Genomic DNA, 57,671 nt, shown 5'->3' on the forward strand with positions numbered 1-57,671 from the left:
CCCCGCCTGGCTGCCGACCCAGCGGTCGGCCTCCTACAAGGCCCTCGAACCGCAGTCGCACTACGCCGCTGCCGCCGACGGGGCCGCCTACGACCCGGCCGCCTGGTACGGCGGCGCGGGCAGCAGCCTGCAGATCGTCATCGGCGACGCCGTGACCTCCGTGTTCACCGGCGCCACCAGCCCCACGGCCGGCGCCGCCCGGATGAAGCGCGAACTGCGCGAACTGGCCGACCGGCCTTCACCGGTGTAGCCCGCCACGCTCGGCTCCGCCGACTGCTGCCGCCGCTGACCGGTCGGCTGCCAACTGCTTCGATCCCGGCCCTCATCGGGCCCCCGTACGTCGTGAGATCCCGTATGTCCTGACTGAAAGGGCCGTCCCATGGCCACGACAACCGCACCGACCAAGGCCCGAGGCAGAGGTGACCGCTGGGCCGGTCCGGGGATGCTGTTGCCCTTCTCCCTGTTCTACCTGCTCTTCCTGGTGGGGCCGCTGATCTACACCGTCGTGGCCGGCTTCTTCGAGACCAGCCTGCTCAAGTCGGGGCTCGGTGACTTCGCCGGTCTCTCCAACTACGCGGCCGTGCTGGGCGACAGCGAGTTCTGGCGCACGCTCAAGAACACGCTGTGGTTCACCGTGCTGACCACCGTCCCGCTGGTGCTGCTCAGTCTGGTCCTCGCGATCCTCGCCGACCGCTTCGTCCGCGGCCGCTGGTTCTTCCGCTTCGCCTTCTTCGCGCCGTTCGTGCTGCCCTCGGCGGTCGTCGCGCTCATGTTCACCTTCATCTACGCGGACCAGGTGGGCCTCGCCCAGCAGGCCGCGAAGCTCGTCGGCGTGGACACCCCGCCGTCCTGGCTCGGCGATCCGGACTGGGCGATGATCTCCATCGCCGCCGCCACCGTGTGGTGGACGCTCGGCTTCAACTTCGTCCTGTACCTGGCCGGTCTGCAGGACATCCCGCGTTCCGTGCACGAGGCCGCGGCCATCGACGGAGCCGGGCCCTGGCAGCGCATCCGCCATGTGGTCGTGCCGATGCTCGGCCGCACCACGACCCTCGTCACGGTCCTCCAGGTGGTCGCCTCCCTGAAGGTCTTCGACCAGATCTACATGCTGACCAACGGCGGCCCCGACGGAAGCACCAGGCCGTCCCTGCAGCTCATCTACGACACGGGCTTCGTCGAAGGCCGCGTCGGCTACGCGTCGACGGTCTCGCTGCTGCTCTTCGTGGTGATCCTGCTGGTCTCGCTCGTCTGGTTCGCTCTCGTCCGCCGCGCCGAGAAGGAGCGCTGATCATGACCGCCACCGCCACACCTCCCGTGACCGAGCAGCGGACACCCGCGGCCGAGCCGCGTCGGAAGTACGACGCCGAGCGCCTGTTCAACCGGGTGGCCCTCGGAGTCCTCGTCGCCTTCTCGCTGCTGTGGCTGGTGCCGCTCGCCTGGGCGCTCGCCACCTCGATCAGGCCCTCGCAGGAGGTCATCACCGACCCCACCAGCTGGTTCACCGCCCACCCCACCCTCGCGGCGTACGGGGACCTGTTCGACGCGGGGAAGCTGCCCTACTGGTACGCGAACAGCTTCATCACCTCGATCCTGACGACCGTGCTCACGGTGCTGGCCGGGTCGCTCGCCGCCTTCGCGCTCTCGCAGACCCGTTTCAGGGCGCGCCGCGCCGCGTTCGTGATGCTCCTCGCCGGGATCATGATCCCGGGACAGGTCCTCATGATCCCGCAGTTCCTGGCGCTCCAGTCGGCTGGCCTGCTCAACACGTACTGGGGAGTGGTACTTCCCCAGGTACCCAACGTCGTCGCCGTGTTCGTCTTCAAGCAGTTCTTCGACGGCATCCCCAGGGAACTCATCGACGCGGCACGCGCGGACGGCGCGTCCTGGCTGCGCACGTACCGGCAGATCGTCATGCCCATCTCGCGTCCGGTGATCTCCGCCGTCACGATCTTCGTGTTCGTCGGCGTCTGGAACAACTTCCTGTGGCCCCTCCTGGTCGTCACCGACCCGGAGATGATGACCCTCCCCGTCGGGCTGACCTCCGTCCAGGACGTGTTCGGCGTCCCCTACGCCCAGTTGATGGCCTCCGCCGTGCTCGGTGCCATCCCGCTGCTCGCCGTGTTCGCGCTGTTCCAGCGGCGCATCGTCGAGGGCATCGCCGGGACCGGCCTCAAGTAGCCCCACCAGCACATCAGTTCACACCCCCTGAGAAAGGCTCCAGCATGCCGCACACCGCACGGTTCACCGTCGACCCCGAGTTCACCGTCGGGGAGGTGGACCCGCGCCTGTACGGATCCTTCGTCGAGCACATGGGCCGCTGCGTCTACACCGGCATCTACGAGCCGGAGCACCCCTCGGCGGACGCCGCCGGCTTCCGTACGGACGTCGCCGACCTGGTACGGGAACTCGGTACGGGCCTGGTCCGCTATCCCGGAGGCAACTTCGTCTCCGGCTACCACTGGGAGGACGGCGTCGGCCCGGCCTCCGAGCGGCCGCGCCGGCTCGACCTGGCCTGGCGCTCCATCGAGACCAACCAGGTGGGCACCAACGAGTTCCTCACCTGGGCCAAGCAGCACGGTCTCGACCCGATGATGGCGGTCAACCTCGGCACCCGCGGCATCGACGCGGCCCGCGCCCTGGTGGAGTACTGCAACCAGCCCGGCGGCACCGCCTGGTCCGATCTGCGGATCAAGCACGGCTACTCCGAACCCCATGACGTCAAGCTGTGGTGCCTGGGCAACGAGATGGACGGTCCCTGGCAGACCGGCCACAAGACGGCCACCGAGTACGGCAGGCTCGCGGCCGAGACCGGCAAGGCGATGCGCCAGGTCGACCCGTCCATCGAGCTGGTCGCCTGCGGCAGCTCGAACGCGGCCATGCCGACCTTCGGCACCTGGGAGCGCGAGGTCCTGGAGCAGACGTACGACGAGGTCGACTACCTCTCCCTGCACGCCTATTACGAGGAGTTCGACGGCGACCGCGCCAGCTTCCTGGCCTCCGGGGCGCACATGGACCAGTACATCCGCGACGTGGTCGCCACCGCGGACCACGTACGGGCCGCGCGCGGGGCCAAGAAGCACATCAGGCTCTCGTTCGACGAGTGGAACGTCTGGTACGCCGCCCGCTTCGTCGGCGAGCGCAATCTGGAGACCGCCGAGACACCCCGGCTGATCGAGGACACCTACAGCGTGACCGACGCCGTCGTCGTCGGCTCGCTGCTCATCACGCTCCTGCGCAACGCCGACCGGGTGGCCATCGCCTGCCTGGCCCAGCTGGTCAACGTCATCGCCCCGATCCGCAGCGAGCCGGGCGGCCCGAGCTGGCGGCAGACCATCTTCCACCCCTTCGCCCAGGCTGCCCGGTTCGCCACCGGCAGGGTGCTGCGCACCGAGGTCACCGGGTCCCGTATCGACACCCCGCGGCACGGCGACGTGTCGGCGCTCGACACGGTGGTGACGTACGACGAGGAGAGCGGCGCGGTGACCGTCCTCGCCGTCAACCGCGGTCAGGAGCAGTCCCTGAACCTGCGGGCCGAGCTGCGCGGTCCGCTGGCCGGCTACCGGGTCCTTGAGCACCTAGTCCTGGCCGACCAGGACCCGGACGCCGTGAACACCCAGGCGGACCCGAACCGCGTGACCCCGCGCGCCGACGGCGGAGCCGAGGTCTCGGCCGACGGCGCACTGGAGGCGGAGCTGGCCCCGGTGTCCTGGAACGTCATCCGCCTGACACCTGCTGCCTGACGCGTGACCCCTGCGTACGCCCCCGCCGTGTGACGTCATCCCGACGTCATCGACCGAACAGATCCGACCCCCACCCCATCGGGAGAATCTGATGTCGGCAAGACCCCGTACCCCCATACCCCCACTGCGCCTGGCCGCTCTCGTCTCCGCGCTGCTGGCGCTTCTGGCGGCCCTGCTCACCGCACAGACCGGGACGGCCGGCGCGGCGACCGGCACCGTACTGCGCAACGACACCGGCCTGTATCCCCGGGCCATCCGTCTCGCGCACAACGGGAGCGCCAACGGCCGCGTCCTGTCGTCGGTGGTCACGTTCTCCGGGAACAACGGACTCGGGACCGTCTACGAGAGCACCGACTCCGGCACGTCCTTCCGCCAGGTCGGCGCGGTCGCCGACCCGGAGGCGGCGGGCGGGCAGGGACTCTGCTGCTCCACGCTCTTCGAACTCCCGCGGGCCATCGGCAGCCTGCCCGCCGGCACCCTGCTGTGGGCGGCCTCGGTCGGCCAGGACGAGACGAACCGGCGCATGGCCTTGCGCGTCTTCAAGAGCAACGACGTGGGACGCAGCTGGAGTTACCTGTCCACCATCGCCACCGCGGGCAGCACCGGGGGTCTGTGGGAGCCCGAGTTCTCCGTCGACGCCTCCGGGCAGCTGGTCGCCCACTATTCGGACGAGACCGACTCGGCCCACAGCCAGAAGCTGATGGCCGCGCGCACCTCGAACGGTACGACCTGGACCGGACACCGCGCCACCGTCGTCAGCCCCGTCGTCTCCGACCGCCCCGGGATGGCGGTCGTCCGCAAGCTCGGCAACGGCACCTACTTCATGTCGTACGAGATCTGCTCGGCCCCCGGGCAGTACCAGTGCGTGGTGCACTACCGGACCTCGGCCGACGGCTGGGACTGGTCGAGCGGGCCGTTCCTCGGCATCCGGCCCGAGACGGCCGACGGCAAGTACTTCAAGCACGCCCCGACCGTCGCCTGGGCCCCTCAGGCCGGTAATCCACTGGGCCGGCTCTTCCTGATCGGCCAGGTCCTGTACAACAAGGACGGCAGCGTGGCCGCCGGCAACAACAAGACCGTCTGGGTCAACAGCGCGGGCGGCAGCGGAACTTGGCGGGAGATCCCGGCGCCCGTCACCGTCGAGTCGACCGTCGTCGACTACTGCCCCAACTACAGCTCGGCCCTGCTGCCGTCGGCGGACGGCAACAGCCTGCTGGAGATTGCCACCGACTGGTCCAATGGCATATGCAAACCGTACTTCGCCACGAAGTCCGTACCGTCGTCCTGAGCCTTTGACCGCATGGCCTGTGGGCCGACCGCGACAACGCGTAGCGGTCGGCCCACAGCTGTTCTGTGCCCGGGCCTGCTCCCCTACCCCGCTCCACCGTCCGTCACGCGTGGTAAAGACCACTCGACGTTCCGGAATGCAATCGCGCCCGAGATGGGCATGAATATACGCGCCCGTGAACGTTGTGAAGGAGCACTGATCCCCGTGACGGTCGCCACGCCTCCCCCCATTCCCAGAGCGGCGGGATCCCTCCCGCTGCTGGGCCACGCGATACAGCTCATGCGCGACAACCTCGGCTTCATCGCCTCACTCCGCGAGACGTACGGTCCCGTGGTCGAGATAACCCTTCAGCCCGGCACCCGCACCCTCATCGTCCAGGACCCCGCACTGATCCGCACCATGCTCGTGGACCTCGGCCCCAGCCTCGACAAGGGCCGCTTCTTCGAGAAGATGGGCCAGCTCCTGGGCGACAGCGTGGTCACCGCGGCCGGCCAGGAACACGTGCGCAAACGCCGCCAGTTGCAGCCGGCGTTCACCCACACCGAGATCGCCCGGTACGTCGACATCATGCGCGACGAGGCGAGCGAGGCCGTCTCCCTCTGGAGACCCGGCCAGGTCGTCGACATCCGCGAGGCGATGGTCAAGCTCTCCCTCGACATGCTCACCAAGACCGTCTTCTCGGGCAGCCTCGACGAGGAAACGTTCCTGCGACTGCGCGGGGATCTGTCCGTGGTCATGAACGGCGTCGGGGCGCGCGTCATGCTGCCCGACTGGGCCGAGCGGCTGCCCCTGCCGTTCAACCGCCGCTTCGCCGAGGCCCGCGACGGCGTCCGCGCCACCGTCGACGCGGCGCTCGACCGGCTGCGGGCCTCCGGTCACGACACCGGTGACATGCTGTCGATGCTGCTGCGCGCCCAGGACGACGAGACCGGTGAGCACCTGACCGGGGACCAGATCTGCTCCGAGATCCTCACGCTCGCCGTGGCCGGCACCGAGACCACGGCGTCCGTACTGTCATGGGTGCTGTACGAACTCGCCCGCGACCACGACATCGAGGCCCGGGTCCAGGCCGAACTCGCGGAGGTACTGGGCGGTCGGCCGGTCACCTTCGACGACGTCATGCGGCTCCCCTACCTCAACCGCGTCATCACCGAGGCCCTGCGGCTGCATCACACGGGATGGCTCGTCACGCGCCGCACCGTCACGGACACCCGCCTCGGGGAGTGGACCGTGCCGGCCGGTACGGAACTGGCCTACTGCCAGCACGCCCTGCACCGCGACCCCGAACTCTTCGCCGACCCCCTCGACTTCAACCCCGACCGCTGGCTGGACGACGCGCAGGCCCGGCTGCCCGCAGGGGCGTTCCTCCCCTTCGGGGCGGGCAGACACAAGTGCATCGGCGACCGGTTCGCACTCACCGAGCTGATCACCGCGATCGCGACGATCACCCGCGAGGTACGGTTCGAGCTCGCGCCCGGCCAGATCGTCCGGCCCGTCGCCCGGGCCACCGTACGACCCAGGACCCTGCTGATGACCGTCAGCCCCCGGGAGGACGCCGGGCCCGAGCGGACCGATCCCGCCGGACCGTGAACTCCGTGACGAACATCCGCTTCCCACAGGGACGTTGGCGGGCCTCCCGTCATGTGACGGATCGAGTGGTTTGAGCTCCTCGTACGTGTGAATGCCCTGGTTCCTCGTCGGCCGTGCGCCAAGCATGATCACGTGAGTACACACGGCAAGAACACACCGGACGTGACCAGTTCAGACCCGAGCATCCCGGGCAGCCCGAACAGGAGGAGCACGGACGCGTCGAGCGGACAGCAACGCACGTCAGACGCTGCGGACAACTCGCCTCCCTCACCCCGATCGCACGGCGCGCCGCCGACTCGGCGCGCCGTGGTCACCGTGACCGGCGCCACGGCTCTCGCCGCCGGTCTCACCGCCGCCACCGCCGTTCCCGCCACCGCGCTGAGTCCTGCCGCCGTACCGTCGGCGGCACCGGCCGCGGCGCCACCCGGCACCGATCCCGCGTCGTACACCACGGTCGCCCGGGCCATCGTGGTCTTCGACAAGGACGACAAGTCCCTTGTCCCGACCTACCTGAAGGCCATCGAGAGCGGTCTGCCGCCGAGCGGGGCCAAGGCGTCAAAGCGGATCCTGATCGTCGGGGCCGGACCGGCCGGTCTGCTCGCCGCCGATCTCCTCAACCGGGTCGGCCACGACGTCGTCGTCATCGAGGCCAACGACAACCGCGTCGGCGGCCGGATCAAGACCTTCCGCAAGGGCGGCCACGAGAACGGGGAACAGCCCTTCGCCGACCCGCTGCAGTACGCCGAGGCCGGGGCGATGCGGCTGCCCGAGAGCCATCCGCTGCTCATGGCGCTGATCAAGAAGTTCGACCTCGCGCGACAGGAGTTCCTGCTGGTCGACGTGGAGGTCGACAACCCGACCAAGCGGGCCAACCGCACCTGGATGCACATCAACGGCGTCCACATGCGCCGCGCCGAGTACGAAGAGGACCCGGCGAAGATCAACGACACCTTCGGTGTCACGGGCCCCAACCGTACGAGGACGGCCGCCGCCATCCTCGCGGACGCCCTCGAACCCGCGCACACCCTCATCCGCGGCAAGGAGGGATCGGAGCTCGTCGACGGGTGGGTCAAGGTCCTCAAGCGGTACGGCCACTGGTCCATGTACCGGTACCTCACCGAGGTCGCCGCACTGGACACCAGGACCATCGACCTCGTCGGCACCGTCCAGAACCTGACCTCACGGCTCCATCTCTCCTTTCTGCACAGCTTCCTGGGCAGCGCGTTGATCGACCCCAAGACCAAGTTCTGGGAGCTGAAGGGCGGCACCGCGAAGCTCGTCGACGCGCTGTACGCGCCGGTGAAGGGCAAGGTGCGGCTCGACAGGCGTGCCGTCCGCATCGAACGCGGCGACGGCAAGGTGCGGGTGCACACCGTGTCCGAGGACTGCCAGACCGGCAAGGGCGGTGCCACGGAGGTCTTCGAGGGCGACGAGGTGATCGTCACCGTGCCCTTCTCCGGCTTGCGTCACGTGGCCTTCGACCCGCCGCTGACCTACGGCAAGCGCCGGGCCATCACGGAACTGCACTACGACGCCGCGACCAAGGTGCTGCTCGAGTTCTCCCAGCGCTGGTGGGAGTTCACCGAGGAGCAGTGGGAGGAGGAGCTGAACACCGTCGAGGACGGCCTTTACACCAAGTACAAGAGGGGCCGGGTCGAGGACGGCAGACACCTCGGCGCACACCGGAGCGTGCGGGATCTGGGGGTGACCGTGCCCGGCGAACTCAAGGAGTGCTTCAGCGCTTTCCGGCCCGCCGTGCACAGCGACCCCGAAGCAGCGCATGTCCGCGGCGGCGGCTCCGTGAGCGACAACGCCAACCGTTTCATGTTCTTCGAGCACGCCCATCCGATGGAGGGCAGCGACGGAGGCATCATTCTCGCCTCCTACAGCTGGTCCGACGACGCGCTGAAGTGGGACGCGTACGCCGACGAGGAGCGGTATCTGCGGGCGCTCGCCGGAGTGCAGGCCGTCTTCGGGCGGCGCTGCGAGGTGTTCTTCACGACCAAGTGCAAGACCCAGTCGTGGATGCGCGACCACTACGCCTACGGGGAGGCCTCGGTGCTCTTTCCGGGCCAGCACACCGAACTGTTCCCGGACATCCCCACCTCGGAGGGGCCCATTCATTTCGCGGGGTGCCACACGTCCATCAAGCCCGCCTGGATCGAGGGCGCCCTCGAATCCGCCGTGCGGACGGCGTTGAAGGTCCACACGGGCTGACGGGACCCGGTCCGGTGTTCCGCGCGTTCACCCGCCGGAACACCGGGGCGGGGTTCCGCCGCCGGGCCGGTGTCGCCGGCTCACGGTGTGAGGCAGGCCTGCAGGGCGGGTGCGTACCGTTCGACGACCACGTCGAGCGGTGTCGCGCGCAGTTCTCCGCCCCGTGCGATGCCGTACATCACGCCGAGGCCGAGCAGCATGCTCAGGGCGAGTTCGGCGCGCAGGCCCGCGTCGGGGCCGTCGAGGCGCAGGACGAGCCGGTCGCTCACCTGGGTGCGGAAGTTGGTGCGGAGCGTGTCTCCCTGGTTTCCGTGGAGCGGGGCGAAGACGATCCGCAGCAGCGGGTCGGCGCCGCGTTCGCTCTGGCTGACGAGGACGTGGCGGACCATGTGACGTCCGAGGTCTTCCAGAGGCGCGTCCAGCAGTGCGGTGGCGTCCTCCTCGAAGGACATCACCTGCGCGAAGAGCGCTTCCTTGTTGCCGAAGTACTTCATGATCAGAGGGGGGCTGACACCGGCCCGTTCGGCCACGGCCTTCAGCGTGATGTCCCCGTGGGCGTGCCGCGCGAGGAGGTGGCGGGCGGCGCGGAGGATCGCCGCTTTGGTGGCTTCGGCGTCCCGGCGGTTCGGGCCGCCGTCCGGGGCCGTCCCGGTCGTAGCCGTCACCGTCGCGGTCTTCGAGGACCTCATGATTCTCCTGCTCCCTCCAGCGACCTGGCCGCGGCCCGTCCGCCGCGCCGCCGGCGTGACGACCGGCCGATCTTCTCCGGCGTGCTGCTCCCCGGTATCGCCAGGGCCATCGCACACCCGGCCAGTGCGACCGCCCCGGCCATCGCGAAGGCCAGCAGATAGCCCCGCAGGCTGGGCAGGAGCAGTCCGCCGACCGGGCTGATGTGATGCACCAGTATGGCGGCCACGGCGGCACTGCACACGGCCTGGCCGATGGTTCGCATCAGCACGTTGACACCGCTCGCCGAACCGGTCTGCGCGGCGGGTACGGCGCCCAGGATCAGCGTGGGAAGGGCCGAGTAGGCGAGAGCCGTACCCGCCGACACGATGGCGCCGCCCAGGATGATCACCCACAGGTCGCGGCTGTCCAGGATCCGTATGCCGTACCCGCACGCGATGACGACGGCCCCCAGGGCGAGTGTCACGCGGGGGCCGCGCGACAACGAGATACGGGCGGAGACCGGGGACAGGAACAGCATGATGACGCCGCTGGGCAGCAGGCACAGCCCGGCGCCGACGATCGACAGGCCCAGCCCGTATCCGGTGCCTTTGGGCGCCTGTACGAGCTGGGCCGTGACCAGGGAGTTGGCGTAGAAGGAGAATCCGACGAGGAGCGCGGTCAGGTGCGGCAGCGCGACGCGTGGTTGGGCGGCCAGCCTGAGGTCGACCAACGGCCGTTCGGCGCGCAGTTGCTGCCACCACCACAGGGCCAGGGAGAGCGCGAAGCCCGCGAACAGCACGATCACCGGCACGCTGGCCCACCCCCATTCACCGCCCTGCGAAACCGCCAGGAGCAGGCAGACGAGCACCGTGGCCAGGCCGAGCGCGCCGAGCGTGTCGAACCGGCCCGGGTGCCGTACGGCCGACTCGTCCACCGCCCACCAGGCGAGGGCGATCCCCGCCGCGCCCAGCGCGGCCGACACCCAGAACATGGTGTGCCAGTCCGCGTACTGCACGATGAGTGCCGCGAGCGGCAGGCCCAGCGCGGCGCCGATGCCGACCGTGGAACTCATCAGGGCGACGGCGGAGACGGTGCGCTCGGGCGGCAGTACGTCACGGAGGATGCTGATCGACAGGGGCACCACGGCCGCCGCGGCGCCCTGGAGCGCCCGCGCCGCGATGAGCACCCGGATGTCCGAGGTCAGCGCGCACAGCACCGACCCGGCCGTCATCAGCGAGAGGGCCATGATGAGGACGCGCTTCTTGCCGTACATGTCCCCGGCCCGGCCGAGCACCGGCGTCAGCACGGCGCCCGCGAGGAGCGTCGCGGTGACGGTCCACGACACGGCGGCCGCGGAGGATCCGGTCAGCCTCGGCAGGTCGGGGAGCAGCGGTACGACGGCGGTCTGCATGACCGCCATCAGGATTCCGCCGTACGCGAGGACGGGAACCGTCAGTCGGGCCCGGAGCCCCTCCGGGGACGCGGACTTCCTGGTTCGGGAAGGCTCCTTGGGTGTCGGATCCTGCATGGCACTTCCCCGAACGCGAGACACGGCATGGTGAACAGCCATTCACCTTAGTTCATGAATGGCTGTTCACCAACTGCCCGGAGGCATTCGGAACGGTTTGAAATCTCTGGTGAATTTCCATTCACCCAATATCGCGATCAATGTGGGCCGCCCCTGTTCCCCTGTTCGCCCCGCGTCCGTTCTCGCTAGGACGCCTTCGGGCCGGGCGGGCCGGGGGCCGCCGTGCCTGCGGCGTCCAGGTCCTCGATGGTCCCGCCGACCTTCGCGCGCAGCGTCGCGAGCGTCTTCGGCTTCGCGCTGATGGCCCACTGCGGGCCGACCAGGTACTTGCCTCCGTAGAGGGAGGCGCTGTCGAGCCAGGTCAGCTTGTACTTCTCCGCGGGGAAGGTCGTGATGAGGTATTCGCCCTCGGCGGTGTCGCAGACGCCCTCGCGCAGTTCGTCCGCGTCGGTCCGGATCTTGACCTTGCAGCCGGTCAGGTCGGCGATCACCTCGACCTTCGCCGGTGCCACCACACCGGCGGAGGGGGCGGACATCGCGGAGGTCTCCGCCTGACTGCCCTTGGCGTCGCCGTCCTCGTCCCCGCCGCAGGCCGTGGCCAGCGGCAGCAGAGCCAGACCGCCGACCAGGGCGACGGCGCGCACTGCGCGGGCGACAAGGGCGCGGCCGGTACGTCCTCGCTGTGGCTGCTGTGGCACGTGCCTCTCCGTATCCGTGCTGGTCCCGCGCGAGCGGGCAGTGTCCACCAGGGATACGGAAGAGGCGTTCGGGCCGTTCACCGACCGTGCCCGGCTCTGCCGGTCCGCTCAGCTGAACGGGTCGAGCGTGATGTACGCCGTCTGCGGGTTGCCGTCGTTGACCAGCGACTCATGGGCGCCGACGTCGTCGAAGGCGAAGCCGTAGGCCTTGCCGTCGGCCATCTGCTCGTGGATCTTCTTGGAGTAGTGGTTGGTCACCGCGTCCTGGTAGAAACCGGCCGAACTGCTGTCGGGCTGGTTGGGGTTGGTGAGGAGCGTGGAGCGGTTGTAGCCCGCGCACAGGGTGCGGGAGATCGGGCCGCGGACGAGGTCGTTGGGCGCGTCCAGGTACTTGTAGCAGCCGAAGACACTGTCCGAGTCCGGCTTCTGGAAGGTGGTGACGACGGCGCCGGAGCTGTTGGTGAAGTTCATGACGTTGCCGGAGACCCTGCCGAAGTACTTGGTGCCGGGTTGGTCCTTGAACGGTGTCACCGTCAGGGTGGAGCCGGCGTACTTGGTCCACACCCGGTTGATGTAGTCGTTCATGACGGTGCTCGGCAGAGCGCCCGCCTCGATGCCGTGGCCCGGCGCGAGGGCTCGCAGGACGGTGCCGTCCGAACGGGTCCTGATGAGGTTGGCCCAGCCGCCGGACTGACTCCGCAGGGAGTTGAAGAAGGCGTTGTAACCGCCCGCCTTCAGGTGCCCGGTGGTCTTGACCGTCCCCGCGGCGGTCTTGACGCCGACCGCGTACGGGGCCGAGAACATGTCGACCTGAGTGCTGTTGATCCACAGCCCTCCGTCGTTCAGGGTGTACTCGGTCCAGTTGAAGAGGATGTTCGCGTTCGGGTCGCTCGGGTTCTGCACCGCGGGCTGCACGAGACCGCCGGTGGTCAGCTTGAAGACCAGCTTCTGGCCGTACGAGAAGTAGACCCGGCCGGAGAACTTCGGCATGCGGATCGTCTTGGTCTGGCCGTTGGCCGGTCCGGCGATCGAGGCGTCGGGCGCGGGGGTCGGCGGGTTGCCGCCCGCGGGCCAGGCGTGGAAGGTGCCGTTCGCGTCGGCCCAGCCCTGCTGGCCGGTCGAGAGCAGGGTTCCGATGACGTAGACGTAGACCTGGTCGCCGCGCCCGGAGTTGTTCTTGAGTTCGAGCGGGATGGTCGTCGGCACCGCCGCCTCGGCATGGGACACGGGGCCCAGCGCCGTGATTCCCGTGCCGACGGCCGCCGCGGCGACCAGGGCCACCAGCGTTTTTCTTAGGGCAAGCACGCTCGTCCTCCTGCCATGTGGAAGCGGATCATTCTGTTCCTATGAGAGCGCTCTCAGAGTGCTCCGATGAGGAGGACACGTCAAGGTCTAGACCAACATCGGTTTCCGCCGCTTCGCGGAGCGAGCGGCCCGCGCACGAGCGCGGCCCGGCAGCGCCGACTCATTGGCACTGCCGGGCGATGCCTGGCGGGTACGCGCGGCTGGTGCGGCCCGTCAGCCGCGGGCCATCGCGATGGAACCGGCGAGCCGCTCCCCCGCCTCGTAGATCATGTACGGGACGCCACCGTCCGTACCGAACGACGGGGCGGCTGCGCGGCCGTTCTCCGGCGCCGCGCTCCGGGAGTTGTAGAAGACCCCGAGGTGCGTGCGCTTGCTGAAGTCGTTGCCGACCTCGGTGATCATGATGTCGCCGCCGCTCGACTTGTCCTTGTTGTAGACGACGTACGTGCTGTTGTTGCGGTACAGCAGGTGAGGGCCGCCGACGTTCACGGCGCCGACGTCCGTGTGCCGGACGAGCGGCTGCTGGTCGAAGGTCCAGTTGCGCCCGTCGGCCGACCAGCCCCAGTGGATGTCGCGGTGGTTGGTGGTGTTGTTCAGCATGAAGACCATCACGAAGTGGGCGCCGCGGGACGGCAGTTCGTGCGCGAAGACGCGGGCGTACGACGTCTCGGTGGTGCCGCTGGGCAGCATGGACGTGGACAGGACGACCTTGTCGTAGGTGAAGTTGATGCCGTCCTTGGAGCGGGCCAGACGTGTCGTCGTGTTCTCCCCGTGGAAGTACATCCACATTTCCTTGGAGCTCTCGATCCACATCACGTGTGCGGACGCGACATGGCTGACGTTGTAGTGCGGCGCCCAGTTGTTGGAGACGATCGGGTTGTTCGGGTACTCCGTGAAGGGGCCCTCAAGGGAGTCCCCGTAGGCCAGGCAGATGCCGCCGGGCGCGTCGTGCGGCCCGTAGTACAGGTAGTACTTGCCCAGGGGGTTGGAGAGGCGGCCGGCCGTGCCCCGGATGCACGGGAAGATGATCTCGCCCGTCGGGTTGTACTTCAGCTGGGACGGTGTGAGCAGGGTGCGTACGTACTTGTAGTCGGGGAAGCCGCCGGGCGCCGCGGCTACTGCCGGGGCGGCGGTCCCGTCCGCGGTGAGGGCGGACGCGGCCGGGGCGGCGGTCCCGTCCGTGGTGAGGGCGGACGCGGCCGGGGCGGCGGTCCCGTCCGCGGTGAGGGCGGACGCGGCCGGGGCGGTGAGCCCGCCCACGGTCAGGGCGGCGCCGGTGGCGGCACCGGCACGCAGGAACAGACGACGGCCGGGACGCGGCTCGTTCATGGTCGACTCCAGGAAGAGAAGCGGGCGTGCTGACGGGAGTTGCGGTGCACAGGCCACGACCGGTCGTGGCCGCCGGTCAGAGGTAGGTGGCGGCGGTGACGCACAGCCCGCCCAGGGCGACGGCCCATACATAGGGCAAGGTGCGCACCATGACCTGCTGCGGGGTGACGCCGGCGTACTGGGCGGCCCACACCGTCTGGGTGCTGGTGGGGTCGGCGACGCCGAAGACCTGGTTGTACGAGGTGGCCATGCCGAGGACGACCGCGGCCGGGTAGATCCCGGTGGAGATGAGGACACCGGCGATACCGGCACCCAGTCCGAACACGTTCAGCGGCCCCCGGTACAGGCACAGCGGCACGAGCAGGGTGAAGACGCCCACGAACAGCACGGCGTTCTGCGGACTGACCGCCTTCACCAGTGGTTCGAGCGCCTCGACCGCGCCGGGAAGTTTCACCGCGGCCAGCAGGATGCCGATGGCGATGAACAGGGCGATCGGCGGGGCCGCCACCTCGAAACCGCCGTACAGGGTGCGCAGCAGCCGCTTGTTCATCTCCCGGGGGCGGGTGGTGGTGACCAGCGCGTACAGGACGCCCGCCAACAGGGAGGGGATGATGGCGAGTTCGAAGCCCAGGGCGAGGATCAGCGGCACCGCCGGGGTGAGCAGCGCGTACCAGGGGGCGTCACCCAGCCGCTGCCTGCGGCTCGGCGAACTCGGCTTTTCCTGGAGCGACTTGAGGGACCAGGTGTGCTCCACGCCCCGTCGGCGCGACTCGACGAACACGTACAGGAGCGCGGCCACCAGGGCGAACGGGAACAGCTTCACCATGAAGCCGCGGACGGTCGGCACGGGCAGTTCGAGAGCGGTGGAGAAGAACTGCCACAGCGGCAGCTCGAAGGGGATGCCCACCGCGATGCCCATGAGGATGGTTCCGGCCGCGGTCACCTTCGGGATGCCCACCGCGATCATGGCAGGGATGCCGATGAGCCCGGCGAGCATCGCGGCGGGAGCGGATCCGGTGACGGTGCCGACGAGCGCGGAGACCGCCAGCACACCGAGGGCCACGACGACCGGCCGGTCACCGCCGAACTCGACGATCTTGCGTACGAGGGTGGCGGCGACCCCCGTCTCCTCCAGGAGCTTGCCGAGCCACGACCCCAGCACGATGGCGATCATGGTGGCGGCCAGCGCGGGCGCGCCCTCCTGGAGCACCGTGTCGATGACGCTGTTCTTGCCGGTCAGCGGTGCGCCGGCGACGAAGGCGATGACGACGGCGAGGATGACGAGCGCGAACGCCGTGGGCAGTTTGCGGGTGAGCATGGCGGCGACTCCCGCGGCCATGACGAGCAGGATGAGGACACCCATGGCTCAGTTCTCTCTTCTTGGCGCGCCGACGGCGGCGGCGAGCGCGGCGGTCAGCAGGAGGGGGCTGCGGCCGAGTCCGCAGACGGTACGGGCGTAGGCGTGGGCGGCGATCTCCTCGGCCCCGGCGACATGGGCGAGGACGCGGAAGCGGCCGAGCCGCAGCGCGGTGTGCCCGATCGCCTCCTTGAGCGCGGCCCGCGTCTCCTTGTGGTGGAAGTGCTCGTGCGCGCTCTCGTGGGCGAGGGCCGCGGCGCGTACGGATCCCACCGGATACCAGGAGCGCCAGCCGAGTTCGTCGATGAGCCGCTCGGCCCGGTCGACGGTGTCGAGGCAGATCTCGACGGTGGCGGGCCGCGAGGTGTAGCGGGCGAGCAGCAACTCGTCGAGTCCGTCGTCGCGTTCCACGATCCGGGCGCGGCACGGCCCGGGTTCGAGGGCGGCGCCGAACGCGTCGGCCGCCTCGGCCCACCGGCGCAGCAGGGCGGGATCCCGTCCCTCGTGGGTGGGCGTGCCGGCGAGCAGGCGCACCGCGAGATCGAGGTCGTCGGTCTCGCCGGTGTCCTTCGGCTCGTGCGTGTCGTGCGTGGCCGGGTCGGCAACGGGTTCGTGGGTCTTCCCCGTCTCCGCCGTCGCGAGGGAGCGGTTCATGACCGCACCTCCACCACGGCCACCACGGGCTCGTCGGCCGCGCGGTCCCGCATCTCGCTGCGGGCCAGGGCGAGCAGCGGCTGCGGGTCGAGGACTCCGGAGAGGTCGGCGATACGGGAGCCGAGGAGGAGCCGCAACGCGGGGGCCCGGACTCCGCCGTCACCGTACGACGTCGCCTCGCGGACGAGGTTGCTGAGCAGTTCGGGCGCGGCGCCCACGGTGGTGGCGGCCACCTGTGCGTCGGAGGCGTGCAGGCGTACGACACCGTCGGCGTCCACGACGCGCACGGGGTGCCGGGAAGCCCGCAGCCGGCGGCGCACCTCGGTGCCGTAGACCGTGTGGGCGGGTGTGCCGGCGAGGACGCGGACCCGGTCAGGGTCGGTCTTGAGGCTGGCGGCCGCCGCGGCGAGGCGTTCGGTGTCGTCGGCACTGTGCGAGCGGTCCTGGGTACGCAGTTCGGTGGCGCCGGTGGCGATGGCGCGGACGGTGCTGGTCTGCGGGTCGACGGTCACCTCGACCTCGACTCCGTCGGCGGCGGCGCCCTGGGCGACGACGGCCCGCTCGGCCTCGGCGCGTACGGCGAGGATCTGTTCCTGGGTGGCGCCGGGGATGATCCGCTCGACCTGCTCGCGCACCAGGGCCAGGGCCACGCCGATCGGGCTGATGACCTCGTTGTTGCGGGCGATCCTGCCCTCCATGCCGGTGAGGGCCGCGAGGTGCGGGGTGACGGTGGCGGCTCCTCCCCCGCCGCCGACGAGGACCGCGGTGTCGGCGTCGAGGCGGTAGTCGCGCACGATCCTGTCCACCACCGACTTCACCTGCTCGGCGCCCGCGTCGAGGATGCGGGCCGCGGCCGTGGGCACGTCCACGCCCATCGCGGCGGCGAGCGGGGCGATCGCGGCCCGTGCCACCTGCTGGTCGCAGTGCGCGAAGTCGCCCTCGGGGACACGGCCGAGCGCGTTGGCGGCGCAGGTCATGGTGATGGCGTACCGGCCGCCCGCCGCGTCCAGGACGGCGTGGTCGGCCGGGTCGTCGGGCATCGGACGCACGGTGGCCAGGGTGGCGTCGCGCAGGTCGGCCGGATCGGCGAAGCAGGCGTAGGGCAGTCCCGCGATGTGGGCGCTGCGCGGTCCGACGGCCGTGACACGGGCCTGGTCGCCCCGGGTCAGGTCGACGCGGACCATCGAGCCGCCGCCGACACCGACGGTGCGGACGTCGAGTGCGTTGAGGTAGGAGCTCCTGCCGAGCATGGTGGCGTGCCGGACGGCGACCTTGCCGCGGCGGATGACGCTGATGTCGGTGGAGGTGCCGCCGGTTTCGAGGAAGACCCCCTCGCTGATCCGCTCCTGCATCAGGGCGCCGGCGACTCCGGCCGCCGGGCCCGAAAGGACGGTCAGCAGCGGCCGTCGGCGCATCTCGTCGAGCGCCATGACACCACCGTCGCAGCGCATGACCATGAGCGGCGCGGTGATGCCCGCCTTGGTGATGGACGCGTCGACGAGGTCGGCGGTGGCGAGCATCCGCGGCAGGATGGCCGCGTTGACGACGGCGGTACGGGTCCGCTTGTGCAGTCCGTACAGCGAGGTGATCTCGTGCGCGGCCGTCATCGGGAGCCCGGCGGGGCGGGCGGCCTCCAGTACCGACTGCTCGCCTTCCGGGCGGTCCACGGCGAACGGCTCGGTGGCTACGAGGACTTCGGCTCCGGCCGCCGTGACCTGCTCGACCGCGGCGCGTACGGCACTGGCGTCGTCCGGGTCGGGCACGTGGGCGTAGGCGAGCGGAAGCCGTTTGCCGGGGGCGAGTTCGAGTCGGCCGAGGGCCGCGAGCCGGCGGGTGAGGACGGCGCCTGGCCCGCTGCCGATGCCGATCAGGCCGACGGTGGCGACGTCGCCCTCCAGCAGGGCGTTGGTGGCCTGGGTGGTGCCGTGCGCCAGGAACGCGACGTCGGCGGGGTCGCGGCCGACCTGCTGGAGCAGTCGGTCCAGCGCCTCGACGATGCCGTGGGCGACACCGTCCTCGTGATGGTGGCTGGTGGGGACCTTGACCTGTCCCAGCAAGCTCAGTGTGGTGGCGTTCACGGCCACGGCGTCGGTGAAGGTTCCGCCGACGTCGATGCCGACGCGAATTCTGTGGGTGGTCATGTCTGGGCACCTCCTTGTGCTCTGTCAGTCATGCGCGGCGCCGGCCGGGCGGACAGACCGGCTGGTTCAGCAGCCGGTCCGCCCGGAGCGGGCACGCGGTACGGCGACCGGGGCCGCCGTGTGCACCGTTGTTCAGTGACCCCGTGGGTTCAGTGACCCCGTGGGTCCGATGTCTCCATGAGTCCGATGTCCCCGTGGGTTCAGTAGCCCCGTACGTCGGGCCAGTGGCGCTGCACTCCGGCACGGTCGAGCCCGCGTGCGAACTCCTCGAACCGCTTGTCCTCGGCCTGGACCTGGTGGGGTTCGACGTCCTCGGCCAGACAGTGGGCGGCCAGGGCGCCCGCGACCTCGCCGATGTTCCACTCCACCGGGTGGAGCCGGTAGCAGCCGTTGGTGATGTGCGTCGTGCCGATGTTCTTGCCGGCGGGCAGCAGGTTGCGGACCCGCCCGGGCACCAGCGCGCCGAGCGGGATCTCGAAGGGCACCGAGCCGATGTCGATGTAGTTGTCGCCGCCGGTCGAGGGGTGCAGGTCGATCCGGTAGTTGCCGACCCCGACCGAGTCGCGGTACTTGGTGCCGCCGTAGGGGCCGACCAGGTCGATCGCCACGTCGTGCTCGGTGACGGTGGTGACCGCCTTGATCCGGCGCGACTCCCGGACGTACGGCGCCTTCGCGAGGCCGTCCGGAGTGCCGGTCACGTCCGGGCGCGGGCGCAGACCCGGGAACCCGGTGCCGCCGTCCTGCCTGGGCGCCTCGGTCTGCAGCCAGTAGAGGACCGACAACGACAACTGCCGTGCTCCGGCGACCGCTTCGGCCCCTGTCCGCGCCCCCGCCCCGACGAGCGGCTTCAACCAGTAGTCGTTCAGCGGCCAGTTGACGAGGGTGATGTCGGAGTCGAAAGCGCCGGGCCGGTGCAGCTTGCGCGCCAGGATGCGGCGGAAGCCCCACAGTTCCTTGTCGCCCGCGTCCGCGCTCTGGTCGGCGCTCACGGCGAGCGGGTCGAGCTCCGGGTTGGGCTCGAAGGTACGCGGCACGGACTCCAGGGACCGCGGATCCGGCGCCTCGAAGCCCAGCAGGGGTCCGGGCCAGAAGTCGGGCCGGTACTCCCGCCAGAAGTCGTAGTCGGCGGGCCGCTCGATGGTGCGGTCCTGGCCCTCGTGGTGGGAGAGCGCGAAGCACACGGTGATGCCCTGCTGGTTGAGCGGCTGGGCCTCGTCAGGGGCGTGCGGTTCGTCGTACTCGGACCGCGCCTCGGCCCCGATGACGTGCTCGACGCCCGCGAGTTCGAGGAGTTCACCGGTCTCGGTGGCGTCGATGACGTAGCGGGCCGGGACGGTGACCCGCCGCCCGTCGTGGCGGTGCTCCAGGGTCACGGAGCGTACGACATCGTTGTCGGCCTCGGCCGCGACGGGCCGGTGGTCGGTGAGGACGGTCAGCCGGCCGGCGGCCCGGTGGGGCGCGAGCATCGCCTCGATGACGGCGAGTGCCACGCGCGGCTCGTGGCAGAGCTTGCTCACGCGCCCGGCGCCCGGGTTGAGGTCCGCGAGTGCCAGGGCCTCGGAGCGCAGCGGGTACCACTGTCGGTAGAACTGCCTTATGCCCTCCCGCAGTTGACGGTAGGTGGCGGTGGTGCCGAACTGTTCCACCCATGGGTGCTCGTCCGGTGGCACCGCCTGCGAGGTGAGCTGTCCGCCGAGCCAGTCGGTCTCCTCGGTGAGCACGACGCTGCGTCCGGCCCGGCAGGCAGCCAGCGCGGCGGCGACGCCGCCGAGTCCGCCGCCCACGATGAGGATGTCGGCCTTCGGTATCACGCTTCTCCTTGCTGATGGTTCTCGGTGATGACTGGCACCGGTGGTGCACGGTGGTTACTGGCGCCGGTGGGTCTTGCTGGTGCCAGTCACTGGTGGTGGCTGTCACTGGTGGTGGCTGGGCACTGGTGGTGCTCGGTGGTGACTGCCGCCGGTGGTGTTCGGCACCCGGCTCCCGCTGGGTGCCGTCACCGCTTCGGCGGGCCGCCGGTGGTCGCACCGGCCCTGAAGGCGCAGGCGACCAGGGGTTCTTCGGCCTCCTCCCCCGCCACGAGCGAGGCCAGCATCCGGACCGCGGCCGCGCCCAGCTGGTGGCGCGGTACGTCGAATCCGGTGGGTTGCGGATCTCCGGCGAGGTCGGGCGGAGGACTGCCCAGGAGCGCGAGGGAGAGGTCGGCCGGGCAGGTGAGGCCGGCCTCGTCGACGGCTGTTCGCAGGGCGCGCCAGGCGGCCCCGGTGTCGGTCTCCTCCGCGACGAAGGCGGTGACACCCTCGGCGATCCACCTCCGCAGCCGTTCGGGGGTGATGTCGCGCCGCGGGTCGGCGCTGCGGAAGACGGCCTCGGCCCCGCCGGGCAGTCCGGCGGCCTCCAGCCCTTCCAGGAAGCCCTGTTGGCGGTCCGTGGAGGCGGGCGCGTCGTCGTCCTCACGGACCAGGACGATCCGGCGGTGACCCGAGGACGCCAGGTGCCGGACCACTTCGCCGCTGGCGCTCACATAGTCGGCACCGACCCAGGACAGGCCCTCCAACTCCTCGCGGCGGCCGAGGTGCACGACCGGGAACCCGTCGGCGACCATCCGTTTCAGTTCGGCGATCGGCACGTGCCGGCCGAGGAACAGGCATCCGTCCGCGAGCCGGACCCGGTTCAGCGCCTCGGGCCCGGCCGCCCCGGCCCCGCCGGAACTGGACCCCGTGAACAGCACCAGGTCGTAACCGCGCGCGGCGGCCTCCCGCTCCACCCCGACGAGGAAGGGGTAGTACGAGTGCTCCACGTCCGTCGGGAAGGTGGCCGTGAAGCTGTAGACACCGAGCAGGTTGTTGCGGGCCGCCGCAAGACGCTGGGCCGCCGGGTCCGGTACGTAACCGAGGCTGCGGGCCGCGTCGAGCACCCGCTGCCGTGTCTCGTCCGAGATCGCCGACCCCTGAGCCTTGTCCGACAGCACGAGCGACACCGTGGCCTGGGACACTCCGGCCAGCCGGGCGACCTCGGCCTGCCGCGGCCGGGACGTACGTCCGGTTGTCGCGGGCGTCCGCCCTCGCCTGGGTCGCTTGCTGGGCTGTTCCACCGTGCTCCTCACCCGGCCGCCGAGGGCCGCACCAACTTGCTCGCACCGACTTGCTAATGCGTATAAGTAATGCGCATTAGCAGAACTGTGAGGTGCCTTCGCGGCAGCGGTCAAGAGGTGTGACACGACTTCTTCCGCCGGGTTCCGCCCCCGGAAGCCGTTGAACATTGATCCGGACCATTGACCTGTCAACCGGTTCCGGTTAGCGTCCACGCCGAGCCTTTCCAAGGACCAGCCCCTGTGCCCCACCGCAGTGTTCGGCAAGCCTTCGGGAGATCATCCATGCGCGTCAGACGATCGCCACTCGCAGCTCTCGCCCTCTCTCTGACAACGATGTCGGCCTTGTTGATCCAGGCCGCCCCGCCTTCCGCCGCGGCCCCTGACACAGCGGCGGCGACGGTGTGCAACAAGTACTGCGACGCACGGGATCCGGCCCTCAGCCCCCAGGACCGCAGACCCGTCACCGCCTCGCTCTTCTCGCGCACGTTCGAGCTGCACTTCGACGACGCCGACGCCATGGGCTGGGCCTCCGTCGGCAACGGCAGCCCCGGGGACGAGGTATGGCTGGACCGCTCCTTCGACGGCGGCCGTACCTGGTCCGCGAACAGCCGCCTCGGCGCCACGAAGATCCCGGCGGGCCAGAGCGGCTGGCGGACGTTGATGTACAACGTCGACGACTGGGCGGGCCACGGCGTCGGCGCCCTGCGCGCCTGCGGCAAGGCGGCCGACCGCCCCGACATCGCCTGCACACCGTGGGCCCGGACCACCTGGAACGCCGGCGACCGGCGCACCGCGGCGGCGACCGCGCAGATGCAGTTCTACAACTACGGCACCGGCCTCTTCGACACCACCGGCTGGTGGAACTCCGCCAACGCGCTGCACGCCGTCATCGACAACATCCGGGTCACCGGCATGCAGAGCTACCGCTACGCCATTGCCCGCACCTACGACCTCCAACTCACCTCGGCGGCGGGGCAGTTCCGCAACGACTACATCGACGACACCGGCTGGTGGGGCCTGACCTGGATCGCGGCGTACGACCTCACCGGCGACGCCCGCTATCTGGCCACGGCCCGCGCCGACGCGGACCACATGGCCTCCTACTGGGACAACACCTGTGGTGGCGGGGTGTGGTGGAGCACCGCGAAGACGGTGAAGAACGCCATACCCAACTCCCTCTACATCGAGCTGAACGCGGCCCTGCACAACCGTATCCCGGGCGACACCACCTACCTCCAGCGCGCGAAGGCGGACTGGAGCTGGTTCCAGGGCACCGGCATGATCAACGCCGACCAGACGGTCAGCGACGGCCTGAGCCTGAGCACCTGCAAGGTCGGCGACAGCACGGTCTGGTCGTACAACCAGGGCCAACTCATCGGCGGACTCACCGAGTTGCACAAGGCCACGGGTGACGCCTCGGTGCTCGCCACGGCCCGCCGGATCGCCGACGCCAACATCGTCTCCAGCAAGCTCAACACCTCGGCCGGCATCCTCAGGGACCCCTGCGAGTCGGGTGACTGCGGCGCCGACGGAGCATCCTTCAAGGGCGCCGACGTACGCGGCCTGGCGAAGCTGAACGCCGCCCTGTCCGACCGTCCCTACACGGCGTACCTCAACAGGCAGGCCACCCAGGCCCATGCCGCCGACCGCAACCCCCTCGACCAGTACGGCCTGCGCTGGTACGGCCCCGTGGACAAGACGGACGCCGCCCGCCAGCAGAGCGCCCTCGACCTGATGAACGCCGCGTCCTGAGAGTCACCGCGCCCACTGCTCGGCACCTCGGCCCAGGACGACACATCCGCATGACCCGCGCCGACGGTGGAACTCCACAGCCACGTGTGCCCGAGGGCCGGACGCACAGGACGGAGCGGGCTGATGTCGGTCGACCTGACTGGATTCCTTGCTGTGGTGGTACTGGCCTACCTGATTCCCCGGCCCGGACTTCCTGGTCATCGTGCGGGCGGCCGCTCGGCGCCCTGCCCTGGGCAGAGCGGCCGCTCTGGGCGCCCGGAGCGGGTTGTGCGTCCACATGGGCGCCGCCGCACTGGGGCTCTCCGTGATCGCCGCCTGCTCAGCGCTCGCCTTCACCGTGATCAAACTCGCCGGCGCCGCCTATCTGATCCACCTGGGCGTTCGAGCACTCCTGGACGCGCGCCGCCGCCACCGCGACACGTCCACCGCGCCGACAGGGGCGGTGGCGCACGAGTCCCGCCACGGACACGGCCTCCGCCACCGCGTCGGGGCGGCACGCCGGCCGACGTGGCGGTTTCCAGCACGACACTCTCCTGCGGAGCATTTCCCGGGCGGCCGGGGTCGACGGGGAGCGCTTCGGCATAAGCTCCCCCGAGCCCGCCCGGCCCCAGCCCAGGTCCGGTTCCAGCCCCAGCCCCAGCCCCAGCCCCAGCCCCAAGGAACCTTCCCAGGGGACTTCCCCGACCGCACTCCGCAGGGACGGAAATGACGTTCTTCGACAATCCCGTCATACCCGGCTTCAGCCCGGACCCCAGCATCTGCCGGGTCGGCGACGACTACTACCTGGCGACGTCCAGTTTCGAGTACGTACCGGGCGTACCCCTGTGGCACAGCCGCGACCTGGTGCACTGGCGGCTGATCGGGCATGCCCTGGACCGGCCGTCGCAGCTGGCACTGCCCGACACGGCCGCCGCCTCCACGGGGGTGTACGCGCCGACCCTGCGCCACCACGACGGACTGTTCTGGATGATCACGACCGTGGTCGCCGGGGCGGGCACCATCCTGGTGACCGCCGAGGACCCGGCGGGTCCCTGGTCGGATCCGGTACCGGTCGGCGTTCCGGGCATCGACCCGGATCTGGCCTGGGAAGAGGACGGAACCTGCTGGTGCGTCTTCTCGGCGGACGGGATCCGCGGGGTCCGCGTCGACCCGAAGTCCGGCCGGCCGCTGGGCGAGCCGGTGCCGATGTGGTCGGGCAGCGGACTGCAGTACCCCGAGGGCCCGCACCTCTACCGGATCGACGGCTGGTGGTACCTGCTGCTGTCGGAGGGCGGCACCGAACGCGGCCACGCCCTGTCGGTGGCCAGGTCCCGCACGCTGCCGGGTCCGTTCGAACCGCATCCGGCCAACCCCGTTCTGTCCCACCGCAGTACGAGCCATCCGGTGCAGAACACCGGCCATGGTGACCTCGTACAGGCGCGGGACGGCAGCTGGTGGATGGTGCTGCTCGGCACCAGGCCCCGCGGTGACACACCGATGTACCACGGCATGGGCCGCGAGACGTTCCTGGCACCGGTGCGGTGGGAGGACGGATGGCCCCTGCCCGGGCCGCTGGACCTGCGTGCGCAGGCTCCGGCGCTCACCCCGCACCCCTGGCCTCCGGAGCCGGACCGGGACGACTTCGACTCCCCCCGGCTCGCGCCGTGTTGGGTGTCCCCGCGGCGGAGCGACCCGGAGGCCGTACGGCTCGACGAACGGCCGGGGCACCTGGTCCTGCACGCCCGCGCGGACAGCCTCGACACACCGGGCGCGCTCCTCGTCGGACGACGGCAGCGCGACCCCGACTGCAGCGCGCGCACGCTGGTCGAGGTCTCCGACGGCGGCCGGGGCGGGCTCGCGGTACGCCTGGACGAGGCGCATCACTACGAGGTGGAGGTGGGCGACGGCACGGTCCGCGCGGTCGCCAGGATCGGCCCGCTGAGCCACGCGATCGCCGAACGGGCCGTACCCGCGGGCCCGTTGAGGCTGCGCGTCGACATCACGACCTCCGACGTCCTGCCGCCCACTGTCACCTCCCGCGACCCGGCGGCGCCTCCCCCGCCCGGCCTGCGCGGCGGCGGCCCCGACACACTTCCCCGGCATGTACGCCACTCGGGGCAGCGCGGCCTTCGACTGGTTCGAGTTGCGGCCCTCCTGACACCGACGCGACCGGGAGCGCCGAGCACCCCGCTCCCGGTCGCCTCCGTCGGCCTCTGTCAGTCGTCCGGCGTCAGTCGGCCGCGGCAGCTTCCTCGCTCCGCCGGTTGGCACGGTCGATCTCGGCCATGTGTTCCTCCGCCCAGGCACGGACCATGGCCAGCGGTCCTTCCAGCGAGAGGCCGAGCGGAGTGAGCCGGTAGTGCACCCGGGGCGGCACCGTCGGTTCCACCCGGCGGTCGACCAGGCCGTCCCTGGCCATGTTCTGCAGGGTGACCGACAGCATCTTCTGCGAGACCCCGGCCATCCTGCGCTGCAGCTCCGCGAAGCGGACCTCGCCCGGCGACGCCTCCGCAAGCACCTTGACGGCCATCGACGTCCACTTCGTGCCGATCCGGTCGAGCAGACGGCGGGTCGGGCACTGCGGAGAGAACAGGTCTCCGCGCCCACGCCCGGACTCTGACGAGGGGGTCACCTCGGGCTCACCACCTGTATAAGAAGTGCGGTCTTGGCCCTCCCACGGTACTTACCTATCGTTCTGTTGTCACCATTGGTAACTGCCTGAGAGGTCCATGTGCCTGCCACACCGAGCCGTACGTCGAGCCCTGCGTCAGGCCCTCCGGCCGGCCCCGCGTCCAGCCGCCACCGACCCGCCGTGGAACTCCGGCGGATCACGGCCGACGGCGCCGACCTCAACGTGGCCCTGGCCGGTGAGGGCCCGGCGGTCCTGCTGCTCCACGGCTTCCCGCACACCTGGCGGCTGTGGACCGATGTCCTGGACGGGCTCGCCGATCGCCACCGGGTGATCGCACCGGACCTGCGCGGATTCGGGGCGAGCGCTCGGGCGGCGGACGGGTACGACGCCGGCACGCTCGCCGCCGATGCCGAAGCCGTCCTCGACGCCCTCGGGGTGCGTTCCGCAGCGGTCGTCGGCATCGATGCGGGCACCCCGCCGGCCTTCCTGCTCGCCATGCGCCGCCCCGGACTCGTACGACGGCTCGTGGTCATGGAGTCACTGCTGGGCGGGCTGCCGGGCGCCGAGGAGTTCTTCGCGAACGGGGCGCCGTGGTGGTTCGGCTTCCACTCGGAACCCGGCCTCGCGGAATCCGTGCTCACCGGGCACGAGGCCGAGTACATCGACTGGTTCCTGAACGCCGGCACGCTCGGACAGGGCGTGCGACCCGAGGTCCGTGACGCCTTCGTCGACGCGTACACCGGCGGCGAGGCCCTGCGCTGCGCCTTCTCGTACTACCGGGCGCTGCCCACGAGTGCGCGGCAGCTGCGGGAAGCCGTGCGGACGAGCCGGTTGACCGTCCCCACCATGGCTGTCGGTGCCCGGCCGGTGGGCAGAGTGCTCGAACAGCAGCTACGGCCTGTGGCGGATCGTCTCGTGGGCCATGTCATCGAGGACTGCGGTCACATCATCCCGCTGCATCGCCCCGCCGAACTGCTCGGCCTGCTGGGGCCCTTCCTCGCCATGGACGAGGGGGGCAAGTAGGAACACCCACTCCTTGCCACTCTCAACTTATAGCGCACCGGGGGGCTTGCGGCAAGGCCCCCGTCGTACCGCACAATCGCTGGCCTGAGGCCGGTACCTGCGGAAATGAGGACTTACGAAGTGCGTGTTGCTGTCGGTTCACAACCTCCGGCGGGAGGCGGTGACATGGGCTCGCTGACCACGAGCGCGTTCAGTCTTCCCGAGCATCTCTCCCCCAAGGCCGACCCGCTGCTGATCGGCCGCGACGAGAAGCACTTCGCGGCCATCGCGGAGAGCCTCGATCAGACGATCACCGAACTGTCCGAGCGGCTCGCCGCCGCACGCCGGGCGCCCGGCGGCATCGGCCGGGAGGCGATGGAGCGGGACGCCGAGATCCACCGGCTGACCGGTCGGCTGCGTACCCTGCGCCGCTTCGGTCTCGATCTGTGCCTCGGGCACATCGTCGGCGCCGACGATCCCGAGCCGCTCTACATCGGACGGCTCGGTCTCACCGACAGCGGCGGGCGCCGACTGCTGATCGACTGGCGCTCCCCCGCGGCCGAGCCCTTCTTCGCGGCGACCCACGCCGATCCGATGGGGTTGACCAGCCGTCGCAGGTACCGCTGGACCGGCGGCCGGATCAGCGACTACTGGGACGAGGTGTTCACCGCCGAAGGGCTCGAAGGGCATGCCGCGCTCGACGACCACTCGGCGTTCGTCGCCAGCCTGGGCAGTACGCGGTCGGCCCGGATGCGGGACGTGCTGACGACCATCCAGGCCGACCAGGACGCGATCATCCGCGCGGGATCCCGCGGCGCGCTCGTCGTGGACGGCGGTCCGGGCACGGGCAAGACGGTCGTCGCACTGCACCGGGCCGCCTACCTCCTCTACTCCGACCCCCGTCTCGGCCACCGCCGGGGCGGAGTGCTGTTCGTCGGCCCGCACCAGCCCTATCTGGCGTACGTCGCCGATGTCCTGCCCAGCCTCGGAGAGGAGGGTGTGCAGACCTGCACCCTGCGGGACCTCGTCGCCGAGGGAGCCGGAGCGGTGGACGAGAGCGACGCGGAGGTGGCGTCCCTCAAGTCGTCCGCGGGCATGGTGAAGGCGATCGAGAAGGCGGTCGCGTTCTACGAGACGCCTCCCACCAAGGGGATGACGGTGTCGACCCCCTGGTCCGAGGTCTGGCTGAGCGCCGAGGACTGGGCCGAGGCGTTCGAGACACCGGGACCCGGTGTTCCGCACAACGAGGCACGTGACCAGATCTGGGAGACCCTGCTCACGATCCTGCTGGACAAGCACGACGTCGACGTCCCGCCCGAGCTGTTCCGCAGGTCGCTGCTGCACGACGAGGAGCTGACCGGGACCCTCGACCGCGCGTGGCCGCTGCTCGAAGCCACCGACCTCGTCGGGGACCTGTGGTCGGTGCCCGCCTACCTGCGGCTGTGCGCTCCCTGGCTCGGCCCCGACGACGTACGGAAGCTGCGGCGCGCGGACACCCAGGCGTGGACGGTGTCCGACCTGCCGATCCTGGACGCGGCACGGCAGCGGCTCGGCGACCCCGAGGCGGCCCGGCGGGGGCGCCGGCACGAGGCCGTTCTCGCCGCCCAGCGCGAGCGCATGACCCAGGTCGTCGACAACCTGATCGAGGCCGCGGCCGACTCGGGCGCCGACGGCGACGACGGCGAGGGCCTGGTGACGATGCTGCGCGGCGAGGACGCCAAGGTCAGCATGGTCGACGAGTCCGAACTGCCCACCGCCGAACCGGACCTGCTCGCCGGGCCCTTCGCGCACGTCGTCGTGGACGAGGCACAGGAACTGACCGACGCGCAGTGGCAGATGCTGCTGCTGCGCTGCCCGTCCCGGAGCTTCACCATCGTCGGGGACCGCGCCCAGGCCAGGCACGGGTTCACCGAGTCGTGGCGGGAGCGGCTGGAGCGGATCGGGCTCGACCGCATCGACGTGGCCTCCCTGAGCATCAACTACCGGACCCCCGAAGAGGTCATGGCGGAAGCCGCGCCGGTCATCAGGGCCGCGCTCCCGGACGCCAACGTGCCGACGTCCGTCCGCAGCACGGGCGTCCCCGTCGTCCACGGTTCCGTCGCGGAGCGGGACTCCGTGCTCGACACCTGGCTCGCCGCGCACACCGACGGGATCGCCTGCGTCATCGGCGATCCGACGTTCCGGGCGACGCCCCGCGTCCGGTCGCTGACCCCGGAGCTGTCGAAGGGCCTGGAGTTCGACCTGGTCGTCCTCGTCGACCCGCAGACGTACGGCACGGGTGTCGAAGGAGCGGTCGACCGCTATGTCGCGATGACCCGGGCGACCCAGCGACTGGTCGTCCTCACGAGCACCTGACACCGGCCGCCACCACCCGGGCGCGGGAGCGGCCCACGGGAGAGAATGGGAGACACGTCCGCGCCCGCCGGTCACCAGGAGGCGACCATGTCCGTCCGCCGGGTCATGCCCGACATCCGCTCGGAGGCCATGGAGGAGAGCCGGGACTTCTACGGGCTCCTGGGGTTCGAGGAGGTCATGAACCTCGGCTGGGTCATGACGCTGGCCTCTCCCGCCAACCCCACCGCTCAGGTCACCTTCATGAGTCAGGACAGGACGGCGCCGGTCGTGCCCGACATGAGCGTCGAGGTCGACGACGTGGACGCCGCCTACGCGGCGGTGCTCGCGAGCGGCGCGGAGATCGTGCACCCCTTGCAGGCCGAGGAGTGGGGAGTACGCCGCTTCTTCGTCCGCGACCCCAACGGGCGGGTGGTCAACGTGCTGAGCCACCGGTGACCCGCTCCTGGCCTCCTCCGGGTCGAGGTCGTCCGCTGCCCCGGTCGGCGGCCCCGTACGTGAGCCGGCGGTCCGTACCCGCTTGTCCGGCGCCGCGGTCCGGCATTACCGTGCCGCGGTGAATCTCTTCTCGCTCGCCTGGACCGCGTTGTGCACGGCGGTCGCCGAGGTTCCGGACGAGGACTTCGAGCAGCCGTCCGGCTGCACGGGGTGGCTCGTGCGGGATCTTGTGTGCCACCTGGTCATCGACGCCCAGGACGTCCTGATCACCCTCGTCACACCCGCCGACACCGAACCGACCGTGGACGCGGTCACCTACTGGCACCTCGCCGAGACCCCGGCCGGCGAGGATCCGCTGGAAGCGCTGATCCCCCGGCTGGCCGCCGCCTACGGCGAGCCGAAGTTGCTCAAGTTCCACTTCGACGACGTCGGTTCCGCCGCGGGCCGCGCCGCCGGACTCGCCGATCCCGGCGCCCTCGTCAGCACCCGCGACGAGGTACTGACCGTGGGCGAGTACCTGTCCGTGTACGTCCTCGAAGCGACCTTGCACCACCTCGACCTGATCGCGCGCCTGCCGTCGACCACCGAGCCGCCCGCCGAGACCCTGGCCGCCGCCCGCGCGTCGCTGGAGAGCATCGCCGGGACCCCGTTCCCCGCCTCGTTCTCCGACAGGACCGCCCTGCTGGTCGGCACCGGACGGCGGACACCGACCGAAGCGGAGAGGGCCGCACTGGGCGCTCTCGCCGAACGGCTGCCGCTGGTTCTGGGCTGAGCGGCCCAGGCTGGGCGACCCCCCGGGACACGTACACCCGGCTCCCGCGTGCCAAGCCCCTGACCTGGGCGCATTCGCCGCATGACTGAATCGCACCCCCGCCGGTCCGGTCCCGGGGGTGCCCTTCTAGGGTGCCGCCATGGACTCGCAGCGCTACCTCTCACAACTGTTCTCCCTGGAAGGCCGGGTCGCCCTGGTGACCGGTGGCAGCTCCGGCATCGGGCGCGGCATCGCCGAGGCCCTGGCCCGCGCCGGGGCGAGCGTCGTCGTGGTGGCCCGCAAGGAGGCGGAACTGACCGCGACGGTCGAGGAGTTGAGTGCGCTCGGCTGCCGCGCGGCCTGGGTCGGCGCGGACCTCGGTACCCGTGAGGGCGTACGCGGGGCCGCCGAGCGGGCGGTCGAGGCCTTCGGCGAGCCCGACATCCTCGTCAACTGTGCCGGGATCAACCTGCGGCCCCCGATGAGTGAGCTGAGCGACGAGGTCTGGGACACCACCATGGCCCTCAACCTGGACGCGCCCTTCCTGCTGGGCCGGCGTTTCGGCCCGGTCATGGCCGAGCGGGGCTTCGGGCGGATCATCCACATCACCTCGCAGCAGGCTCACCGCGCCTTCGTCCAGAGTGGCGCGTACGGGGTCTCCAAGGGCGCGCTGGAGTCGCTGGCCCGCTCGCAGGCGGAGGCCTGGTCGCCGTCCGGAGTCACCGTGAACACGCTGGTCCCGGGCTTCGTGATGACACCGCTGAACCGGCGCCTGTCCTCCGATCCGGAGAAGGTGACGGCCCTGGCGGCGCGCACGATGGTCGGCCGCAACGGCCTGCCCGACGACTTCGCGGGCGCGGCGGTCTTCCTGGCGAGCGCCGCCTCGGCGTACGTCACCGGGCAGTCGGTCCACATCGACGGCGGCTTTTCCGTGCACTGAACCGTGCACTGCTGAGTGCACCGAAAAAGTTTTCCATGACCGGGCTCCGCCCCTTAAGACGATGTCCTACGTGGTGAGGCGGACATAAAATCCGGTATGGGGCGGGGAACTTGGAGTTGGATCGTTCCGGATGGATTGTGGGAGATCGCGGAGCCGCTGATCCCACCTTCGAGGGTGCGACCGCAGGGCGGCGGGACGCCGGACACACCTGATGAGACGCTGTTTGCGGCCATCATCTATGTGCTAGTCAGTGGTTGCGCCTGGCGGGCCTTGCCGCCGCGCTTCGGCATATCGAAGTCCACCGCGCACCGCCGGTTCTTGATCTGGTCGAGAGCCGGTGTCTGGGGCCGGCTGCACCAGGCCGTGCTGCACCGGCTCGACGACGCCGGCCTCGTCGACGTCACCCGCGTCGTCCTCGACACCGCCCACGTCCGGGCAAAAAAGGGGGGCGAACACACAGGTCCGAGCCCCGTGGACCGGCGTAAGCCGGGTACCAAGATGCACATCTTGTCGGATGCGAACGGGCTGCCCCTCGTCGTTGGGATCTCGGCCGGCAACGTCCACGACAGCGAGGGCCTGAAGCCCATGATCGCGGGCCACCAAACGCAACACGACCCCTACCGCGGCCGGTACTTCAAGGCTCAGCGGCTGCACGCGGACAAGGCGTACGACTTGCCCCACCTGCGCAGATGGCTGTGGGGAAAGCACATCGGCGTGCGTATTGCCCGCAAGGGAATCGAGTCCAGCGAACGATTAGGACGCCGCCGCTGGGTCATCGAGCGCACCCTGTCCTGGCTGTCCGGCTACCACCGCCTCAGCCCTCGCTATGAGCGCAACCCCCGCAACTACCTGGCATTTCTTGGACTCGCCGCCGCCCTGTGCTGCTACAAGCGGCTTGTCCGCCTCACCACGTAGGACATCGTCCAAGGACCCACTCGCTAGCCTTTCACTCGCTCGACTTGGCCGAACATCAGCCGCAACACCGACCCGAGGGCGTCCACTCCCGACCGACGCGCGGACGGCGACCACTCGACGCCTGTTCATAGGTGTCAGCCGCCGGGAGGACGGAACAACGAGCCGTCGGACGCACCGCCGGGACGGGCCTCCTCCTCAAAGATCTCCACCGGGCGGCCGTCGGCGTGGCGGGGAGTCAGTGTCAACGTCACCTTGTGCGTGCGGGCCAGGGAGGCGCCCGCGTCGGCGTCCGCGGACACCACCCACACCCTGAAACCCACCTTGGCCCGGGCGTCCCGACGCAACTCGACGGTGAACTCCATGCCGATCGGGCCGACCTCGAAGCGAATGTCCTGGTCCGCGCCGTCAGTGGCCGCCCGCAGCAGATCGTTCCGGACAAGCCGTACAGCCTCGGAAAGTTCCCATACCTCTGCCACCGCGCTTCCCCCGATCCCGCCGCGCTTCCCACTAGGCGCTGATTCACGGTAGAGGGACCGCGTGCACCGCGCCAGCCTCGGGAACGGCGGCTCGGCCGAACCGGGCAAGCGCCGTCAGCCGACGGCACCCTCCGACCGGTGATGGTCCAACGGTCAGTGTCGGCCCGATCGCCTCCCGGGCCCTCGCGGGAGCACCGCACACCCCGGCAGCCCCACTCATCACGCACATCGCACCAAAGCGAGGGACATCACCGCCCAGGCAGTGGTTGATCGAGCCTTCGGGAGCCTGGGCCAGCCGGACCCGCCCTGCTCTTCGGCCTCGATGAAGCCTATGCGGCTGAGGAATCTCATGGTGGTCAGTGCTTCTTGGTCAGTGCTTGTGCTGGGGCCTGGCGGCTGGCGCGTGTTCGACGGAGGCTAGCTCGTCCAGCTCACAGCGCACGCCGTATGTGCGTGCGGCATCCAAGGCGGCGAGGTCCTGGTGCACGAGGTCGTCCGGCTTCGTCAGCCAGCGGACGAACACCCCGGTGTCGTCGATGCCGTTCAGCGAATGCCGGACGACAACACCGATGCTGCCGGGGACTGCGCCGAACTCGTACTCGAGGTATGCGCTGGCCTCGGCGAGGAGGACATAACTTCCGACGGCGGGCCGGACGCGCTGGCCGTGCCTGCCGTCGTGGTCCTTGGCCTTCGGACTCCGTCCGATCAGGTCCGGCAGAAGGAACGCGAGCCCGATAGTCGCCAGGGCCGCGGCGAAGACAATGAGGAGGATGGGCAGGTGCGGTCTGACGGCAACTCCGCACTTGCACGGCGTGGCCGACACGCCGACCTCGGGCGGTACGTGAAGGCTGACCGTTCCTCTGATGCCCCCACGGGCTGCCTCCGGACAGCGCGGCGCTGAAGGCCTTGCTGCAGTTGAACAGGTGAGGCTGCTGCTCCGCTTCCCAGCTATGCAACCGGGAAGCGGAGCCGACACGGTGTCAGCCGATGGCGATGCGAGTTTTCCAGTAGCTGGCGGGGGCGATGACCTCGGTGCCGGAGCCGGTGAGGACGGTTTTGCCGCCGGGGTAGAAGCGGACGGAGCCGTCGGAGCGTACGGTCCAGATATCGGGGACGGCGTCTCCGTTCACGTCGGGTGTTCCGATGAGCTGGGGAATACTGGTGCTGGACCAGCCGGCGGCTCCGTACTCGGTGTCGGCGCCTCCGGAGGAGGCGGCGCCGGATTTGAGGGAGTCCAGGTTGACGCCGCCGCCGCTGGCGGCGATTCCCTTGCGCAGCAGGAGGCGTTCGGTGACGTCGGTGCGGTAGATGAGGTCGGTGATGCCGTCGCCGCTGATGTCCTGGGCGGTGACAAGGTCCCGTTCGGTCCAGGTGGTGGCGGCCAGGCGGGCTGCCTGGTCGATGGTTGCTCCGTGGTAGCCGGTGAAGGCCCACAGTTCGTCGCCCGCGGTGGCGAAGAAGTCGGTGCGTCCGTCGCCGGTGGCATCCCCGGCGGAGATGATCTGGGTGAGACTGGCGGGGCTGGGGGCGCCGTCGGGCAGCAGGATCTCGCGGCGTTTGTCGACGTTGACGGCGCCGTAACCGTCGCCGGGGTAGACCCAGAGTTTGCCTTCGACGCGCACGACGAGGTCCTGGAGGCCGTCGCCGCCGTAGATGTCACCGTTGTGGGCGATCAGTGCGCCCTTGAAGTGCCCGGAGGGCGCGGCCACGAAGGGCGGCAGTGTGTCGCCGTTGGGGTCCTTGTCGGGGTTGGCGCGGTAGGCGCCGGACATGGAGTAGTCCAGGTCGCCGGAGCCCTTGGCGAGGTTGTCCGCGGTGGCCTGCGAGGGGTACAGGGAGAGGTTGCCGGCCTCGGTGACGGCCATCAGGTCGGCTAGTTTGTCACCGGTGAAGTCGCCGGGAGAATCTGCCTGGTCGCGGGGGGTGACGTAGAAGAAGTACTTCGTCGGCTGGGAGACGTTGTCCGCGCTGTCGACGGTCCTGACGTAGAGCACGTTGGGGCCGGCGGTGGGCGGTTTGGCGCCGTTGATGGCGGCGCTGACGTCGGTGGGTGTTCCCGGCGTGCGGGCCAGGCTGCCGGTGTAGGAGGCGGAGTTGAAGCCGTACTCGTAGCGTTTGACGTCGGTGTTGAGGGCGCGCACGGTGAAGGAGCCGGCGGTGCCGAACTTCAGGGTGCTCCAGGTGGCGTCCTCGGCGTCGTTGCCGAAGCCGTTCTCACTGCCGTCCGCGTTGGGGAAGTCGGCGGAGGAGACCTTGGGCGGTTTAGGCGCGACGGTGTCCAGGACGAACCGGCAGGGTGTCTTGGCCGGGGTGTAGCCGGAGGTGGAGTTGGCGTCGTCGACCGCCCGCACCCGCCAGGAATAGACGGTGTTGTTGGTGAGCGTGCTGGTGGAGAACTTGCCCGTGGTGCGCAGGGCGATGTCCTTGTCGCCGCCGACGGAGACCTTCCCGGTGGACTTCAGCAGGTCACCGGTAGTGTCCCACTTGCCCTTGGCCCACAGGTCGAAGTCGAGGTAGTCGAGGTTGTTGTCCTTGTCGGACGCGCGGGCGGTGAAGGTCAGATCGCCCAATCCCATGCGGACATATGGCTCGGTGGTGGTGCACTTGCCCTCGGGGCCGAGGTCGAGCGACTTGGAATCGACGGTCGGCTTGCGGTTGTAGACAAGTGTCAGGACGGGTGCGTCGTCTTGTCCGTTGGCCCGGAACTTCTTCCAGGCGTACTGGGAGTGCTCGTCGCGGGCCCGCATCCCGAACGTAATCATGTCTTTGCCCTGGTCGGCCAGCTTCTGCGCGGCCTTCTTCACGTCGAAGTCCTCGTAGGCGTCCCGGCAGCCGGACTTGTAGCCGTGCGCGAAACTCTTCGTCGCGAATTTGTTGCCGTCGTGCAGCTTGGGGGCGTTCTTCCAGTTGGTGTGCGAGTTGACTTCACCGGTGAGGTGGACGCTCATCGAGCGGGCACTGCACGACCAGGAGTACGTCTCCAGCACCTTCAGCTTCGCCTTGGTGATCTTCGTGCCCTTGAGGTCCTTGTCGAAGGCGATGTTGAAGTACGAGCGGGAGGTGCCCCAGGTGTCGGACTCGAAGCCGACGCGGGCCTCGTGCGTGCCGCCCTTGTTGAAGCCCTTGCCGTTGTAGAAGGTGGCGTTGGGGTGGCGGCTGTAGGCGGTGGTCCAGTCCTGGGTGTGCTTCTTCACCGACGGGTCGATGAACACCGGATAGGTGGTGGCCGAGTCCGTGAGGAACTCCTGGGCTGGGGTGATCAGCCAGTTCGCCCCGGACAGGTCGGTCCCGACGAGCTCGCCGCGCGAGTCGGGCGAGGGGCCGTCGAGCCCGGCCAGGCCAAGGGTGGCCGACGATCCGGTGGGTGAGGGGGCGGGGGTCGGCTCGGCCGGCGCGGTGGGCAGCGGGGACTCCGCCACGGTGGGCTCAGGGCCGTCGGTGGCCGCCGGCAGCGTCTCCGGGCTGGCGTCGGCCTGCTCGTCCGTCTCGATGAGCTCCTCGGCGGGGCTCGGAGTATCGCTCGGAGTGTCGGTGGCGGGATCGGTGGGGTCGGGGCTCTCCGGCGTGGTCGGCTGGGCGGTGGCACCGACCGTGCCGTCGGTGACGGCCGGGGCCCCGCTGCTGTCCCACATCAGCGGCGTCGGCGACATCGCCACCTCGTTGCCGTAGGCACTCTCGGCCACGACAATCCCGGATACCGGGTCGAGCCGGAAGGTCAGGTCTGGCGACGTGATGCCGTACGACAGCTGCTGCGCGCGCGGATCGGCGGCGGCCTGCCGGTTCTTGAGAACGACAAGCTGCCCGAAGCCCTCGTCGTCGGCGGTCAGGACCAGGTCGGCGCCCGGGAAGATCTCCGGGTACAACGCCCTCGAACCGTCGATGACCGGTGCGGGTACGGGCCCCGGCCAGGTGAGCTGGATGTCGTAGCCGTCAACGGTCAGCGTGACCAGGGGAGTCGAAGCCTCGGCTGCCGCAGCGCCCTTGATCCCCTTAACGAGGGAGACGCGGTGGGCCGTGCTGCGGGAGGAGCGCTGCTGCTCGTCGTCACGTGCCTGGGAGCCGGCCGAGAACACCATGCGCACGTTGGTGGCCCGGGGCTCGAAGCCGGCCTTGGTGCGGTGGAGGGTGTAGTCGATGTCCTTCCACTCGCCTCCGACCTTCGCCCGTACCGGGGTGGAGTACAGCTTCTTGGCGAGCAGACCGTCAGGACGGGCCCAGGTGGTGGAGCGGGCCGTGCGCAGCGCGGTGACCTCGACGGACCTGCCGGTCCTGGCCGCTCGTGTAGCGGCCGCCGCTTCGCTGACCGGCCCCGCCTTCCGGGCGCCGTCTGCGTTGCCGCGAGAGTCGGAATCGTCCAGGCTGACACTCACGAAGGCGATGCCGGTGGCAGCGAGAGCGGCCGCGAGAACCGCGGCGGCGGTGCGGCCCCCGGGTGCACGGCGCCAGCTGCGTCTGCTGCCCGTCCTGGTACGCGTCATCGGGTGAGTTCCCCTTCTCCCCTTGGAACCGGCACGTGACAGAGCGCTGCCGGGCCCGCCGATGATGACCTATGAACGCGCCCTCGTCACCCTTCGCATACGGAGGAGATGGGTGAGTCGATCGGCAGTCTGGTCCGTACTCATGAGCGTGTGAGCGGGTCGTCCATCGCTGCGTTGCGCGGACATCGTGACCGTGAACTGGCACATACGGCATCGCAATACCCCTACTTGCAGGGCTATTTGGTAGGGCGATTGCCAAATTATGCGTTTGATCATAAAAATCTGAAAGCGATCATGATCGACAGAAGAGTTCCACCCTGTCGCTACTGTCCGCCACCTTCCACTACGTAACGTGATGATGATCACATCCGCACAATTGATCTAGCGGAACGTCACAGAGCCGCCACAGAATCTGCGCATCTGATACGCCATCACGCGTGGTCCGAACCTGGCCCCGCTCCTAGTGGTCCGGGGGGACCCCACCGTGTTCGGTCGCATTTCGCCTGCCCGGCGCCGCCGTGTGCGCCGCCTGCGCACGGCACTCGTCCCCGCCCTCGGGGCAGCCCTACTGGTGGGCCTCCTGCCCGCCCAATCGTTCGCGCTGCCGCCCGACCCCGCCGCCGCGGAACAGGGCCGCGAAACGCTGGACCTTGAGGCACTCGACCAGGACAAACCCCTGTCGGGAGAGGCCTTCGAACGGGACCTGGAGACACTGAAGGTCGACGTCCCCGAGGACCTGGAACAAGCACCCGCTGGTACGGCGACACCACCACTGGGCCAGGCCGACACGGTCACCTTCGGCTCCACAACGAACGCGACCCCGGCGACAGCGCGCACCACTGCCTCCGCGACAACGGCACACGCGGGCGCGTCCGCGACAGCATCCCGCACGGGCACGGCCGCCCAACAGGTCGACCTCATCCCGGTCGGGGGCCTGCCCGTCAGCCTCGGGCAGGCCCCCGACCAGGCCGCACCCACCGGCACCTGGCAGGTTTCCGTCGCCGCCCGCACCGCCCCCGTGTCCCAGGGCGTCGACGGCGCCGTCCTGACCGTTCAGGCTCCGGCGACCGGCTCCGTACCGGTCTCGGTCAAGCTCGACTACGCCGAATTCAAGAACCTCTACGGCGCCGACTGGGCCTCCCGCCTGCGCTTTGTCCAGTTCCCCGAGTGCTACCTGACGACGCCAGACGACGAGGCCTGCCAGGCGTACGAGGAACTGGAAACTGCCAACGACAACGAGGCACAGTCGATCACGGCGACAGTCGACCCGGCTGCCGACGGGACGGTTACCGCGGCGTCAGAGAAGTCCGCACCCAACCGTAAGTCAGCTGTCCAGGCTGCTCATCGCACTTCTAACTCCCAGGCTGCCCCAGTCGCTGCGGCTGGCGATACTGCAGTCGTCGGCGCCATCGACTCGGGTGGCGGAGCAGGCGGCTCATTCAAGGCAACGCCGCTGGCCTCTAACGGAAAATGGTCGGCAGGCGGTTCCTCCGGCGCGTTCACCTGGTCGTACCCGCTTGCGATCCCTGCGGCCCCGGCAGGCCCGGTCCCGGGCATTGCTCTTGACTACAACTCCCAGAGCGTGGACGGCCGCACAGCCGTCTCCTCACCCCAAGCATCATGGATTGGTGAAGGCTGGGACTACGACCCCGGCCACATAGAGCGCCGCTACCGCAACTGCCAGGACGACCGCAAAGAGTTGAACTCCGGCACACCCAATAACACGGCGAAGAAAGACAAGTCCTCTGACCTGTGCTGGGCTTCATACAACGCCGTGATGTCACTCGGCGGCAGAACGACCGAACTAGTACGGGACGCTGCTGCAGGCAGCAATCCAGAGACCGACACCGAGGTGTACCGGCCGCAACAAGACGACGGAACGCGCGTCGAGCACCGGGCCGGCGGCAGCAACGGAGACAACAACGGCGAGTACTGGATCGTCACCACTTCGGACGGTACCAAGTACTTTTACGGCTTGAACCAGGTCGGCGGAGGTCATGCCGACACCGCATCGGTTTCCACGGTCCCCGTATTCGGCAACCATCCCGGCGAGCCCTGCCATGCGGGTGCTTTTGCCGACTCCCGCTGCGGCTCGGGCAAGAAGCAGGCTTGGCGTTGGGGGCTGGACAAGGTAGTCGATGTCCACGGCAACACCATGGTTGTCAGCTGGAAGCAGGAGACGAACTACTACGCTGTCAGGAAGAAGTTCAAGTCCCCCGAGCAGTACGACCGCTACGCCATGCCCACCGTCATTGAGTACGGCATGCGCTCCGACCTGACCAAGCCCTCGGCGACAGTCGAGTTCGGCGTGAAGCAGCGCTGCCTTAAATCGGAGGCTGCCTGTACCGCAGCCGAGTTCGCCAAGACGGACGACCCAGGAGCATATCGTGCCTGGTGGGACACTCCCGGAAACCTCAACTGCAAGTCGAACTCGAAGCTCTGCCCGATCTTCCCGTCCTTTTGGACGCAGATGCGCCTGGACACCGTAACGACGAAGGGCGCCCGTGCGGGCCAGAGCGGTCTCGGCAAGGTGGATACCTACGAGCTACACCAATCATTCCCCGAAGACTGGTATGACACGGCTCCGGGGCTCTGGCTGAACTCCATCACTCACCGTGGCTTCGCGCCTGGTGACACGACCGGCACCCTCCAGCACAAGGACGGCGTCAGCTTTGCCGAGTACTCGGTCGGCTCGACCTCTCCTCTGCGCACCCGTCTTCAGGACCGCCAGTTGCCGAACCTGGTCTCCAGCGGTGCGGACGACCAGCGTCCAGCGTTCACCAGGCCCCGCATCGGCACCGTTGCCACCGAGCACGGCGGTGACATCGAGGTGGAATACAAAGGTGGTTGCGCGAGCGAGCCGGCTGAGGACGAGGGTAAGGACAACGGCACCTGCTACCCGATCAGATGGTCGCCGGACGGTGACGAGAAGACGCCCGCGAAGTCCTGGTTCAACAAATATGTCGTCCACTCTGTGACCGAGACCGACAAAGTCACCACCCACGGCAGGCCAGTCCACACCACGTACACATACGCGGATCCCGCCTGGGCAAAGAGCGTCGACGAGTTCGTCCGCCCTGCCTTGCATACCTACAGCGACTGGCGCGGCTACCGTCAGGTAGCAGTCACCAAGGGCAGTAAATCGAGCTCTCAGCAGGGTGATCCGCAAGCCCAGTCGTACTCCGTCACCCGTTACTTCCAGGGGGTCGGCGGCGCGGTGAAGGACTCCACAGGCGCCTACACGCTAGTGGACGACGATGCCAACCAGTACGCAGGCCAAGCGGCGGAGAGCATCACGTACTTCAACTCCGACAAGCGTGTCCATAAGCGCACCCTGACCTTCCCCTGGTCGAAGGAGACCGCCTCACGCTCTCGCGACGTCGAGGTCGGCGGCGACACCGAGCCACTTCGTGCATACCGCGGCGGCATCAAGCGTTCCGACGAGATTCAGACAGTCGAATCCAGCTGGCAGGCTGTGCGAACTGTCAGCTCATTTGATGACACCTACGGTCTGCCCAACCAAGTGGAGACGATGGTAGTCAAGCCCAACGGCTCCGGCGGGGAGACCCTCTCCAACCAGACCTGCAGCAAGACGTCATACGTTCACAATACGGCGGCGTGGGTGATCGGCTCGCCCAAGGAACGCCGGACCACAGCCACGTCTTGCGCTGGCTACGACGCGGCGGATCCGGCTAAGCAACTCAAATCCGCAGTGCGATTCAACTACGACAAGCAGGCGTACGGGGCATCTCCGACAGACGGTCTGGTCACCTCAGCAGCCGAGATCGACGCAGCAGGCACGTCCTATGCGAAAGTCACCGAGATGACGTACGACGGACTGGGGCGCCAGCGCACCATCGCCAAACCCGGTGAGGGCATCTCCGAGACCCAGTACACCCCAGAGAGCGGCGGCCCGGTCACCGCCCTCAAGGCAATCAACGCCAAGGGGCACGCCACCACCACTACTTTCGACCCCGGCCGCAGCTTGGCGCTCACGGTCACCGACCCCAACGGCCGAATGACGAGAACCGAGTACGACGCTCTCGGCCGTTCCGTAAAGGGCTGGTCCGCGTCCCGCACCTCAGGCGGGAAGTCCCCTGACGTCCTGATCGAGTACCAGAATGCGATCGCCACCTCGGCGCAGACACGCCCGGCGTCGGTGACGGTCAAAACACTCAAGGACGACGGCACTTACACCAGTCAAGTCACGGTCTACGACGGCCTGATGCGCAAGGTCCAAACACAAGAGGACGCACACGGGCCGGGCCGGATCGTCTCCGATACCTCATACAACGATCACGGCCTTGTTGACGAGCAGACAGCCGGATACCTTGCCAAGGGCGGACCTGCCTCCGAACTCTTCACCCCGAAAACGACCACCTCCATCCCGAGCTGGACCAAGACCCGCTACGACGGCATGGAGCGGCCAGTCCGCCAGTCGACCTACTTCGACGGCGACTACCGATACGCCACATACACCACCTACAGCGACACCAGCACCTACATAAATCCAGCTGGCGGGACCGCTCCCCGGACCCGGACCTACACGGACGCCCTCGGCCGGGTCACCTCAATCCTTCACTACAGCCGCGACGACTCATCCAGCAGTAGCGGACGCTCGACCTCGTATGAGTATGACGATCGCGGCAACCTCAGCAAGGTCAGCGACCCGGCCGGCAATATCTGGTCCTACACGTACGACGCGCGCGGCCGGGTGACATCTACCACGGATCCGGACACCGGAAAGACGGAGACTTGGTACGACAACGCCGACCGGCCCTACAAGACGACCAACGCCCGCGGGAAGACGACATATACGGAATACGATGCCCTCGGCCGGGTTGTCAAGGTCCGCGAAGGCTCCGAAACCGCCACCCCGGCCAAGGAGTTCACCTACGACGACCTGCCCGGCGCTCTGGGTAAGCCTGTGGCCGCAACTCGGCACACCACAAACGGCGACTACATCAATCGAATCACGAACTACGACACTGAGTACCGGGTCACGAATCGTGAGACAGTCATCCCTGCCAGCACAATGACGGCTGGCGTCGCAGGCACTTACCCTTACTCCTACACGTACACACCAGTCACCGGAAAGCCGCAATCGGTCACACTGCCTGCCGTGGGCGGGCTGGGCGCAGAAAAGGTCATCACCCGCTACAACAGCGACGGCCTGGCCGAGTCCACATCCGGCCGTGCCTGGTACACCGCGGACGTCACGTACTCCCCCTACGGGGAAGCCCTACGCACGGTCTCCGGCTCCCAGCCATCCCGACTCTGGACCACCAATTTCGTCGACCCTCACACCGGACGTCTCCAGCGCACGATCGCCGACCGTGAGACCACAGCGCCGCACCGTGTCACCGAAAACTACTACTCGTACGACACCTCCGGCACCATCACCTCCACCGCCCGCAGCTCGTCCGACGTCTCCGGCAAAACCTGGGACAACCAGTGCTTCACATACGACGCCATGGGCGAGCTGCTGAACGCCTGGACATCCAAGATCATCCCTGATCGTACCGGGACCGGCTGCAAGGCATCTGACGGAACAACCTGGGGCTACCGCACCGACTACGAGGACTCGAGCGGGCCTGTAGCGGACGCACCCGACGCGGCAGCCGACACTTCCAGCCCAGACGCGTCACTGGCGTCCACCCTGGCAGCGGTCGCTCCCGACGTGACATCCGTGGCCACAGGAGCCACCGCCTACCGCCAGTCGTTCACCTTCGACTGGCTCGGCAACCGCGCCTCCATGACGGAGCATGATCTGGCAGACGCCACCAAGAACGTCAGCTACTCCTACAGCTACGGCGCTACAAAGCCGCACACTGTGGACTGGATCAGCTCTGCTCCGTCCGGCAGCGGTAGTTCCTACGCATATGACGCCGCTGGCAACACTGAGATTCGCGACCTGTCCAACACCACGCAGAACTTGACCTGGAACCAGGAGAACCGGCTCGACACAATCACGGCCGACGGCAAGAAGACGGCATACGTATACGACGCCGAGGGCAACCGGACCCTGGAGAAATCAGATTCGGGCTCTACCCTGTACCTGGGTGAGACCGAGGTGACCACGGACACCAACGGAACGATTATCAAGGCTGCGCGAGCGTACACCCAGGCCGGTGCTCCCACCGTGATACGCAGCACGGCAAACGGTGCGGCCACTGGACACAAGCTCAGCGTCATGATCGCCGACCATCTCGGCACTGCCCATACCACGGTCGACCTGTCCGAAACCCAGTCCGTAACGCGCCGAGCCCACAAGCCATACGGCGAACTCCGTGGAACCAAGCCGGCTAGTTGGCCCAACAAGCGGGGCTATCTCGGGGTCGGCATTGATGATGCGGCGACCGGACTAACACACGTCGGAGCCCGCGAATACGATCAAACGTCAGGCCGGTTCCTCTCTGCCGACCCGGTTATCGACATCACCGATCCGCTGCAAATGAACGGGTACGCATACAGCAACAACAGCCCGGTCAGCAACAGCGACCCGACCGGCTTGATCCTTGCTCCCATCGATGGAGGGGGCGGTTTCGGAAAGTCCAAACCCAAGCTGATCGAGAAGACCGTTGGCGACAAGCAGGTAATCTACGACGAATACGGAATCGGGCATGTCCTGGGCGAAACGCCGGACAATACCAATGCTACCCGTGTTCTCAAAATGCTTAACGATGATCTCCGCCTGGCGGGACTCCTGTATGGGGATTCCAACAAAAAGACCGGCGAGATTTACAAGGTGCAAGACGAAGAAGGGAGAATCGTCGAAAAAGGTACATTCACGGATAAGGATGGAAAGCTGCGCCTCAATGGAACTACGTCCGACTTCATCAAGGTCACATATGAGAATGGAAAGATAGTCGACGTGATCGACTTTGATGCGACCGGCACCAGTGATCCGAAGAAGTCAATTTCAGAAATCACTAGAGAAATCGACAGAAAAATGCGCCCCAAATCGGACAACAAGGGTAAGATGCAGACGAATAATGTGGTCTACATGGCGGCGGATGAAGCTCAAGCTAAGTTGATAGCTAACCACTATTCCAATGATCCACGTGTACGTGTGCTTCACGGGGAAGGGTTCGATACGGGCAGAGTGTTCAACTCGGTAACAGGAACGGCGAACGCCACGCGCGTCAGCCCTAGGATTCGTGGCCGCATTTTCGGTGTCGTGGGCTCTGCTATGCCTTTCGCTCAAGCTAATAGTTACGTCCGTAGCTTTGGTTTTGGAGATGGGTTCCTCGAAATGGGTAAAGATGTCATCGATCCACTTGGCGGTCACGAAATGGCGGAAGGTCCGCCAAGCGCGGGAGCTATTTGTGATCCGTCATCAGGGAACTGTGCCTAACGAGCTCGTGCACGGTAGGCCGTGGCGCGTCGAGATGTGTGGCGTGGTCGGTGTTCAGACTCGAAGGCTGCGGTCGAGGACGGCGGTCTGCTGATGTGAGAGGAGTCCGGCGACGGCTTGGACGATGTGACTCATGTGCTCGCGTCGGCCAAGGTGCCGGGTCAGGGCCCGCCAGTTCTTGAGGTGCGCGATGCCGTGCTCGACACGGATGCGCCGTGAGGAGTGCGCCCTGCGCTGCCGCTCGTGCCGCTCCTCGTACCAGACAGGTGCGTTCTTCTTGAACTTGCGATGCGGCGGTGTCACCACCCGGCCGCCGGTCTGCGCTCCCATGCCCTGGTAGCCGACATCCGCGAGGATCTCCATGAACGGGCCGCCGGCCCGGGAGCTGGACCAGGCCCAGCTCCCGGGCCTGGGTGATGTCAGCGCAACTGCCTGGCCGAACCGGGCTGCAGAACAGCATGCGCCCCTCGGCGTCCGTGAGGACCATGGACTTCACGGCGTTCTGCTTGGTCTTTCCGGAGACGAACTTGTCGCGGTCCTTGCGGCCTGCAGCTGGGCGTCGCACGCGGATCTCCGTGCCGTCGATGATGCCGGTCCGACCATCGACGCCCAGGTACTCGATGACCTCGGCGAGAGTACGCAGCCGGACGTCCGGTGCGATGGTGCACCCCCGCTGCGCCAGCAGGGGGTGCACCTCGCCGATGGCGCGGGTGATGGTGGAGCGCTCCACGCCGAACCAGCAGGCCAGCACGTCATGCGTGGTTCCATGGCGCAGACTCACCAGCGTGGCCAGCAGCCGGTCGACGAAGACGAACTGGTGCTTCGCCCCCGCTCCTACCGCCCGTTGCCGCGGCCGTGCCGTCAGGCGTGCCTGACGCCGTTCGTGCCACAACGGCCCTATCTCGGCGATGAGTTCAGCGATCCCAACCGGCGACAGCCCGGTGATCCTGTACTCCGCCACGATCAACTCTCGCGCCCCAGCCCCCATCATGCAGAGCCCAACGAGCCACCCGGCCACCGAGCCACGGCCTACCGTGCACGAGGTCGTTAAACGACAGGTTCCTGCTGTTGCTGGAACAAGTTCCGCCCCAGAGGTAGAGCCGCTCATTCGTCGGCAGGTCAGCCATGATCGCTGCAATTCTCGTGGAGGAAGTGGCGAAGATCGGCGACGAGAGCAAACATCTGCACCCGCCAGTTTCCCACTGCTGTCTCCACCCCTCGGACAGGGGTCCGGCGCTCGGGCGCGAGTCGAAGCTGTGTGAGCACGACGCGCGCCGTGCGGCACCGCGCCCCGGCCGTACCGGCGGCTTCGTGCGGCGGAGTGCGCCTCGGGCGGGGTGGGTCCCCGGCATGCTCGGCCCGTCCGCCACATCCTTCAGCAGTCCTCGGTCACCTCCCGTCACGAGCCGCCCGCACGTAGGTGGGCACCGAACGGGCCGTCAGCTCGGCGTACGGCAAGTGCCTACTACATTTTCAGCAGCTGTAACTGCCTGCAGGAGTACGACGACAGGATGGCCCGCGTCCGGAGAGGCTGGGCGGACCGACCAGCGCTAGCCGAGGGGCCTCCTGCCGTGGCTATATCCCTTGACCAAGTGGGCCGCCCTGAAATTTGGAATGAAAGATTTCCTAGACAGCCCGTGGCCGACAGAAATTCCACTGCTCCGGACCCGCTTTTCACATCGCCACTGAATCGGCCCTCTAAGGATATGTAATGCACCTCACAATTCTTGCGGCATCAGGTACTACTGGCCTCTCCTTGACGAGGCAGGCTCTGGAACGTGGGCACACCGTCACCGCCATAGCCCGCTCCCCGAAGCGCATCACTGTCCCAAACTCGCCGCGGCTGAAACGCGTCACTGCGGATGTTTTCGACGGCGACGCAATTTCCGATGCTCTGCAAGGTAGCGAGAATGTGCTATCTGCTCTCGGTTGGGTCAGGAGGGAAAAGAAGTCGGGGGTCCTGGTTTTAGGCGCCAGGGCCGTAATTGCAGCGCGCCCGAACCGTATAATCTGGCTCGGCTCCTACGGAACCGGCGCGTCAGCGCAAGCTGCGGGTCTATCTACTCGAATCATACTCAAAGGACTTGGCGCCGAGCTGGCGGATAAGGTCGCCGCAGATGGACTCGTACTTAAAGCTGGCGGTACTGTATTCCATGCCGGCCCATTATCCAATAAACCGCTCAATCCGTCCCGGAAAACCGTTGCTCTCGACGAGGCGCCCAAGCGTTTTTTCCCTGCCCGTATCAGCCGTGAAAACGTGGCCGCAGCTATGCTGGATGAGGTGGAGAATCCTCGCTACCTGGGTCGAATTGCTATTCCCCTGGAGCGATGACATCCACTGGCCTTGAGCTCATGGAGCCGTTGATGAGGGCCGGGTGCGTAGGACGGCAGTTGATAGACGGCTTGGCCGTCCTGCCGGGGAATGAACTGCCGCATCCCGTAGCTGCGAACAATCGCTCCGTCATGAGGCCGCGCGTACCTTGTCTCTCAGTTCCCGGCCCGGCGACGGCCCTGCAGACACTCTTCCCGTAGGACACCTTCCGAACGGGCGGAATCTCAGCAACCCGCCCTGCGGGCCAGGCCCAGGCCCGCGCAGCCGTGGGTCTCTGTCTGAAGTCGAGTTGGCAGGCGGTGGCGCGGTGGGGGCTGAAGGATCCGGGTTCGACCCGCTCCAGCGAGTCACAATTGGCAGATTCGTAAGGAGTTGGCGCTCGGGGAGCCCTTGGCCAGAGGGCACTCGCGGAGTCTTCGCGCTTCTTCAGCGTTGCCGCTCTAGCGTGAGGACAGCCTTGGTGATTGACGTCATGCGGTTGGGGCTGCATCGGGACCTGCGAAAGATCCGCCAGGACTTGAGCCTCGCGACACCTCGTTGGACGGGCGCTCGCGCTGCGGCCAGCGCCTGGTTGCGGACTTTTCCGTGGGGTGAGTTCCTGCAGGGGCCTGCGATCGATGCCGGTGGTCAGGCACGGGCCGGCGCCCTGGTAGGCGAGACCGGCCGGTATGGGGACGCCCTGGCGCTCGCAGATCCGGATGATCCGGTGGGTGCGGGCAGCGGTCAGGTCGTGGGTGTGGCCTGACTGGGCGGGGCAGAGCCACAGCGACCGGCCGCCGGGTTCGGTGACGACCTGCACGTTCACACCGTGGCGCCGGTGTTTGCGGGAGTAGTCGGCGCGGCCGTCGCCGACCCGGTCGCACTCGGCGAGGGTGCCGTCCAGCAGGACGAACCGGGGTTCGTGCTCGCGCGGCAGTTTCAGCAGACCCGGTGCACGTTCGGCGAGCAGGCCGACAACCGCGCCGGTGTAGGCGTGGGCCGTGGACTCGCTGATCCCGAACCCGGCGGCGATCTTCGCGAGTGTGGTGTGCTCGCGCAGGTACACCATTGCCACCATCGCGCGCTGAGACGGACGGAGCTTGCAGCGTCGCTCGCCCTCACAGGTGACGATCAGTATTCCGGTCCGGGAACACTCCGCCGCAAAGCCCTTAACCAGCGATAACCGCAGTTCTCAATCAGCAGCCGGAGCGTAGGTGCTGCTTCCTTGGGAACGGAGCGACGAGGGTGACGGAACGTCATGAGCGGGTCTGGGTGGGCATCGACGCCGGCAAGGACCATCACTGGGCCATGCTCAGCACACCCGGCCACCGCAGTCGGAGCGGATCCTGAGACTCTGCGTCGGCGTCGGGCGAAGCTCGTAGCTGCGCCCCGCAGCACGGTAAGCGCTCACAAGCAGCGTGGCTTCCTCGCCTGCTTTCGTGCCGCTCGGCAGGTGCCTACTACGTTCTCAGTAGCGGTAACTGCCAGCAGGCGTACGACGACAGGATGGCCCGCATCCGGAGAGGCTGGGCGGACCGACCAGCACCTACCGGGGGGACCTCCTGTCGTGGCCGTATTCCTTCACCAAGTTGGCCGTCTGGCCTTTCGACGACGCTGGTACGTCACTCTGATCTGGGCGGCCGTCCTGGCGCTGACCGGACTTGGTGCACTCAAGGCTCCGGAGGCGTCCGACAAAGGGCTCTCCATGCCAGGTATCGAGTCCCAGAAGGCGTTCGATCTGATGGAACGGAGTTTCCCCGGTGCCGCTGCCGACGGTGCGACCGCCCGGATCGTCTTCGTCGCGCCGCCCGGCGAGCAGATCACCGATCCTGGGAACAGACAGGCCGTCGAGAAGACCATGGCCTCCCTCGCCGGCGGCACGCAGGTCGCGAGCGTCTCCGACCCGTTCCGCTCGAAGACGCTGAGCAAGTACGGCCGGACCGCGTATGCGACCGTCACCTACGAGGTCGGGGCCAAGGAGCTCACCGATGCCAGCAGGAACCGGCTGGAGGAGGCCGTTCAAGGCGCCCGGGACGACGGGCTGACCGTCGAGGCCGGCGGAAAGGCCCTGGACGCGGGCGGCGGTCCGGGCGGTGCGGCCGAGCTGATCGGTGTCGTGCTGGCCGCCGTCGTCCTGCTGGCCACCTTCGGCTCGCTCGCTGCGGCCGGGCTGCCGCTGCTGACCGCTCTGATCGGAGTCGGAGTCAGCCTCGCCGCGATCCTGGCCCTGGCCCATGCGCTGGACCTGTCCGCGACGACGAGCATCCTGGCGATGATGCTGGGTCTCACGGTCGGCATCGACTACGCCCTGTTCGTGGTCTCCCGTTACCGCGAGGAGCGAGCCCGGGGCCGTACGCCCGAGGAGGCGGTGGGGTTCGCGGCCGGCACGGCCGGGTCCGCGGTGGTGTTCGCCGGGTCGACCGTGGTCATCGCGCTGGCCGGACTCGCGGTGGTCGGTGTCCCGATGCTCACCAAGATGGGCCTGGCCGCGGCCGGCGCGGTCACCGTCGCCGTGCTGATCGCCCTGACACTGGTCCCGGCGCTGCTCGGCTTCTGGCCCAACGCCGTGCTCACCCGGCGGGACCGCAAGGGCGGACGGATCGGGGAGCAGAGCACCCGGAACAACTGGGGCACCCGCTGGGCGCGCTTCGTGCTGCGGCGTCCGCTGCCCGTACTGCTGCTGGGTGTGACGGGGTTGGGTGCTCTCGCCCTGCCGGCCATGGACCTGCGGCTCGGCAATCCCGGGGACGAAGCCAAACCGGCCTCCACCACCGAGCGCCGGGCGTACGATGCGCTGGCCGAAGCCTTCGGGCCCGGCTTCAACGGACCTCTGACCATCGTCGTGGACGCACGGAACTCCACCGGCGCGAAAAGCGCCGTCCGGTCCGTCGCACAGCGGATCGGTGACACCAAGGGGGTCGTCTCCGTCTCTTCGCCCCGCTTCGACGCGACGGGGGACACGGCCGTCTTCCAGGCCGTGCCATCCACAGCGCCGACCGACGAGAAGACCAAGAGGCTGGTCGCGTCCATCCGGGACGACCGGCCCACGATCGAGTCCCGGACCGGGGCGACCTTCGCCGTCACCGGCACCACCGCCCTCGACATCGACATCGCCGAGAAGGTGCGGTCGGCCCTGGTCCCTTACCTGATCGTCGTTTTGGGCCTCGCGGTCGTACTGCTGCTGCTCGTCTTCCGGTCCCTGCTCGTCCCGCTGAAGGCGGCCCTCGGATACCTGCTGTCGGTCCTGGCCTCCCTGGGTGCGGTCGTCCTGGTCTTCCAACAGGGCCACGGCGCCGCACTGGCGGGAGCGGAGCACACCGGGCCGGTCATGAGCCTGATGCCGATCTTCCTGGTGGGCATCGTCTTCGGCCTGGCCATGGACTACGAGGTCTTCCTGGTCTCCCGGATGCGCGAGGCGTACGTCCACGGGGAATCGCCCGACCAGGCGGTGACCAGTGGGTTCCGGCACAGCGCCCGGGTCGTCGTGGCCGCCGCGCTGATCATGATCGCGGTGTTCGCCGGATTCATCGGCGAGAGCGACTCCATGATCAAGATGATCGGCTTCGGGCTGGCCTCCGCCGTCCTCTTCGACGCCTTCGTCGTCCGGATGGCGATCGTGCCCGCGGTCCTGGCCCTGCTCGGCCACAAGGCCTGGTGGCTGCCGGGCTGGCTCGACCGGCTGCTGCCCCGCGTCGACGTCGAGGGCCAGGCGCTCGACCGGCGGTCCGGCGTGGGGGACCCGCAGTCCATCGGGTCGACGGCCGCACGGGAGGTGTCCCGCACCTGACACCACTGCTTCTTTACTGCCGGGGCCTCCCTGTATTGGATGAAACGGGGCGGCCCCGGGGGCCATCCGTGGGAGACAGCGACGTATGCAGAGCAGCGACCGGAGAATGGTATGAGAACCGGCCCTGAGGGTTACACCGACCGTTTCGAGCAGTACGCCGACCGCCATCCCCGCGTCGTCGACGCGGTCATCGTGCTGGTGCTGATGGCCTGCGCGGTCGTGGGCAGTGGTCTCACCAGGCCCGGCGCCGCCCCGCCCCAGCGTGATGCCACCGTCCTGGTCGTCATGGGGGCCTCATGTCTCGCGCTGTTCGCACACCGAAGCCGTCCGCGGACCGTCACTGTCGTCAACGCGGTGTGCATCGTGGCCGTCACCGCGCTGGAGTACGTACTGACCCCTCTGCTGCTGGCTCCCGTCATGGCGGCGCTGTACTGGTTGACCACACACACCGGACTCAGGACCGCGCGCTTCTACAGCCTCACCACGGCAGCAGCTCTGATGACCACGTCAGCGGTCTTCGACCCCACGTACCCTTCCTCCCCCGTGCCACGGTCTATCGGCTACTGCTTCTGGCTGTTGCTGCCGCTCGCCGCCGGCAGCATGACCAGACTGCGGCGCGCCTACGTGGCGTCCGTACGGGCGCGCGCCGAACACGCCGAGCGGACCCGGGAGGAGGAGGCGCGGCTGCGGGCCACCGAGGAGCGCATGCGCATCGCCCGCGAACTGCACGACGTCGTCGCCCACCACCTGGCCCTCGCCAACGCCCAGGCAGGCACAGCAGCCCATTTCGCGCTCACCGATCCGCAGCGGACGAAGAAGATCCTCACCAGCTTGACCGACACCACGTCTTCCGCACTGCGCGACCTGAAAACCACGCTGGGACTGCTGCGCCACGACAGCACCCCGGCCTCGGAACCGCTGGAGCCCTCCCCCGGCCTCGCCCACCTGCCCCAGTTGGTTTCTACATGTGCCGCTGCAGGACTCACCGTCACGGTCACCACGACGGGAGAGGTCCGTCCGCTCACCTCCACAGTGGACCTGACGGCGTTCCGGATCGTGCAGGAGGCACTCACCAACGCCACCAAACACGCCGCCGCGAACTCGGCCGACGTGCAACTCATCTACAAGGACTGTCGCTTGCTGATCACGATCACCAACGGCGCGCCGTCAGACACCACCGACGCAGCTGCTGCCGTGTCGGGCCAGGGTTTCGGCATCATGGGCATGCGCGAACGAGCCCACACCGCCGGCGGTGAACTCCGCGCGGGCCCGCGACCAGGAGGCGGTTTCGAAGTCGCGACCAGTCTGCCGCTCCGGCCCACTGCGACCAAGGCGTCCTCGAAGACCGCAGACGATCCGGCAGGAGAAGCATGACCATCAGGGTGTTGCTCGCCGACGACCAGACCCTGCTGCGGGCCACCTTCCGCATGCTGATCGACTCCTGCGACGACATGACGGTGGTCGGCGAGGCCTCCGACGGTGCGGAGGCGATGGACCTGGCCCGCACCCACCACCCCGACATTGTTCTCATGGACATCCGCATGCCGGGCACGGACGGCCTCGCCGCCACGTCGGCCATCTGCGCGGACCCGGACCTGACCGCCACCCGCGTCTTGATCCTGACCACGTTCGAGACCGAGGACTACGTCGCCCAGGCACTGCGCGCGGGAGCCAGCGGCTTCCTGGGCAAAGACGTCACAACCGACACCCTGCTGGCAGGGGTGAGAACCGTGGCGTCCGGTGAAGCCCTCCTGTCCCCAACTGCCACCCGCACCCTCATCGCCACATTCCTCATGACACCCGACCCAGGGACCCAGCTCGCATCCCCAGGACACCTGGCGGAACTCACCGCTCGCGAACGCGAAACGATGGCCATGGCCGCCGAGGGGAAGTCGAACACCGAGATTGCCGAAGCACTCACACTCAGCCCACTGACCGTCCGCACCCACATCTACCGCGCGATGGCGAAACTTGGTGCCCGCGACCGCGCCCAACTGGTCGTCATTGCCTATCAGACGGGCTTGGCGCAGGTGACTCCGCCAACACGGTAAGGGCGCACACATACGCAGCAGGACACTCCCCCATGCCGTCGCCTTCCACGAACACCTGAGGGGTCACGGCGCGTACTGATCGGCAGGTCATGTGCAGCGTTCGGCAAGGTGGCCCCAAGATCACCTTTTACGCCCACACGGGCCGCTGCCCCCTTCACCGCGATGGTCGCCGACAGCGGCACCACCGCCTACTTGGCCTCTGGCTACCGTCGCCCGGTCAACGAACGAACGTTCTCCAGCAAGGCGTGCAGCAGAAACGGAGGCTCCGCGACAACCGCTCGGGTCGCCTCCAGGTATGAGGCCACGCCGATGACTCGCCCCGAATCCGCCCCGCCCCCGTCGCGCGCGCCGCACTCGACGACTTGCGTACCTGGCTGCGGGCCTACCGTCGGGTGCCCTCCCTCAGGGGTTCGGCTGGACGCGCGGCGTGCAGGGCGACCACCTCGCAGACCTGATCGTCCAGTGGGCCGACTCGTACGACTGGCGGGAGCACGAGGCTCGGATCCGCGGCCGGCAACGGGCCCTGGTCGTAGTGATGCACAAACTCGCCGTCGCGATCTGGCACATCCTCCACAACAAAACCCGCTACCAGGACCTCGGCACCGACTACTTCACCCGCCGCGCCCCCGAACGTGCCATGCGCCGCATGCCCAAGGAAGCCAACCGCATCGGCCTCACCGTCCGCTTCGAACCCATCACCGCGACGGCCTGACCAGCACTGACTCAACTTTTCGTGTCAGAGTCACGGCATTGTCCCTGAGTATTACCTCGGCCCTCAGAGCTCGTAAGGCGATCTTGCGCAAGTGTCCTGGTCGGTCGTGCCCGATGTGGCGATTCGATCGTTCAGAAGTGAGTACCCGGCTGGCCGTCGATCGTGAACGACGACTTGTGGGCGCTGATTGAGCCGCTGCTGTCGCCCTGGCCGGAAAGTCCCGCGGCCGGGGGCGGACCGGCTGTGTCTGCAGGTATCCTGCGTGTGCTCCACGACGACGTAGCCTGGCAACTGCTCTCCCAGGCGCCGCGGGGTTCGACACCGTGTGGACCTGTCGGCGCAGGCCGGAGCGGTGGCAGCAGGCGAGGGGTTTCGACCAGTTGCACCGCATCTTGCTCGCTGCATTCAGTGCGGCCGGCAAACTCGACCGGTCCGGGGCGTGCGTGGACGGCTCCCACATCCGCGCGAAGAAGAAGAAGAATGGGGAGCCGACACCGGTCCATAGCTGGTCGAGCGCCGGAAGACAGGCAGCAAACACCATCTGAGCTGCGATGGACGTGGCACCCCGCTCAAGGTCATTACCGCCGCGGCCCACGTTAGCTACGTCGCCCAGACCTTCACCCTCGCCGACCGCCTCCCGCACGTCGCAGGCTGTCCCGACCGGCCAGGCTGCCACCCCGACGCACTGGTTGAGAACAAGGGCCACGGCTCCAACCCCAACCATCGAGCGCTGTGCAAGCGCCGGATCCCGCCGGTCATCTCCCGCAAGGGCGCCCCGAACATCAAAGGGCTGGGTAAACCTCACTACGTCGTCGAGCAGGCCTTCTTCCTCCACCAGTGCAAGCGGGCTCGACGTGCGATAGGAACGCCGCACCGAACTCCACGACCCGTTAGTCTCCCTCGCCTGCAGACTCATCTGCTCGAGACAGCTCAAGAGGCACCGATCATGATCGTGTCACGAACTCTCAATGCGCCACAATCGGATGATGCCGACGGTGGCACATCGAGGCGCCGACAACTTCCTAGTCTGGCGCCATCACCAGGTCCCCGATGACGTGCAGGCCGACCTGAGCCGCCAGCCAAGGTGCACGCATGGCTTCGATCTGCTTGACGTGGACAAAGACCGTGTGATCTGGTGCGGGCTCCTTCAAATCGAGGTCGCGTACATTTACGCACAGGGTCACAAAGGCACCACGGGCCCCACCCCGGCCCAGACCGATTTCAGGAGCCTCCGGCCAAGCGTTGAAGTCCCATCTCACAGTGGCCGGACTGTCCGCCACTGCGGCCAGGAACGGCTCCACGGCCTCCGGCGTGTCAGTGCTGCGCAATACGATGGGAAGGTGTGCCGACGGATCGTCTCCATCTGCTGACGAGCCGTCCCTCTCGTCCTCTCGTGTCCACCACTCGGCATCTGGCAGCACCTTCTGCACCGACGCAAGGGTACAATTGGAAGAGATGATCGCCTCGAAGTCGACCTCAAGATTCTGCAGGTCGGCGATTCTCAACAGCTGCTCAACCACCTGCAAAGCCGCAGATAGGTCGGTCGTTCGCAGGATCGGCTGCGCATAGGAGTTTGACATAGTCGCCATTTTGGCACTGCCACGGATCTCACTGGTGAGCGGCCCTGCCTGACATGCACAACTTGCCATTGCTGAGCCTTTTCCAACCTCAGTTCGTGCAGGCCAGCAGCCGGGTGTTGATGGCTCAGACGGGGCACCAGGTCTCGGCCGTCGGCTCTCCCGGCGGGTCAGCTTCCCCTGTCATCTCCGCAGTTGTCGACGCGCTGGCCTGCGGCCACCCGACCGCCTGGTCGTGACGGGCTCGCATCCGGTCGATGGAGACATCGCCCCTGACTTGTTGAATCGACCCCAGACGCCCGGTCTGCAGCCGTAGCGTCCAGGGTGCCGGTCGGCACGGGCTCGCATTGCCCCATGCCGCCCTGCGGGGCTGACTCATGATTAGCGTGCCACCGCCGACCGGCACCCGCGCGGTGTGGCTCGACAGAGGCATGAACGTGTGAGACCGCACCTTCAAGTCAGGGTGTCCACCGCACACTTCTGCCCCACCGAGCACCTGGTCAGGACGCGCGTGATCACCATCGGAATCGACCCCCACAAGTCCTCTCACACCGCCTTCGCGATCGATGCCGCAGGCCACAAGATTGGCCAGCGGAAGTCCGTCGTCAACGCCGAAACCTTCGGTCAGCTGATGCGCTGGAGCGAGCAGTGGCCCGAGCGTCGCTTCGCCGTCGAAGGCGTCGTCGGGCTCGGGCGGACGCCCGCCCAGCAACTGGCCACTGCGGACGAGGACCTTGTCGATGTGCCCTCGGCCCTGTCTGCCAGGGCCCGTCTCCTGTCGACCGGCGATGACCGCAAGACCGACCCTGCCGACGCGCTGCACGTCGCTCAAGTCGCCCTTTTCAGAACCGACTTGCGCAAGGTCACCGCGGAGGACCAGTCCACGATCCTCCGACTGCTGACCGAGCGACACAATGACCTGGTCAACGAGCGCACCCGCACCACGAACCGCCTGCACGCCGTCCTGCGGGACCTGCTGCCTGGCGGCGCCCCGACCCGGCTCTCGGCGGACGGCCGCCACCTTGATGAAGGGCATCCGACCTCTCACGGCGACGGACAACTGCCGCCGCGACATCGCCCGCGATCTGCTGGCCGACCTGCGTCGCCTCGATCGCCAGGTCAAGGACAACGAGGCCCAGATGCGAGACGCCCTCGCCCCCTCCCGCACCAACCTGACGTCGTTGCCAGGCTTGGGCACCGTGCTGGCCGCGAAGGTCTTGGGCCACATCGGCGACATCAGTCGCTTCCCGACCGAGCACCACTTCGCCAGCTACGTGGGCAACGCGCCCTTGGGATGGCGACGGTGCTCACGACTGACAGTGCCAAGGATGTTGTTCATTGCCACATCCGGACCAGCTGCTCTGATCCCCTTCGTAGTGACATGAGGCTCAGCGAAAACGAAGATCCCCGGTGACAAAGCGGGTCAGGCTCCATCACATCCGTGCGATGCCGAGCATGGCGTGGGTGACGTCGTCGCCATTGAGGCGGCAGTCGCGGAGGATCTTCCAGCTCTTCATACGGGCGAAGACGTGCTCAACGCGGGCGCGGACCCGCTTGTGGGATTTGTTGTGGGCTTGTTTCCAGTCGGACAGTTCTTCCCCTTTACGGCGTCGGTGGGGCATCACGAGCCAGGTGCCTGGATAGCCGCCGTCGGCTATGGTCATGGTCGTGCCGACGGCTGCCTTCGCGCCGGACTCCTCCCACGCCTTGCAGTCGTTGCGGTTGCCGGGCAGGGGCTGGCCAACCACGACGATCAGGCGAGTGTCGGCGTCAATGACGACCTGGTGGTTGGTTGAGTAACCGTAGTTCTTGGACTGCTCGGCGATGGTGTGATCGCGGGTGGGCACCAGAGTGCCGTCGACGATCAGCACGGTTTCCTTTGTGAACCGCTTGCGGGGCTGGAAGACGAGCATAGGCCCGAGGTGATCGATGATCCGGTCCGCCGCCGACTTGGACACCCCGAACAGCAGGGCCAGTTGGCGCATAGTCAGGTTCGTGCGCCAGTAGGCCGCGACCAGTAGTGCCCGGTCCTCCAGTGCCAGGCTCCACGGCCAGCCCCTGCGGACAGCATCCGCACCCTCGCGCCGCAGAACTGTCACCAGCTTCTTGAACTGCCGCGGGACTAGTCCCGTGAACGGGGCTATCCAGAACGGCTCCGACGTCGTGATCACACCAGCCACCGCAGGATCGTTTCACGGTGCCCAGTGCAACGCGAGAATGCCCCTATGACTGAAGAGCTGGTGAGTTTCCTTGAGGCGCGACTGGATGAGGAGGCCGACTTGGCCCGGCGATGCGACGGTGACGGATGCGGTGAGTGGTCTGCCCATGGACACACCGTCGACTTCTGTCAGGTTGACCTCTCCGGCTTCCACCCCACGATTGCTCAGCACGTGGCTCTCCACGACCCGGCCCGCATCTTGCGAGAGATCGAGGCCAAGCGGCGCATCCTGGCCCGCCACGCCCGCGACCCCTGGCCCTGCCACGACTTGCGCGACCTTGCTTCGCCCTACGCCGGCCATCCGGACTTCCCCGCCCGGGCCTGAGCAGCACG

40 protein-coding genes and 4 pseudogenes (1 of these 44 cut by a window edge) are annotated in these 57,671 nt (G+C 68.3%); 25 read left to right on the forward strand and 19 right to left on the reverse strand.

Annotation, left to right across the window (positions count from 1 at the left end):
- The 7 genes from OHS59_RS04285 to OHS59_RS04315 all read left to right on the forward strand — a co-directional run.
- Positions 1–250, forward strand: partial view of an extracellular solute-binding protein gene (locus OHS59_RS04285; protein WP_328492043.1) — the 3' end only. The gene continues 1,118 nt to the left of window position 1, outside the view; only the last 250 of its 1,368 coding nucleotides appear in the window; the start codon falls outside the window, past its left edge; it ends in the stop codon at positions 248–250.
- A gap of 129 nt (positions 251–379) precedes the next feature.
- On the forward strand, positions 380–1,288 hold the full coding sequence (locus tag OHS59_RS04290) for a carbohydrate ABC transporter permease (protein WP_328492044.1): 909 nt from the start codon (positions 380–382) through the stop codon (positions 1,286–1,288).
- A gap of 2 nt (positions 1,289–1,290) precedes the next feature.
- Positions 1,291–2,178, forward strand: coding sequence for a carbohydrate ABC transporter permease (locus OHS59_RS04295; protein WP_328492045.1), 888 nt, complete (start codon positions 1,291–1,293; stop codon positions 2,176–2,178).
- Positions 2,179–2,222: 44 nt separating this feature from the next.
- Entirely contained in the window at positions 2,223–3,740 is a 1,518-nt protein-coding gene (arfA, locus tag OHS59_RS04300; RefSeq protein WP_328492046.1) for an arabinosylfuranosidase ArfA, read from the forward strand.
- A 91-nt stretch (positions 3,741–3,831) separates the two neighbouring features.
- Positions 3,832–5,028, forward strand: a complete 1,197-nt coding sequence (locus tag OHS59_RS04305) for an exo-alpha-sialidase (RefSeq protein ID WP_328492047.1) — start codon at positions 3,832–3,834, stop codon at positions 5,026–5,028.
- A 204-nt stretch (positions 5,029–5,232) separates the two neighbouring features.
- Complete coding sequence (locus OHS59_RS04310) at positions 5,233–6,618, forward strand: cytochrome P450 (RefSeq protein ID WP_328492048.1); 1,386 nt, start codon at positions 5,233–5,235, stop codon at positions 6,616–6,618.
- A gap of 306 nt (positions 6,619–6,924) precedes the next feature.
- Positions 6,925–8,835, forward strand: coding sequence for a flavin monoamine oxidase family protein (locus tag OHS59_RS04315; protein ID WP_328492049.1), 1,911 nt, complete (start codon positions 6,925–6,927; stop codon positions 8,833–8,835).
- Positions 8,836–8,915: 80 nt separating this feature from the next.
- Here the strand turns inward: OHS59_RS04315 and OHS59_RS04320 are convergent, their stop codons facing one another.
- The 10 genes from OHS59_RS04320 to OHS59_RS04365 all read right to left on the reverse strand — a co-directional run bounded on the left by OHS59_RS04320 (position 8,916) and on the right by OHS59_RS04365 (position 21,610).
- Positions 8,916–9,524 (reverse strand): TetR/AcrR family transcriptional regulator, encoded by a 609-nt coding sequence (locus OHS59_RS04320; protein WP_328492050.1) that lies wholly within the window; start codon positions 9,522–9,524, stop codon positions 8,916–8,918.
- Complete coding sequence (locus OHS59_RS04325) at positions 9,521–11,032, reverse strand: MFS transporter (protein ID WP_328492051.1); 1,512 nt, start codon at positions 11,030–11,032, stop codon at positions 9,521–9,523. The genes OHS59_RS04320 and OHS59_RS04325 overlap by 4 nt, the downstream gene beginning before the upstream one ends.
- A 185-nt stretch (positions 11,033–11,217) precedes the next feature.
- Complete coding sequence (locus OHS59_RS04330) at positions 11,218–11,730, reverse strand: hypothetical protein (protein WP_443061378.1); 513 nt, start codon at positions 11,728–11,730, stop codon at positions 11,218–11,220.
- A gap of 108 nt (positions 11,731–11,838) precedes the next feature.
- A complete protein-coding gene (locus OHS59_RS04335) occupies positions 11,839–13,035 on the reverse strand; it encodes a glycoside hydrolase family 64 protein (protein WP_443061379.1) in 1,197 nt (398 codons plus the stop codon).
- 213 nt (positions 13,036–13,248) lie between these two features.
- Positions 13,249–14,364 carry a hypothetical protein gene (locus tag OHS59_RS04340; RefSeq protein WP_328492052.1) on the reverse strand — a complete coding sequence of 372 codons (1,116 nt, stop codon included), beginning with the start codon at positions 14,362–14,364 and terminating at the stop codon, positions 13,249–13,251.
- A gap of 76 nt (positions 14,365–14,440) precedes the next feature.
- Complete coding sequence (locus OHS59_RS04345) at positions 14,441–15,727, reverse strand: TRAP transporter large permease subunit (RefSeq protein WP_328492053.1); 1,287 nt, start codon at positions 15,725–15,727, stop codon at positions 14,441–14,443.
- 3 nt (positions 15,728–15,730) lie between these two features.
- Positions 15,731–16,375 (reverse strand): hypothetical protein, encoded by a 645-nt coding sequence (locus tag OHS59_RS04350; protein ID WP_328492054.1) that lies wholly within the window; start codon positions 16,373–16,375, stop codon positions 15,731–15,733.
- A complete protein-coding gene (locus OHS59_RS04355; protein WP_328492055.1) occupies positions 16,372–18,516 on the reverse strand; it encodes a hydantoinase/oxoprolinase family protein in 2,145 nt (714 codons plus the stop codon). Before OHS59_RS04355 ends, OHS59_RS04350 begins: the two co-directional genes overlap by 4 nt.
- Positions 18,517–18,716: 200 nt before the next feature.
- Complete coding sequence (locus OHS59_RS04360; protein WP_328492056.1) at positions 18,717–20,327, reverse strand: FAD-dependent oxidoreductase; 1,611 nt, start codon at positions 20,325–20,327, stop codon at positions 18,717–18,719.
- A gap of 185 nt (positions 20,328–20,512) precedes the next feature.
- On the reverse strand, positions 20,513–21,610 hold the full coding sequence (locus OHS59_RS04365) for a LacI family DNA-binding transcriptional regulator (RefSeq protein ID WP_328492057.1): 1,098 nt from the start codon (positions 21,608–21,610) through the stop codon (positions 20,513–20,515).
- Between the two features lie 333 nt (positions 21,611–21,943).
- On the opposite strand from OHS59_RS04365, the gene OHS59_RS04370 reads away from it, so the two are divergent.
- The 3 genes and pseudogenes from OHS59_RS04370 (at position 21,944) to OHS59_RS04380 (ending at position 25,499) form a co-directional block, all read left to right on the forward strand.
- Positions 21,944–23,362, forward strand: a complete 1,419-nt coding sequence (locus OHS59_RS04370) for a glycoside hydrolase family 76 protein (RefSeq protein ID WP_328492058.1) — start codon at positions 21,944–21,946, stop codon at positions 23,360–23,362.
- 202 nt (positions 23,363–23,564) lie between these two features.
- Entirely contained in the window at positions 23,565–24,071 is a 507-nt protein-coding gene (locus OHS59_RS04375) for a LysE family translocator (RefSeq protein WP_328492059.1), read from the forward strand.
- A pseudogene (locus tag OHS59_RS04380) lies at positions 24,068–25,499 on the forward strand (glycoside hydrolase family 43 protein). The gene OHS59_RS04375 and the pseudogene OHS59_RS04380 overlap by 4 nt, the downstream one beginning before the upstream one ends.
- A 72-nt stretch (positions 25,500–25,571) precedes the next feature.
- Here OHS59_RS04380 and OHS59_RS04385 read toward each other — a convergent pair.
- The gene (locus tag OHS59_RS04385; protein WP_328492060.1) at positions 25,572–25,973 is read right to left on the reverse strand and encodes a winged helix-turn-helix transcriptional regulator; all 402 of its coding nucleotides are present in this window, start codon (positions 25,971–25,973) and stop codon (positions 25,572–25,574) included.
- Between the two features lie 180 nt (positions 25,974–26,153).
- Between OHS59_RS04385 and OHS59_RS04390 the strand changes: the two genes are divergently transcribed.
- From OHS59_RS04390 to OHS59_RS04415, 6 genes are all read left to right on the forward strand, one after another.
- Positions 26,154–26,996 carry an alpha/beta fold hydrolase gene (locus OHS59_RS04390; protein ID WP_328492061.1) on the forward strand — a complete coding sequence of 281 codons (843 nt, stop codon included), beginning with the start codon at positions 26,154–26,156 and terminating at the stop codon, positions 26,994–26,996.
- Between the two features lie 165 nt (positions 26,997–27,161).
- Positions 27,162–29,330 (forward strand): RNA polymerase recycling motor ATPase HelR, encoded by a 2,169-nt coding sequence (gene helR / locus OHS59_RS04395; protein ID WP_328492062.1) that lies wholly within the window; start codon positions 27,162–27,164, stop codon positions 29,328–29,330.
- 87 nt (positions 29,331–29,417) lie between these two features.
- Positions 29,418–29,765, forward strand: a complete 348-nt coding sequence (locus OHS59_RS04400; RefSeq protein WP_328499049.1) for a VOC family protein — start codon at positions 29,418–29,420, stop codon at positions 29,763–29,765.
- Positions 29,766–29,883: 118 nt separating this feature from the next.
- Positions 29,884–30,537 (forward strand): maleylpyruvate isomerase N-terminal domain-containing protein, encoded by a 654-nt coding sequence (locus tag OHS59_RS04405; protein WP_328492063.1) that lies wholly within the window; start codon positions 29,884–29,886, stop codon positions 30,535–30,537.
- Between the two features lie 139 nt (positions 30,538–30,676).
- Positions 30,677–31,456: an SDR family NAD(P)-dependent oxidoreductase gene (locus tag OHS59_RS04410; RefSeq protein WP_328492064.1), complete on the forward strand. Its 780-nt coding sequence runs from the start codon at positions 30,677–30,679 to the stop codon at positions 31,454–31,456.
- A gap of 96 nt (positions 31,457–31,552) precedes the next feature.
- Complete coding sequence (locus OHS59_RS04415) at positions 31,553–32,371, forward strand: IS5 family transposase (RefSeq protein WP_328492065.1); 819 nt, start codon at positions 31,553–31,555, stop codon at positions 32,369–32,371.
- Between the two features lie 134 nt (positions 32,372–32,505).
- Here the strand turns inward: OHS59_RS04415 and OHS59_RS04420 are convergent, their stop codons facing one another.
- The 3 genes from OHS59_RS04420 to OHS59_RS04430 all read right to left on the reverse strand — a co-directional run bounded on the left by OHS59_RS04420 (position 32,506) and on the right by OHS59_RS04430 (position 37,325).
- A complete protein-coding gene (locus tag OHS59_RS04420) occupies positions 32,506–32,847 on the reverse strand; it encodes a trypco2 family protein (RefSeq protein WP_328492066.1) in 342 nt (113 codons plus the stop codon).
- 370 nt (positions 32,848–33,217) lie between these two features.
- Complete coding sequence (locus tag OHS59_RS04425) at positions 33,218–33,670, reverse strand: hypothetical protein (protein ID WP_328492067.1); 453 nt, start codon at positions 33,668–33,670, stop codon at positions 33,218–33,220.
- A gap of 157 nt (positions 33,671–33,827) precedes the next feature.
- Complete coding sequence (locus OHS59_RS04430; RefSeq protein ID WP_328492068.1) at positions 33,828–37,325, reverse strand: DNRLRE domain-containing protein; 3,498 nt, start codon at positions 37,323–37,325, stop codon at positions 33,828–33,830.
- Between the two features lie 484 nt (positions 37,326–37,809).
- Here OHS59_RS04430 and OHS59_RS04435 point away from each other — a divergent pair, with 484 nt between their 5' ends.
- Positions 37,810–44,682 carry an RHS repeat-associated core domain-containing protein gene (locus tag OHS59_RS04435; protein WP_328492069.1) on the forward strand — a complete coding sequence of 2,291 codons (6,873 nt, stop codon included), beginning with the start codon at positions 37,810–37,812 and terminating at the stop codon, positions 44,680–44,682.
- A 54-nt stretch (positions 44,683–44,736) separates the two neighbouring features.
- Here OHS59_RS04435 and OHS59_RS04440 read toward each other — a convergent pair whose 3' ends face one another.
- Both OHS59_RS04440 and OHS59_RS04445 read right to left on the reverse strand, forming a co-directional pair.
- Positions 44,737–45,045 (reverse strand): transposase family protein, encoded by a 309-nt coding sequence (locus OHS59_RS04440; protein ID WP_328492070.1) that lies wholly within the window; start codon positions 45,043–45,045, stop codon positions 44,737–44,739.
- 79 nt (positions 45,046–45,124) lie between these two features.
- Positions 45,125–46,054 (reverse strand): annotated as a pseudogene (locus OHS59_RS04445) (transposase family protein); the annotation flags it as partial.
- Between the two features lie 339 nt (positions 46,055–46,393).
- Here OHS59_RS04445 and OHS59_RS04450 point away from each other — a divergent pair.
- The gene (locus tag OHS59_RS04450; protein WP_328492071.1) at positions 46,394–47,014 is read left to right on the forward strand and encodes an NAD(P)-dependent oxidoreductase; all 621 of its coding nucleotides are present in this window, start codon (positions 46,394–46,396) and stop codon (positions 47,012–47,014) included.
- Between the two features lie 426 nt (positions 47,015–47,440).
- Here OHS59_RS04450 and OHS59_RS04455 read toward each other — a convergent pair.
- A pseudogene (locus tag OHS59_RS04455) lies at positions 47,441–48,182 on the reverse strand (transposase family protein).
- Positions 48,183–48,560: 378 nt separating this feature from the next.
- On the opposite strand from OHS59_RS04455, the gene OHS59_RS04460 reads away from it, so the two are divergent.
- The 4 genes from OHS59_RS04460 (at position 48,561) to OHS59_RS04475 (ending at position 53,543) form a co-directional block, all read left to right on the forward strand.
- Complete coding sequence (locus tag OHS59_RS04460) at positions 48,561–50,780, forward strand: MMPL family transporter (protein WP_328492072.1); 2,220 nt, start codon at positions 48,561–48,563, stop codon at positions 50,778–50,780.
- 111 nt (positions 50,781–50,891) lie between these two features.
- Positions 50,892–52,154: a sensor histidine kinase gene (locus OHS59_RS04465; protein WP_328492073.1), complete on the forward strand. Its 1,263-nt coding sequence runs from the start codon at positions 50,892–50,894 to the stop codon at positions 52,152–52,154.
- A complete protein-coding gene (locus OHS59_RS04470; protein ID WP_328492074.1) occupies positions 52,151–52,831 on the forward strand; it encodes a response regulator transcription factor in 681 nt (226 codons plus the stop codon). The genes OHS59_RS04465 and OHS59_RS04470 overlap by 4 nt, the downstream gene beginning before the upstream one ends.
- Positions 52,832–53,201: 370 nt before the next feature.
- Entirely contained in the window at positions 53,202–53,543 is a 342-nt protein-coding gene (locus tag OHS59_RS04475; RefSeq protein ID WP_443061611.1) for an epoxide hydrolase N-terminal domain-containing protein, read from the forward strand.
- A gap of 1,022 nt (positions 53,544–54,565) precedes the next feature.
- Here the strand turns inward: OHS59_RS04475 and OHS59_RS04480 are convergent.
- On the reverse strand, positions 54,566–55,123 hold the full coding sequence (locus tag OHS59_RS04480) for a hypothetical protein (protein WP_328492076.1): 558 nt from the start codon (positions 55,121–55,123) through the stop codon (positions 54,566–54,568).
- A gap of 508 nt (positions 55,124–55,631) precedes the next feature.
- Between OHS59_RS04480 and OHS59_RS44460 the strand changes: the two are divergent.
- A pseudogene (locus OHS59_RS44460) lies at positions 55,632–56,042 on the forward strand (IS110 family transposase); the annotation flags it as partial.
- A gap of 103 nt (positions 56,043–56,145) precedes the next feature.
- Positions 56,146–56,505 carry a transposase gene (locus OHS59_RS04490; protein WP_328499050.1) on the forward strand — a complete coding sequence of 120 codons (360 nt, stop codon included), beginning with the start codon at positions 56,146–56,148 and terminating at the stop codon, positions 56,503–56,505.
- A 48-nt stretch (positions 56,506–56,553) separates the two neighbouring features.
- Here the strand turns inward: OHS59_RS04490 and OHS59_RS04495 are convergent, their stop codons facing one another.
- Positions 56,554–57,300 carry a transposase gene (locus OHS59_RS04495; protein WP_328492078.1) on the reverse strand — a complete coding sequence of 249 codons (747 nt, stop codon included), beginning with the start codon at positions 57,298–57,300 and terminating at the stop codon, positions 56,554–56,556.
- A 45-nt stretch (positions 57,301–57,345) separates the two neighbouring features.
- On the opposite strand from OHS59_RS04495, the gene OHS59_RS04500 reads away from it, so the two are divergent.
- Positions 57,346–57,663 carry a DUF6221 family protein gene (locus OHS59_RS04500; protein WP_328492079.1) on the forward strand — a complete coding sequence of 106 codons (318 nt, stop codon included), beginning with the start codon at positions 57,346–57,348 and terminating at the stop codon, positions 57,661–57,663.
- Positions 57,664–57,671 lie beyond the last annotated feature (8 nt).

The organism is Streptomyces sp. NBC_00414, from assembly GCF_036038375.1.
In the GTDB taxonomy this organism is placed as follows: domain Bacteria; phylum Actinomycetota; class Actinomycetes; order Streptomycetales; family Streptomycetaceae; genus Streptomyces.

Coding starts and splice junctions, on each gene's coding strand:
- OHS59_RS04415 (WP_328492065.1), top strand. CDS start 31,553: ATGGGGCGGGGAACTTGGAGTTGGATCGTTCCGGATGGATTGTGGGAG.
- OHS59_RS04480 (WP_328492076.1), bottom strand. CDS start 55,123: ATGTCAAACTCCTATGCGCAGCCGATCCTGCGAACGACCGACCTATCT.
- arfA (WP_328492046.1), top strand. CDS start 2,223: ATGCCGCACACCGCACGGTTCACCGTCGACCCCGAGTTCACCGTCGGG.
- OHS59_RS04490 (WP_328499050.1), top strand. CDS start 56,146: ATGAAGGGCATCCGACCTCTCACGGCGACGGACAACTGCCGCCGCGAC.
- OHS59_RS04440 (WP_328492070.1), bottom strand. CDS start 45,045: ATGGAGATCCTCGCGGATGTCGGCTACCAGGGCATGGGAGCGCAGACC.
- OHS59_RS04325 (WP_328492051.1), bottom strand. CDS start 11,032: ATGCAGGATCCGACACCCAAGGAGCCTTCCCGAACCAGGAAGTCCGCG.
- OHS59_RS04400 (WP_328499049.1), top strand. CDS start 29,418: ATGTCCGTCCGCCGGGTCATGCCCGACATCCGCTCGGAGGCCATGGAG.
- OHS59_RS04430 (WP_328492068.1), bottom strand. CDS start 37,325: ATGACGCGTACCAGGACGGGCAGCAGACGCAGCTGGCGCCGTGCACCC.
- OHS59_RS04355 (WP_328492055.1), bottom strand. CDS start 18,516: ATGACCACCCACAGAATTCGCGTCGGCATCGACGTCGGCGGAACCTTC.
- OHS59_RS04340 (WP_328492052.1), bottom strand. CDS start 14,364: ATGAACGAGCCGCGTCCCGGCCGTCGTCTGTTCCTGCGTGCCGGTGCC.
- OHS59_RS04500 (WP_328492079.1), top strand. CDS start 57,346: ATGACTGAAGAGCTGGTGAGTTTCCTTGAGGCGCGACTGGATGAGGAG.
- OHS59_RS04465 (WP_328492073.1), top strand. CDS start 50,892: ATGAGAACCGGCCCTGAGGGTTACACCGACCGTTTCGAGCAGTACGCC.
- helR (WP_328492062.1), top strand. CDS start 27,162: ATGGGCTCGCTGACCACGAGCGCGTTCAGTCTTCCCGAGCATCTCTCC.
- OHS59_RS04410 (WP_328492064.1), top strand. CDS start 30,677: ATGGACTCGCAGCGCTACCTCTCACAACTGTTCTCCCTGGAAGGCCGG.
- OHS59_RS04290 (WP_328492044.1), top strand. CDS start 380: ATGGCCACGACAACCGCACCGACCAAGGCCCGAGGCAGAGGTGACCGC.
- OHS59_RS04370 (WP_328492058.1), top strand. CDS start 21,944: ATGTCGGCCTTGTTGATCCAGGCCGCCCCGCCTTCCGCCGCGGCCCCT.
- OHS59_RS04295 (WP_328492045.1), top strand. CDS start 1,291: ATGACCGCCACCGCCACACCTCCCGTGACCGAGCAGCGGACACCCGCG.
- OHS59_RS04450 (WP_328492071.1), top strand. CDS start 46,394: ATGCACCTCACAATTCTTGCGGCATCAGGTACTACTGGCCTCTCCTTG.
- OHS59_RS04470 (WP_328492074.1), top strand. CDS start 52,151: ATGACCATCAGGGTGTTGCTCGCCGACGACCAGACCCTGCTGCGGGCC.
- OHS59_RS04345 (WP_328492053.1), bottom strand. CDS start 15,727: ATGGGTGTCCTCATCCTGCTCGTCATGGCCGCGGGAGTCGCCGCCATG.
- OHS59_RS04305 (WP_328492047.1), top strand. CDS start 3,832: ATGTCGGCAAGACCCCGTACCCCCATACCCCCACTGCGCCTGGCCGCT.
- OHS59_RS04320 (WP_328492050.1), bottom strand. CDS start 9,524: ATGAGGTCCTCGAAGACCGCGACGGTGACGGCTACGACCGGGACGGCC.
- OHS59_RS04350 (WP_328492054.1), bottom strand. CDS start 16,375: ATGAACCGCTCCCTCGCGACGGCGGAGACGGGGAAGACCCACGAACCC.